Origin of the sequence: Nocardioides sp. Root140 (genome assembly GCF_001426745.1) — a bacterium.
GTDB lineage: Bacteria > Actinomycetota > Actinomycetes > Propionibacteriales > Nocardioidaceae > Nocardioides.
Map to the genome: position 1 here is coordinate 111,837 of NZ_LMFI01000016.1, position 41,792 is coordinate 153,628.

At 70.0% G+C, this 41,792-nt stretch carries 44 protein-coding genes and 1 pseudogene; 17 read left to right on the plus strand and 28 right to left on the minus strand.

Going from position 1 to position 41,792, the window contains the following annotated elements; all coding sequences use genetic code 11:
- Positions 1-126 precede the first annotated feature (126 nt).
- Positions 127-450: a putative quinol monooxygenase gene (locus ASD30_RS24535; protein ID WP_056688562.1), complete on the plus strand. Its 324-nt coding sequence runs from the start codon at positions 127-129 to the stop codon at positions 448-450.
- A gap of 90 nt (positions 451-540) precedes the next feature.
- Here ASD30_RS24535 and ASD30_RS24540 read toward each other — a convergent pair whose 3' ends face one another.
- The 5 genes from ASD30_RS24540 to ASD30_RS24560 all read right to left on the minus strand — a co-directional run bounded on the left by ASD30_RS24540 (position 541) and on the right by ASD30_RS24560 (position 3,891).
- The gene (locus ASD30_RS24540; protein ID WP_156388543.1) at positions 541-1,098 is read right to left on the minus strand and encodes a hypothetical protein; all 558 of its coding nucleotides are present in this window, start codon (positions 1,096-1,098) and stop codon (positions 541-543) included.
- Positions 1,099-1,245: 147 nt separating this feature from the next.
- A complete protein-coding gene (locus tag ASD30_RS24545) occupies positions 1,246-1,611 on the minus strand; it encodes a phosphomannose isomerase type II C-terminal cupin domain (protein ID WP_056688567.1) in 366 nt (121 codons plus the stop codon).
- 171 nt (positions 1,612-1,782) lie between these two features.
- Entirely contained in the window at positions 1,783-2,745 is a 963-nt protein-coding gene (gene ygfZ, locus ASD30_RS24550; protein WP_056688570.1) for a CAF17-like 4Fe-4S cluster assembly/insertion protein YgfZ, read from the minus strand.
- A 224-nt stretch (positions 2,746-2,969) separates the two neighbouring features.
- Complete coding sequence (locus ASD30_RS24555; protein ID WP_056688573.1) at positions 2,970-3,386, minus strand: Fur family transcriptional regulator; 417 nt, start codon at positions 3,384-3,386, stop codon at positions 2,970-2,972.
- A 10-nt stretch (positions 3,387-3,396) separates the two neighbouring features.
- A complete protein-coding gene (locus ASD30_RS24560; protein WP_056688576.1) occupies positions 3,397-3,891 on the minus strand; it encodes an FABP family protein in 495 nt (164 codons plus the stop codon).
- Between the two features lie 110 nt (positions 3,892-4,001).
- Between ASD30_RS24560 and ASD30_RS24565 the strand changes: the two genes are divergently transcribed.
- Positions 4,002-4,364 carry a DsrE family protein gene (locus ASD30_RS24565; protein ID WP_056688579.1) on the plus strand — a complete coding sequence of 121 codons (363 nt, stop codon included), beginning with the start codon at positions 4,002-4,004 and terminating at the stop codon, positions 4,362-4,364.
- 57 nt (positions 4,365-4,421) lie between these two features.
- Here the strand turns inward: ASD30_RS24565 and ASD30_RS24570 are convergent, their stop codons facing one another.
- Together ASD30_RS24570 and ASD30_RS24575 are read right to left on the minus strand one after the other, a co-directional pair.
- Positions 4,422-5,030, minus strand: coding sequence for an arsenate reductase/protein-tyrosine-phosphatase family protein (locus ASD30_RS24570; protein WP_056688584.1), 609 nt, complete (start codon positions 5,028-5,030; stop codon positions 4,422-4,424).
- Positions 5,031-5,060: 30 nt separating this feature from the next.
- Entirely contained in the window at positions 5,061-6,689 is a 1,629-nt protein-coding gene (locus ASD30_RS24575) for a sugar transferase (RefSeq protein ID WP_056688587.1), read from the minus strand.
- A gap of 139 nt (positions 6,690-6,828) precedes the next feature.
- Between ASD30_RS24575 and ASD30_RS24580 the strand changes: the two genes are divergently transcribed.
- Genes ASD30_RS24580 through ASD30_RS24600 form a run of 5 tightly spaced genes read left to right on the plus strand, consistent with a single transcriptional unit; the run spans position 6,829 to position 12,722 of the window.
- Positions 6,829-8,214 carry a polysaccharide biosynthesis tyrosine autokinase gene (locus ASD30_RS24580; RefSeq protein ID WP_056688590.1) on the plus strand — a complete coding sequence of 462 codons (1,386 nt, stop codon included), beginning with the start codon at positions 6,829-6,831 and terminating at the stop codon, positions 8,212-8,214.
- Between the two features lies 1 nt (position 8,215).
- A complete protein-coding gene (locus tag ASD30_RS24585; RefSeq protein WP_056688593.1) occupies positions 8,216-9,622 on the plus strand; it encodes an O-antigen ligase family protein in 1,407 nt (468 codons plus the stop codon).
- Positions 9,619-10,404, plus strand: coding sequence for an FkbM family methyltransferase (locus tag ASD30_RS24590; RefSeq protein ID WP_056688596.1), 786 nt, complete (start codon positions 9,619-9,621; stop codon positions 10,402-10,404). Before ASD30_RS24585 ends, ASD30_RS24590 begins: the two co-directional genes overlap by 4 nt.
- Before the next feature lies 1 nt (position 10,405).
- Entirely contained in the window at positions 10,406-11,755 is a 1,350-nt protein-coding gene (locus ASD30_RS24595) for a glycosyltransferase family 61 protein (RefSeq protein WP_056688599.1), read from the plus strand.
- A gap of 13 nt (positions 11,756-11,768) precedes the next feature.
- Positions 11,769-12,722, plus strand: a complete 954-nt coding sequence (locus tag ASD30_RS24600; protein ID WP_056688602.1) for a UDP-glucuronic acid decarboxylase family protein — start codon at positions 11,769-11,771, stop codon at positions 12,720-12,722.
- Between the two features lie 71 nt (positions 12,723-12,793).
- Here ASD30_RS24600 and ASD30_RS24605 read toward each other — a convergent pair whose 3' ends face one another.
- Positions 12,794-13,717 (minus strand): hypothetical protein, encoded by a 924-nt coding sequence (locus ASD30_RS24605; RefSeq protein ID WP_056688604.1) that lies wholly within the window; start codon positions 13,715-13,717, stop codon positions 12,794-12,796.
- Positions 13,718-14,120: 403 nt separating this feature from the next.
- Between ASD30_RS24605 and ASD30_RS24610 the strand changes: the two genes are divergently transcribed.
- Positions 14,121-14,978: a hypothetical protein gene (locus ASD30_RS24610; protein WP_056688607.1), complete on the plus strand. Its 858-nt coding sequence runs from the start codon at positions 14,121-14,123 to the stop codon at positions 14,976-14,978.
- 82 nt (positions 14,979-15,060) lie between these two features.
- Here the strand turns inward: ASD30_RS24610 and ASD30_RS24615 are convergent, their stop codons facing one another.
- From ASD30_RS24615 to ASD30_RS24650, 8 genes are all read right to left on the minus strand, one after another.
- Positions 15,061-16,404: a UDP-glucose dehydrogenase family protein gene (locus ASD30_RS24615; RefSeq protein WP_235529964.1), complete on the minus strand. Its 1,344-nt coding sequence runs from the start codon at positions 16,402-16,404 to the stop codon at positions 15,061-15,063.
- Positions 16,405-16,590: 186 nt separating this feature from the next.
- The gene (locus ASD30_RS24620; RefSeq protein ID WP_056688609.1) at positions 16,591-16,887 is read right to left on the minus strand and encodes a DUF1416 domain-containing protein; all 297 of its coding nucleotides are present in this window, start codon (positions 16,885-16,887) and stop codon (positions 16,591-16,593) included.
- A gap of 72 nt (positions 16,888-16,959) precedes the next feature.
- On the minus strand, positions 16,960-17,808 hold the full coding sequence (locus tag ASD30_RS24625) for a sulfurtransferase (RefSeq protein WP_056688612.1): 849 nt from the start codon (positions 17,806-17,808) through the stop codon (positions 16,960-16,962).
- Positions 17,809-17,843: 35 nt separating this feature from the next.
- Positions 17,844-18,305 carry a DUF4395 domain-containing protein gene (locus ASD30_RS24630; protein ID WP_056688615.1) on the minus strand — a complete coding sequence of 154 codons (462 nt, stop codon included), beginning with the start codon at positions 18,303-18,305 and terminating at the stop codon, positions 17,844-17,846.
- 499 nt (positions 18,306-18,804) lie between these two features.
- Complete coding sequence (locus tag ASD30_RS24635; protein ID WP_235532669.1) at positions 18,805-20,676, minus strand: Na+/H+ antiporter; 1,872 nt, start codon at positions 20,674-20,676, stop codon at positions 18,805-18,807.
- Between the two features lie 106 nt (positions 20,677-20,782).
- On the minus strand, positions 20,783-21,694 hold the full coding sequence (locus ASD30_RS24640) for a helix-turn-helix domain-containing protein (protein ID WP_056688618.1): 912 nt from the start codon (positions 21,692-21,694) through the stop codon (positions 20,783-20,785).
- 67 nt (positions 21,695-21,761) lie between these two features.
- Positions 21,762-22,106, minus strand: a complete 345-nt coding sequence (locus ASD30_RS24645) for a hypothetical protein (protein WP_056688623.1) — start codon at positions 22,104-22,106, stop codon at positions 21,762-21,764.
- A 41-nt stretch (positions 22,107-22,147) separates the two neighbouring features.
- Entirely contained in the window at positions 22,148-22,765 is a 618-nt protein-coding gene (locus ASD30_RS24650; protein WP_056688630.1) for a TetR/AcrR family transcriptional regulator, read from the minus strand.
- Between the two features lie 106 nt (positions 22,766-22,871).
- Between ASD30_RS24650 and ASD30_RS24655 the strand changes: the two genes are divergently transcribed.
- A complete protein-coding gene (locus tag ASD30_RS24655; protein WP_056688633.1) occupies positions 22,872-23,939 on the plus strand; it encodes an oxygenase MpaB family protein in 1,068 nt (355 codons plus the stop codon).
- A gap of 61 nt (positions 23,940-24,000) precedes the next feature.
- Here ASD30_RS24655 and ASD30_RS26805 read toward each other — a convergent pair whose 3' ends face one another.
- From ASD30_RS26805 to ASD30_RS24675, 4 genes are all read right to left on the minus strand, one after another.
- Positions 24,001-24,648: a hypothetical protein gene (locus tag ASD30_RS26805; protein ID WP_235532670.1), complete on the minus strand. Its 648-nt coding sequence runs from the start codon at positions 24,646-24,648 to the stop codon at positions 24,001-24,003.
- Between the two features lie 129 nt (positions 24,649-24,777).
- Complete coding sequence (gene menD / locus ASD30_RS24665) at positions 24,778-26,436, minus strand: 2-succinyl-5-enolpyruvyl-6-hydroxy-3-cyclohexene-1-carboxylic-acid synthase (protein ID WP_056688638.1); 1,659 nt, start codon at positions 26,434-26,436, stop codon at positions 24,778-24,780.
- Complete coding sequence (locus ASD30_RS24670; RefSeq protein WP_056688641.1) at positions 26,433-27,398, minus strand: o-succinylbenzoate synthase; 966 nt, start codon at positions 27,396-27,398, stop codon at positions 26,433-26,435. The genes menD and ASD30_RS24670 overlap by 4 nt, the downstream gene beginning before the upstream one ends.
- Positions 27,395-28,411, minus strand: a complete 1,017-nt coding sequence (locus tag ASD30_RS24675; protein WP_235532671.1) for an AMP-binding protein — start codon at positions 28,409-28,411, stop codon at positions 27,395-27,397. The genes ASD30_RS24670 and ASD30_RS24675 overlap by 4 nt, the downstream gene beginning before the upstream one ends.
- A 90-nt stretch (positions 28,412-28,501) precedes the next feature.
- Here ASD30_RS24675 and ASD30_RS24680 point away from each other — a divergent pair, with 90 nt between their 5' ends.
- The 6 genes from ASD30_RS24680 (at position 28,502) to ASD30_RS27805 (ending at position 33,533) form a co-directional block, all read left to right on the plus strand.
- Positions 28,502-28,960, plus strand: a complete 459-nt coding sequence (locus ASD30_RS24680; RefSeq protein WP_056688644.1) for a GNAT family N-acetyltransferase — start codon at positions 28,502-28,504, stop codon at positions 28,958-28,960.
- Positions 28,957-30,246 carry an MFS transporter gene (locus ASD30_RS24685; RefSeq protein ID WP_056688646.1) on the plus strand — a complete coding sequence of 430 codons (1,290 nt, stop codon included), beginning with the start codon at positions 28,957-28,959 and terminating at the stop codon, positions 30,244-30,246. The genes ASD30_RS24680 and ASD30_RS24685 overlap by 4 nt, the downstream gene beginning before the upstream one ends.
- Positions 30,243-31,487 (plus strand): MFS transporter, encoded by a 1,245-nt coding sequence (locus tag ASD30_RS24690; protein WP_056688648.1) that lies wholly within the window; start codon positions 30,243-30,245, stop codon positions 31,485-31,487. The genes ASD30_RS24685 and ASD30_RS24690 overlap by 4 nt, the downstream gene beginning before the upstream one ends.
- A 10-nt stretch (positions 31,488-31,497) precedes the next feature.
- Entirely contained in the window at positions 31,498-32,373 is an 876-nt protein-coding gene (locus tag ASD30_RS24695) for a 1,4-dihydroxy-2-naphthoate polyprenyltransferase (RefSeq protein ID WP_056688650.1), read from the plus strand.
- A 38-nt stretch (positions 32,374-32,411) separates the two neighbouring features.
- Positions 32,412-33,254: a thioesterase family protein gene (locus tag ASD30_RS24700; RefSeq protein ID WP_056688652.1), complete on the plus strand. Its 843-nt coding sequence runs from the start codon at positions 32,412-32,414 to the stop codon at positions 33,252-33,254.
- A 153-nt stretch (positions 33,255-33,407) separates the two neighbouring features.
- Entirely contained in the window at positions 33,408-33,533 is a 126-nt protein-coding gene (locus ASD30_RS27805) for a hypothetical protein (protein WP_268788305.1), read from the plus strand.
- 7 nt (positions 33,534-33,540) lie between these two features.
- Here the strand turns inward: ASD30_RS27805 and ASD30_RS24705 are convergent, their stop codons facing one another.
- A complete protein-coding gene (locus ASD30_RS24705) occupies positions 33,541-34,653 on the minus strand; it encodes a PLP-dependent cysteine synthase family protein (RefSeq protein ID WP_056688953.1) in 1,113 nt (370 codons plus the stop codon).
- Between the two features lie 2 nt (positions 34,654-34,655).
- A complete protein-coding gene (locus tag ASD30_RS24710) occupies positions 34,656-34,928 on the minus strand; it encodes a DUF4229 domain-containing protein (RefSeq protein ID WP_056688654.1) in 273 nt (90 codons plus the stop codon).
- Positions 34,929-34,972: 44 nt separating this feature from the next.
- Between ASD30_RS24710 and ASD30_RS24715 the strand changes: the two genes are divergently transcribed.
- Positions 34,973-35,194 (plus strand): hypothetical protein, encoded by a 222-nt coding sequence (locus tag ASD30_RS24715; RefSeq protein WP_056688656.1) that lies wholly within the window; start codon positions 34,973-34,975, stop codon positions 35,192-35,194.
- Positions 35,195-35,236: 42 nt separating this feature from the next.
- Here the strand turns inward: ASD30_RS24715 and ccsB are convergent, their stop codons facing one another.
- Genes ccsB through hemL form a run of 6 tightly spaced genes read right to left on the minus strand, consistent with a single transcriptional unit; the run spans position 35,237 to position 41,077 of the window.
- Entirely contained in the window at positions 35,237-36,172 is a 936-nt protein-coding gene (gene ccsB / locus ASD30_RS24720) for a c-type cytochrome biogenesis protein CcsB (RefSeq protein ID WP_056688658.1), read from the minus strand.
- The gene (gene resB, locus ASD30_RS24725) at positions 36,169-37,701 is read right to left on the minus strand and encodes a cytochrome c biogenesis protein ResB (RefSeq protein ID WP_082564158.1); all 1,533 of its coding nucleotides are present in this window, start codon (positions 37,699-37,701) and stop codon (positions 36,169-36,171) included. The genes ccsB and resB overlap by 4 nt, the downstream gene beginning before the upstream one ends.
- Positions 37,701-38,450: a cytochrome c biogenesis CcdA family protein gene (locus ASD30_RS24730; RefSeq protein WP_056688660.1), complete on the minus strand. Its 750-nt coding sequence runs from the start codon at positions 38,448-38,450 to the stop codon at positions 37,701-37,703. Before ASD30_RS24730 ends, resB begins: the two co-directional genes overlap by 1 nt.
- Positions 38,443-39,024, minus strand: a complete 582-nt coding sequence (locus ASD30_RS24735; protein ID WP_056688662.1) for a TlpA family protein disulfide reductase — start codon at positions 39,022-39,024, stop codon at positions 38,443-38,445. The genes ASD30_RS24730 and ASD30_RS24735 overlap by 8 nt, the downstream gene beginning before the upstream one ends.
- A 5-nt stretch (positions 39,025-39,029) precedes the next feature.
- Positions 39,030-39,704, minus strand: a complete 675-nt coding sequence (locus ASD30_RS24740) for a histidine phosphatase family protein (protein WP_056688664.1) — start codon at positions 39,702-39,704, stop codon at positions 39,030-39,032.
- Entirely contained in the window at positions 39,701-41,077 is a 1,377-nt protein-coding gene (gene hemL, locus ASD30_RS24745) for a glutamate-1-semialdehyde 2,1-aminomutase (RefSeq protein WP_235532672.1), read from the minus strand. The genes ASD30_RS24740 and hemL overlap by 4 nt, the downstream gene beginning before the upstream one ends.
- A 261-nt stretch (positions 41,078-41,338) precedes the next feature.
- Between hemL and ASD30_RS27000 the strand changes: the two are divergent.
- Positions 41,339-41,792: pseudogene (locus tag ASD30_RS27000) on the plus strand (lytic transglycosylase domain-containing protein); the annotation flags it as partial.

Here is a 41,792-nt window from a genome sequence, read left to right on the forward strand (position 1 = left end):
AACGCGCTGTCCATGACGCTTTGCACCCCTCTTGCCGGGTGCAAAGCGTCAAGATGGGCGCGGAAGTGCCGGCGTCCGGTCTCAAATCGAGACTGAGCTGCTCCGGAATCGTGGTTTGCTGGGCCGATGATCTTCATCACCGCGAAGTTCCTCGTCCGCCCCGAGAGCGCAGAGACCTGGCCCGAGATCACCCGGGAGTTCACCGAGGCCACCCGGGCCGAGGAGGGTTGCCTGTGGTTCGACTGGTCACGAAGCCTCGACGACCCGACGGAGTACGTCCTGGTCGAGGCCTTCCGCGACGGTGACGCCGGCGGCGCACACGTCGGGTCGCAGCACTTCAAGGATGCCCAGAAGAACCTGCCGCCGCACCTGGTCGAGACCCCGCGCATCGTCTCGCTCGAGGCCCCCGGTGACGACTGGTCGCGACTCGGAGAGCTCGCCGTCGACTGATCCACGGTCGCCGGCGTACGGCGGCACTACCCCGCCCCTCTTGACGCTGTGCACCCGGCCAGAGGGGTGCAGAGCGTCGTGGACAGCGCGTTACTCGCGGAGGGCGACGACGCGCCACGGCGGCACGAACCCGTCGCCGATCCGCTCGTCCCAGACATGGAACGTCGCCCGGATGCTCTCGGCGGTCTCGGCAGTGGTCTGGTTCTGCGGACCGGAGGCGATCGCCAGCAGGCCGTAGTGGAACAGCGAGGCCACCTGAGCCTCAGGCGTGTCCTTGAGCCGCTCCAACTCGCCGACCGCGGCGCCGAGGAATCGGGTCACCAGCTGATGTACGCCGTGTCCCCCGCGCCCCGCGAACCGATGCGCACCGTCCACGATCGCCGTACGGGCCGCGGCCGCAGCGGCGTCCCGGTCATCGGGCTCGACGACCAGGTCCACGGCTGCCGAGTCGGCGGCGGCCCTGAGCAGCAGGCTGGCGATCGCGGCACCGTGCTCCACCGTGTACGGCGCGGCCGGCGCGTCCGGGCCGAGCAGGTGAACAGCCAGGGCATCGAGATAGATCAGCTCCATGGCAGGCATGGCCTCCACACGGAGTCGGGCCAGGCCCTCGGCACTGTGACTCTGCCAGTCCACTGGCGCGGCGTTCATCGACGGCTCCTCTGCTCGGCTCGATCCGGCGTCCGCCTCGGTCACCCTCGTCGATCGGAGGGCTCGATGCGGCCACCTGTCATTGAACCGGTGCTGAACCGGCCCGACGTCTCAATGTGAGACGCGGGCCGAGCCGTGACGTCTGCCTCAGGCCTTGGCTTCTTCGTCCTCGCGGCCGTAGTCGTCCTCGAGGCGGCAGATGTCGTCCTCGCCGGTGTAGGCGCCGTGCTGCACCTCGACGATGACGAGCTCCTCGGAGTGCTCGTTGGTGATGCGGTGCGCAGCGCCGACGGCGACGTCGATCGACTCACCGGGGCCGGCCACGATGGTCTCGCCGTCGATCACGCAGGTGGCGATGCCGAAGATGATCACCCAGTGCTCGGAGCGGTGCTTGTGGGTCTGGTAGGACAGCCGCTGACCGGGCTTCACCTGGATCCGCTTGACCTTGTAGCCCTGGTTCTCATCCAGGACGTGCCACGATCCCCACGGACGCTCGGCAGATTCGAGAGCCATACCTATCCATTCCTTCGACGGGACTACGGCCGACAGCCTACGGGTCGCGGGTTGTCCCGACCAACCACCACCCGGCGACGCTCGACACGCCAGCATCGACAGCGCGGAACATTGCAGGCATCGCGTGACCCGGATCTTCCGCGTTGTCGCGTTCCGCGCTCGTCGTGCCGGTCAGCCGCGAAGGTTGGGCCGCACGTGGAGACCGGCGTCGGGGTCGACGATGACCTCCTGGCCGGCGGGCATGCCGTCAACGGTGAGGTCGGCATCCGTCGGGACGTTGCGCTTGACCATCGCCAGCGCGATCGGGCCGAGCTCGTGGTGGCGTGCCGACGTACCGACGAAGCCGACCGCCTTGTCACCGTGGTGGACCTCGGCGCCCTGGTCGGGCAGCCGGTTCTCCGAACCGTCGAGGTGCAGCAGGGTCAGGCGACGCGGCGGACGACCGAGCGTGTGCACGCGGGCCACCGTCTCCTGGCCGCGGTAGCAGCCCTTGTCGAGGTGGACCGCGGTGGTGATCCAGCCGGCCTCGTTCGGGATGGTGCGGTGGTCCGTGTCGAGGCCGAGTCGCGGCTCACCGCGGGCGATCCGCAGCGCCTCGAACGCCCACAGGCCAGCTGCCGGGCCGGCCGCCTCGGCGTACGCCGTCAAGCGGTCGCGCGGGATGAACTCGTAGCCGTCGAACGGGACGCCGATGCGCTTGGAGGGGCGCCAGGCCACCGCGGTGTCAGCGGTGACGTCGTCGACCTCGACCCGCATCATGAACCGCATCTTGAGCAGGAAGTCGATCAGGGCCTGGGCCTGGCCCGGCTCGACGTGGGCGGTGAAGGTCTCGCTGTCGGCATCGTCCACGCCGTACATCGCGTGCTCGACGTGGCCCTGCGGGCTCAGGATCAACGCCATCGTCGGGCGTCCGGAGCCGAGCTCGCTCTCGTGCTGCGTGGTCAGGTTGTGCAACCAGGTCAGTCGGTCCGGGCCGGTCAGGCGGATGACCTCGCGGTGCGACAGGTCGACGAAGCCGTCGCCGGCCTCGAGCGCGCGCTGCTCGGTGTTGAAGGAGCCGTAGTGCGCGGCGACATCGGCGTCGATGCCGTTGCCGGAGACCGCACCGGGCAGGTCGAGGAGAGGGCTGGTCACGCTCCCCAGCGTACGTCGTGCGTTCAGGGCCGCATGTCGGTGGTTTCCTGACGGACCCGTCCCTCGAGCCCCTCGATGACGGTGGGCGTGGCGGCACCCCCCATTTGGGGGTCGAACGGCTTGACAGATCTCGCTAGTGTGGACGATTGCGCGGGTCGCAGCCCTCCCCCCGATTGGGCTGCGGCCCGTCTCCCTTTTCCGGGGCCGGACGCCACGGCCGCGCGCTATCCGGGGAGGCAGTCGGCGCAGTGTCCGAACACCGTGAGGTGCCCGATGTCGGCGACGAAACCGAACTCGTCGTCGAGCCTCCGCGCCACCGGGGCCACCACGTCGGGATCGACCGAGACCACCTTGTGGCAGTCCCGGCAGACGATGTGGAAGTGCTCGTGCTCGCCCACCGAGTGGTACGTCGGAGCGCGGTCGCTGAGGTGCGCGTGGCGAACCAGCCCGAGCTCCTCGAGGACCTCGAGGTTGCGGTAGATCGTCGAGGCGTTGACCGCGGCGGAGTGCTTGCGGACCTCGGTCAGGATCTCGTCGGGGGTGGCGTGCTCGAGCGCCTCGACAGCCCGGAGGATCAGCTCGCGCTGCGCGGTGAGCCGCTTGCCGCTCGAGCGGATCCGGTCCGCGAAGTCGTCACTCATGTCTGGCCACTCACTGGCGCTGGAGGCGCGCCCAGATGTGCGGTTGCAGGCCCTGGCCCATCGCGGCCATGTCGAACGCGTAGAGCAGGTCGCCCTCGACGTACCCGTAGAGACGCTTGCCGGCGGTGTACTCCTTGGCGGTCTCGGTGCGGGCGATCGCGTCGGTGACGATCTCCATGCGGGCCTCGCCCGCGGTGCCGTACCAGATCTCGGTGAAGCCGGTGTTGTGCGCCATCACGACCTCGACCTTTCCCTCGGGCTTGCAGCGCACGAAGCCGGTCTCGATCGCGGCGTCGCGGACCTTGTTGCCCTCGTCGTCGACGACCCAGGCACGCGCCATGTAGTGAAAGAACGGGCGGCCGTCGTGGGTGAAGATCAGCTCCTGGCCGAACTCGAACTTCTCGATCGTCGGGTAGTCGCCGTGGCCGTTGCCACGCCAGGTGCCCAGCATCCAGGCGATGGGGGCGCAGTCGGGGTGCAGGTTGTCAGGGAGCTCGAACGGCATGGGCGGCAGTCTAGTCCGCGACCCGGACCATCAAGAGTTCCCGGTTCGCGCATCAAGGATCCACGGTTGGCGCATCAAGAACCCACGGTTCGCGCAGATAGGGTCGGGGCATGGCTCGCAGACTCTTGATCAAGGTGACCTGTGGCGTCGAGGACCCCGAACGCTGCAACCAGGCGTTCACGGTCGCCGCCGCGGCGGCCGTGTCCGGCATCGACGTCGGCCTCTGGCTGACCGGCGAGGCGGCATGGTTCGCCGTACCCGGCAAGGCGGAGGAGTTCTCGTTGCCACTGGCCACTCCCCTGGCCGACCTGCTGGCCACCGTGCGCGAGGCCGGGCAGGTCACGCTCTGCACGCAGTGCGCGGACCGTCGTTCGATCACCACCGCGGACGCGTACGACGACATCCGCATCGCCGGAGCGCCGGTCTTCGTCGAGGAAGCCCTGGGCGACGGAGTGCAGGCGCTGGTGTACTGACCCAGGCATCGCTGAAGGGAATCCGGCGGAATCCGCGCGATTTCCTGCAGCGTCGAGTCAGACCGGGTCCAGCAGGATCGCGGCCAGGCGGTCGATCTGGTCGGCCATCAGTGCGGCGACGCCGTCGTAGGTCTCCGGCGAGCGCCCGATCGGGTCCGCGATGTCGTACTCCTCGAGGCGAAGGGCGCCACGACCTTCGGCGCATTCCTCGACCAGCCGGCGGAGGCGCTGGTCGTCGGACACGACCGGTGCATGCGTGCGCTTGCCGGGCTGTACCTCGCCCGCGGCCCGGTGCGCTTCGGCGAGCGCGACGAACTCCAGCAACGTGAAGGTGCGTCTCAGCGCCCGCGGCGCCTCCTCGAGCAGCCGCGACCGGATGTCGCGGGTGGCGGCCAGGACCAGCCCACCGGTGTCGGCGACGGTCGCGTCGACCAGTCCTGACTGGAACTGGCGCGCGGTGAATCCGTCCGGGGACCCGCCGCGTTCGACCAGGGTGCGCGCCGACTCGGGGTGCATCGGGCGGCCGGCCATCGCCCGGACTCCGGCGCTGGAGACCTCGAACCGGTCACCGATGCCCAGCGCGTCCAGGCGCGTGCGCAGCAACCGTTCGGCGAACGGGGAGCGGCACACGTTGCCGATGCAGACGAACAGGACGGGGAAGCTCACCTCGAAAGGCTAGTTGGTCGGCGAAGCCCGTCAGTAGGCGCCGCGACCGAGCAACACGGCCCGGACCGTCTTCAGCATGATGATCACGTCACCGATCAGCGACCAGTTGTCGACGTAGTACAGGTCCATCCGCACGGCCTCGTCGAACGACAGGTCGCTGCGACCGGAGACCTGCCACAGCCCGGTCAGCCCGGGGCGCACCAGCAGCCGGCGGTGCATGTCGACCGGGTAGTCCTCGACCTCGGCGGGCAGCGGCGGGCGCGGGCCGACCACGCTCATCTCGCCGGAGAGCACGTTGACCAGCTGCGGCAGCTCGTCGAGGGAGAACTTGCGCAGGAAGTGGCCCAGGCGGGTGATCCGCGGGTCGTCCTTCACCTTGAACAGCACGCCGTCGGCCTCGTTCATCGCCGCCACCTCGGCCAGCCGGCGGTCGGCGTCGACGACCATCGAGCGGAACTTCAGCATCCGGAACGTGCCACCGTCGCGACCGCTGCGGGTCTGGCGGTAGAACACCGGCCCGCCGTCCTGCAGCTTGATGGCCAGCGCAATCAGTGCCATCAACGGGGAGAGTACGACGAGCATCGCCGAGGCCACCACGACGTCGAAGATGCGCTTGACCAACCCGCCGGCGCGACCGACCTGGGGCTTGTCGACGTGCACCAGCGGCAGCCCCCCGACCTGGCGCATGTGGATGCGGGGGCCGGCCACGTCGATCAGGCCCGGCACTACGACGAGGTCGACGTCGAGCGTCTCGAGCTGCCAGCCGATGCGCCGCAGCGCCTGGGAGGACGTGTGACCGCCACCGGCCACCAGCACCGTGTCGGCGCCGGTGAGCTCGCAGGCGGCGACGATGTCGTCACTGCCACCGAGGATCGGCACCGACGGCTCCGAGCTGAGCTCACCGAGGTGGTGGGACGGCACGCAGGCACCGACCAACGTGTAGCCCGCCCACGAGAGTCGTTCGAGGCTGGCCTTCACCTCGTCGAGCGCGGTCGGTGAGCACACCGCGACCACCCGTGCGTGCAGGCGGCCGGTCTGGCGCAGGTGGTGCAGGACCTTGCGGACGGCGTACCGCGTGGAGAGCAGGAGGACCGTGCCGACCGCGAAGCAGAGGATCACGTAGCCGCGGGAGATGTTGCTGCGACTGAGGAACGACACGGTGCCGACCGCGCCCACCGCCATCAGGGAGGCGATCGCGACCCGGCGGAACTCCTCCGTGCCTCCGCCGAGGTTGCGGCGTGCGTAGGCGCCACCGAGGGCAAGGCAGACCAGCCAGAGCAGGAAGACGAACGGGGTCATTCCGCTCAACAACGCGAACTCGAGATAGGTGTCCTTCTCGAGGACCCCGTCGAGCCGGGCCCGGAACGAGACCGCGATGAAGGCGGTCAGGGCCAGGACGAGCACGTCGCACAGCGCCACGACCGCCACCACCCGAGAGAGGCGGCGGGCGAGCGGCACGCGCCGCGGGGGGAGGTCGAGTGCGGCGTCCTGCTGGGCCGTCGGAGCCTGGGCCCCCTGAGCCCGGGGACCGGGCTTTCGGGCCAGCGGAACCGACGCCGTACGCACGGGGTGGACGCTCGGCGTGAGGTCGGTCAGGGCGACCCCGGCTGCAGGCAGCGTGGCACCGTGACGCACCGTGCGCGGAGCGAGCTCCGTCATGCTCGACCTCATTCCCGGATGGCGGGTTCTCGGGAGGTCAACGAGCCATCCGCGGAGAGGTCACGGACGCGCCGGACGAGTAACGGATCGCCCTAGACTTCGTTGACCTGACGACAGCACCTCTATGCAAAGGTTCGGCGTGGACTTCAAAGACCTGATGCGCACTGCCCGGCGACGCTGGAAGACCATCGTCGCCCTGTTCCTGGTCGCCCTGGTGGCCGCCGGTGCGTACTCCTTCCTCGTGACTCCTCAGTACCAGTCGACTGCCCGCGTGTTCATCTCCACCGACGTCGAGGACTCGTCCGAGGCGATCGCCGCCAGCCTCGTGTCGTCGGGCCGGGTGGCGTCGTACGCCGATCTCGCCACGAGCCGCGAGATCATGTTGAAGGTCATCAAGGAACTCGGCCTCAAGCAGTCGCCCGAGGAGCTCGCCAGCCAGATCAAGGCCGAGGTCGAGCCACTCACGGTCATCATCGACGTCACCGTGACCGACCCCGACCCCAAGGCCGCGCAGCTCATTGCGGAGGCGCACTCCGAGCAGCTCACCAAGTTCATCACCCGCGTCGACGCTCCTGACCGCGCGGCGACGCCGATCCGCGCGACGGTGGCTGACCCGGCCAGCTACAGCTCCGACCCGGTCTCCCCGCGCACACTCCTGAACCTCGTCGTCGCGGGCCTGATCGGCCTGGTCATCGGCTTCGGTGTCGCAGTGCTGCGCGAGATCACCGACAACACGGTCAAGACCGCCGAAGACGTGCGCAAGATCAGCGGTGTCGGCGTGGTGGCCTCCATCGGGTACGACGCCGACGTGCCCAAGCACCCCCTGCTGACCGACCTCAACGGCTTCGCACCGCGTGCCGAGGCGTTCCGCGTGCTGCGCACCAACCTCGACTACCTCGACCTCGACGCCCAGCCGAAGTCGTTCGTGATCACCAGCGCGCTGCCCGGTGAGGGCAAGACCACCACCTCGACCAACCTGGCCGTGGCGCTGGCCCAGGCCGGACGCCGGGTGCTGCTGGTCGACGGCGACCTGCGCCGTCCGCGGATCGCCGGGCTGCTCGGACTCGAGGGCCGGGTCGGGCTGACCACCGTGCTGGTCGGCAAGACCTCGCTGGTCGACAGCATCCAGCAGCACACCGAGACCGGCGTCGACTTCCTCAGCGGCGGCCCGATCCCGCCGAACCCCACCGAGGTGCTGCAGTCCAATGCCACCCGCGACCTGATCGGCAAGCTGCGCGACATGTACGACGTGGTCATCATCGACGCTCCCCCACTGCTGCCGGTGGCCGACGCGGCGATCCTGGCCCGCGCGGCAGACGGTGCCCTGCTGGTCACCCGTCACGGCAAGACGACCAAGGAGCAGCTGCACGACGCCTGCCAGCGCATCGAGCAGGTCGACGCCAAGCTGTACGGCGTGATCGTCAACATGGCCCCGCGTCGCAGCAACCAGGACTATTACTACTACTACGCCGACGAGGACGACGCGGCGAACAAGACCGGCCGCTGGGTCTCGCTGAAGCCCTGAGATGAAGCCTGTCGCCACCTACGGTTCGGGCCTGCTGGTCCTGGCCGGCCTGCTGGCGCTGGCCTCCGTCAACACGATCACGATGATCCTGGCGGTGGTCCTCGCCGTCGGGCTCACCATGCTGGTCGCCCTCGGCACCGAGCGCCTCGGCACCCTTGCCATGATCGCGGCGATGGTGTTCGCACCGCTCAACGACGTGCGTCCCGCGGAGGCCGTCAACTTCGTGACGTTCAGCGACCTCTTCTTCGCCGCCGGCTTCGGACTGCTGGTGCCGACGATGCTGATGCGCAAGTCCCGGGTGCCGACCGGTTTCGCCGTCGCGGGCAGCCTGATCCTGGTCCTCACCGTGATCGCGTCGCTGCTCAACGAGGCGCCACTGATGAGCCTCAACTACGGGTTCCGCCTGGTCGCCGCGGTCGTCGTACTGCCGTTCCTGTTCCTGTGGTGGCGACCCTCGATCAAGCTGATCGACGGGTTGGCGTGGTCGTTCGTGGCCGGGCAGGTGATCAGCCTGGTCGGCGGCATGGTGGTCGGGGCCAACCCCAACGGCCGCTACATGGGCCTGACCACGCACACGAACTTCTTCGCACTCGGCGCCCTGATGTCGTTCGCGATGTTGATCCACCTCTACTCCCGCTACGAGACCACCGGCATGCGGTTGCTGGTCTGGGCTGCGGGCGGCGCGGTGATCGCCAGCGCGATCCTCTCCGGTTCGCGGGCCTCGCTCCTCGGCATGGTGATGCTGGCGGTGCTCTACCCGCTCGTGGAGCGCTCGGTGCTGTCGGCGTACCTCGTGGTGTCGGCGGCGATCCTCGGCCTGGCATCGCTGAACTGGCTGATCTCGATCGCCGGCGAGAGCTCGGCGCTGGCCCGGCTGAAGGGCGACTCGACCGCGTCGTACTCCGACCAGGCCCGCGAGCGCGCGTTCACCACCGGCGTCCAGGAGTTTCTCGCAAAACCCTTGCAGGGCAACGGATTCGACATCACGGCACTCGACGCGCACAACGTCTACCTGCAGGTCGCGGTGGGCATCGGCATCTTCGGCGCGGTGGCCTTCGTGATGGTGCTCTGGAACCTCGTCGTGCCACTGTTCCGGCCCGGCCCGTTGCGGCGGCTGGGCTACGTGCCGCTGGCGTACGCCGCGGTCGCGGTGATCACGAACTCGCTGTGGGACAGGTTCGTCTGGGCCGGCCTGGCGCTCGCCGCGCTGGCTGCCGTCTACTCGGACGACGACGTTCCCGCCGACCCGTCGCCAGTTCCCGCCGACCCGTCGCCAGTTCCCGCCGACCCGTCGCCAGTTTCGGGCGACCCGTCGTCGCGGCGCTCCGCGACCAACCTGACTGCCTGGGAGCAGTCGTTCACCGCGGGCAAGCACCGCGCCCCCACCCACACCCCGGAGATCATGTGAGCCGCCGTCCCGCCCTCGCCGCACGCCGCGTGAGGCAGACCCTGCAGTACGCCAACGGCGCGTCGCTGCTGTTCAACCTCGCCTCCGCGCGGACGCCGTGGGCGCGGTCGTCGCTGACCTACCGGCTGCGCGGCGGCGGCACCGTCTCCTGCCCCAACGTGGCCGGTGCCCGGGTGCCGATCTACGAGGTGTTCTCCGAGGACACCTACCGCATGAAGGAGACGATCTCGGGCCTTCCACCGTCGCTGGTCGCCCTCGACATCGGCGGCCAGGTCGGGTGCTTCTCACTCGCCCTGGTGCGTGCCGCCAAGCGGGTGCAGGTGCACGCCTACGAGGCGTCGCCGTCGACTGCCGCGTGGCTGCGCCGCAACGTGACCGACAACGGCTTCTCCGCGTCGATCACGGTCCACGCCACCGCGGTCTCCGACCACGAGGGCACGATCTCGTTCAACGACAACGGCCAGGCCTCCGGCCTGAACGGGCTGACTGCTCCCGATGGCACCCTGGTCGAGGTGCCGTGCATCCGCTTCGCGGCAGCCGTCGCCGCTGCCGGGGGCCGGGTCGACCTGGTCAAGATCGACACCGAGGGCGCGGAGTACGACATCGTCCTGGGCTCCTCGCCCTCCGACTGGGCGTCGGTCTCGCGCGTGGTCATGGAGTACCACGACGTGCCGGGCCACTCGTGGGACGAGCTGCACGCGTTCTTCACCTCGTGCGGCTTCACGCTGCGCCGCCACGAGCCAGCTGGCCCGCGCCAGGGCACCGTCTGGTTGGCGCGCTGACGTGTCCCGACTGCCCAACTGGCTCGAGCCGGCCTTCCCGGTGGTCAAGCGCGCGCACCGCTTCGCCACCCGTCGCGTCGGCGCGCTGACCCGTCGCCAGTTCGTGCCGACCCGTCGCCAGTTCGTGGCCCGAGCCGAAACTGGCGACAGGTCACCTGAAACTGACGACAGGTCGATCGGAACTGGCGACAGGTCGATGCGGGCCGTGCCGTGGACCGGGACCGAGTCGGTCGACGAGACGTGCCGCCTCGACCCGGCGGCCGTCGTACAACCCCTGGCGCCGGCGCGCCCGGCCCCACGCCTCGAGCCGACCGGTCACTGGTTCTGGCGCGGCCTCGGGTCGTACGACGAACCGCGCCGGTTCCTCCTCACGATCGAGAACGGCCTCGTCGTCGGTGACTACGCGGCACACGTGACACCACGGGGTGTGCTCGACTACGAGACGTCGGAGTACTACGGCGTCAACGGCTGGCAGGAGCACCCGATCTACCTGCGCCGGCGGATGCCGCCGGTCACCCCGGTCGACGGGTCGCTGCTGTCACTCGCCACCCGCGGCACGGGCGGCAACTACTACCACTTCGTGATGGACCTGCTCCCGCGTTGGGGCGTCCACCAGGAGGCCCGGCCCGGGGACCTGCCCGACCACTTCCTGCTCAGCCGCGGCTCGCGCTACCAGGAGCAGCTGCTGGGCATGCTCGGCCTCGACGCGGTCTCGACCCTGCAGCCGGCCAAGCACCTGGCCCTGAGGCCCGACACGTTGCTGGTGCCCTCGATGTCGAACCCCGACACGATGGCGCCCCCGTGGACGACGCGGTGGCTCTCGACGAACCTGCCTCCGAGCGCCGCCGCCTCGACGCTGCCCGACCGCATCTACATCACGCGTGGGTCGGCGAGGAACACCCGGCGCCTGGTCAACGAGGACGAGATCTTCGCGGTCCTCGAGCGACAGGGCTTCGTGAAGATCGACTGCGGCGCACTGTCCGTGCAGGAGCAGATCGACCACTTCGCCGCCGCGTCCGTGATCGTCGCGCCCCACGGTGCCGCGCTGACCAACCTGAACTTCTGCTCGCCCGGCGTGCGCGTGCTCGAGCTGTTCGCACCGCGCTACCTGAACAAGTGCTTCTGGGCGATCGCGTCGAACATCCCGGAGTCGACGTACGCCTTCCTGGTCGGCACGTCTGCCCGCCCGGTGCGCGAGGGCAACCCGATGGGCGGCGTACAGGACGACATCACCATCCCCGTGGCCGACTTCACGGCCGCACTGGAGTCCCTGCTGGCAACGGCCCCCGCGTCACCGGCAACACCGTCGCCGGGCACAAGCTTTCCGGGCGCTCTGCTCGGTCGTAGTTGAGGAGTAGATCGAAGTGGGCAACCAACAGCGCGTCGTCGTCCTGGGCGGCGCCGGATTCCTCGGGTCGCACCTGAGTGAGCGGCTGGTCGGGGAAGGACACGAGGTCGTCGCGGTCGACAACTTCATCACCGGCTCGGAGTCGAACGTCGAGCACCTGTCGGGCACCCCGCTGTTCTCGCTGGTCGAGGCCGACGTCTCCGACGGCATCCCCGTCGAGGGACCGGTCGACGTCGTGCTGCACTTCGCCTCACCGGCCTCGCCGATCGACTACCTCGAGTTCCCGATCGAGACGTTGAAGGTCGGCTCGCTCGGCACCCTGAACGGCCTCGAGCTGGCCCGCGCGAACGACGCCCGCTTCATCATGGCCTCGACGTCCGAGGTGTATGGCGACCCGCAGATCCACCCCCAGCACGAGGACTACTGGGGCTACGTCAACCCGGTCGGCCCGCGCAGTGTGTACGACGAGGCGAAGCGGTTCTCCGAGGCGCTGGTGACCGGCTTCCGTACGACGTACGGCACCAACACCGGCATCGTGCGCATCTTCAACACCTTCGGCCCGCGGATGCGCCCGAACGACGGCCGCGCCATCCCCAACTTCGTGCGCCAGTCGTTGCGTGGCGAGCCGATCACGCTCGCCGGCGACGGCAGCCAGACGAGGTCGATCTGCTACGTCGACGACCTGGTCGACGGCATCCTCGCGCTGACCCGCGCGTCGATCCCGGGGCCGGTCAACATCGGCAACCCGCACGAGATCTCGATGCTCGACCTGGCCCAGTGGATCGTGAAGCTGGTCGGGTCGTCCTCCGAGACGGTGCACATCGAGCGGCCCGTCGACGACCCGACCGTCCGCCGCCCCGACATCACCCTGGCCACCCGCGAGCTGGGCTGGGAACCGCAGATCTCCGCCGAGGAGGGCCTGCGTCGCACGATCGAGTGGTTCCGCACCCACCCCGACGTCACCCGCTGACAAGGTTCGCGTCCCTCGACCGCCGAGAGTGAAGTTCATGTCGGGTCCGCGACTCAGACCCGACAGACAGTTCACTCTCGGTGCGGGAACGGCCACCGCGGCATCTCCCTGGTCACCCGCTCCCCATCCCTGCCCAGCTCACGGGCCCGGATGCGTTCGTCCAGCGTGAGCGGCGGTACGCCGTCCGGAGGCTCGAGGGTCCACGTCTGCGGCAGACGCGCCTTCCCCGCCCTGGTCACGGCTGCCACCATGCGTCGTACGGCAGTTCGTCGGTCATGCAGTTCACCGGCGACGAAGCTGAAGAACTCGAGCCCGTGGGTACGCAGCCGCGTCTCACGAGAAATGTCACGACTGCGCCGTGCGGTCTGCGCGTGATGCAGCCCGTCGTACTCCCCGACCACGCCGAGCCCCGGCGCCAGCAGGTCAGGTCGGGCCAGGTGCTGCCCTGCCGGGCCGTAGACGTCGCGATTGCTCAGCGGAGGGGGCAGTCCTGCGTCCTCCTGCCACACCAGACGCATTGCGGTCTCCTGGCGAGACTCCGCCCCTTCCACCGCCAAGGCGAGGGCACGTCGAGCCTGCTGGATGCCACGGCGCGGAGGTACGGCGGCCAGGTACGTGGCGAATCTCGCGCGTGAGGTGAGCTCGGCGTGGAGGACCATGTCGATGTCGGCCACGGCACGGCGTACGTCGATGGCCGCACAGATCTCGTCGGTCAGGGCCCGGTGCACGTCGGTGCACGGCACCCCGTGTCGCAGGACGATCTCGGACGGGTGCACGGCCGCCCTCGTGAACGCGACGTTGCCGTGCACCCGTTGCGTCGGGGTGATCACCTGCACCGGAAGCTCGACGCCGGGCCGCACTGTGCCGTCGAAGTAGCGCGCGCCCGCCAGGTGCAGACTGGCCCAGCCGGTGACCGCGAACCCCGGCGGCAGGTGAGCGACCGCCTCGATGATGCGCTGTTCGGGTTGCTCGAAGACCGCATCGGCAGGCAGCACGCGACCGGGCCCCGTTCGTCTCCATCGGCGTCCTCGCGCCTGTCCCGGAGTGGGCCCATCCCTACCTGATGCGTCGATCTTCATCGGCACAACCAGGCGCGGCCGCACCAGCCTGGGGGGCGGGAGGACGCGTCGAACCCCGGCAAGGGGATCGGGTGGCAGGTCCATGTCTCGAGCGTGCCGGAACCGGAGCGAACGCGCGCGCCGTCATCCACAGGCGCCGCCTGACCGCACGCGACCGCCCAGCTCCGCGGTGACGCCGAGAGTGAATTCTGCGTCGAGTCTCGGGCCGCAACCCGACACAGAAGTCACTCTCGATGTCCACGACCGGCCGGCGTGGGTGGCTCGAAGATGACCCGTTCTGGGGAGGCCGAGGACCGACGCCACGACCTACGCTCCGGACATGAGGGTGAGACTCCTGGGCAAGGCTGTCGCCGCCTGGATTCCGGTCGCCCTGCTCCTCTCCCCGGCGGGCGCGTCCGGAGACGTGACCTGGACGCGGGTCGGCACCGGCATCACGCAGGGGGTCAGCGGCATCGCTCCCGCGGCCTCGGGCTGGGTGATCGTGCGCGACAACAAGACCAGTGGCCAGAACCGGGTGGCGCTGCTGAGCGACGCCCATGTCGTCACCAACCTGACCTGGCCGGGCACCGCGCCGTCCGACCTGGAGGCCATCGATGCGGTGCCCGCGCAGGCCAACCGGTACGCGGTGGTCACGAGCACGGGCGCCGGGCGGATCATCACGATCTCGGGAACCACGCTGAAGGTCGTCCGCAGCTTCACCCTTCCGGCCGGCAGGGTCGAGAACGAGTCGTTCGCGCTCACCCGCTTCGGCACGACGACGGTCGCCGTATGGGCCAACCGTGGCTCGACGACGACGCCGGGGAGGTTGTTCGCCGCCACGTTCAACCCGTCCACCAGCGCCTTCGGTGCCGTGGCGCAGGCGAGTGTCTCGGTGCCGTTCCCGACCACCAACGTGCGTCCGATCAGTGACACCAGGGTGCTCTCCGACGGGCGCATCGTGATCTCGAGCGCCTCCGACAACGGCAACAACGGCCCCTTCGACACGGCTCTATACGCGGTCGGAACAGTCAGGCTCGGCTCCGGTCGCGCGCAGCTCGCGATCGTGGCACCCGTCTCGCTCGGGACCTATCCGGGCCACAAGGTCGAGGCAATCGCCTGCAAGGGCTCCGCGGGGATCCTCGGCACCGACGACGAGAACCTGGGCGGCTGGACCGCGGCCGGCACGTTCTGCGACTGAGCGGTCCGGAGCATCGGACCGGGGCAGACCCGTGCGCTGGCGGGCCCCCCGACGGCCCGCCAGCGCCCAGGCTGGTCTGGGTTCAGGCGAACTGGTGGCGCCCCAGGGATCGGTAGTCGAAGCCCGCGGCGATCCAGGCGGCCGGGTCGAGGCAGTGCCGGGCGTCGATGATCACCGGGCGCCGCACGATGTCGACCAGCTCGGCCGGGTCGAGCTCGACGTAGTCGGCCCAGTCGGTCAGCAGCATCACGAGGTCGGCCTCGTGACAGGCCTTCACCAGGTCCTCGGCGTACTCGAGCTTGGGACGCTCGCGCCGGGCCGGCTCGATCGCGCGCGGGTCGTGGACGACGACGTCGGCCCCGGCCAGGTGCAGCTGGCCGGCCACGTCGAGCGCAGGCGAGTCGCGGATGTCATCGGAGCCGGGCTTGAACGCGGCGCCGAGGATGGTGATCCGCTTCTCGCGCACGTCGCCGTCGAGCAGGGTCTCGGCCAGCGCCACCACGTGCTCGCGGCAGCGGCGGTTGATCATGTCGACCTCGTGCAGGAAGCCGAGCGCGTGGGGCACGCCGATCTCGGACGCGCGCGCCATGAACGCGCGGATGTCCTTGGGCAGGCACCCGCCGCCGAACCCGAGGCCCGGGTGGAGGAACCGGCCACCGATGCGTACGTCGTGGCTCAGCGCCTCACTGAGCGTGACCACGTCGCCGCCGGCCGCCGTACAGACCTCGGACATCGCGTTGATGAACGAGATCTTCGTGGCCAGGAAGGCGTTCGCGCTGGCCTTCACGAGCTCGGCGGTCTGGAGGTCGGTGGTGATGACGGGTACGCCGTCCTCGGCGATCGGCGTCGCGAAGATGCGGCGCACGACGGCCTCGGAGCGGCTGTCGTCGGGGTGCAGCCCGATCACGATGCGGTCGGGGTGGAGGGTGTTGCGGATCGCGTTGCCCTCCTGGAGGAACTCGGGGTTCCAGCACAGCTCGAGCGCGTCGCCGGCCGGCGCCAGGGCCCGGGCCTCCTCACGGAACCGCGCTGCGGACCCGACGGGCGTGGTCGACTTGCCGATCACCACGACCGGCCTGGTGAGCAGCGGGAAGAGCGAGGCGCAGGCGGACTCGAACTGGCTCAGGTCGGCCTGCAGCTCGCCGTGCACCTGGGGAGTGCCGAGGCAGAGGAAGATCGCATCGGCGTGGTCGGCGACCTTCTCGAGGTCGTGGGTGAACTCGAGCCGACCCGAGGCGACGCCCTCGGCGACCAGGTCGTCGAGGCCGGGCTCGAAGAACGGGGTCTGTCCGGCAGAGAGTGCGGCGATGCGTTCGGTGCTGATGTCCTGGGCGATCACGTGGAAACCCAGGGCGGCCAGGCACGACGCCGTGGTGGCACCGAGGTAGCCACAACCGATGACGCCGATGCGCAGGTCTGATGTCACGCCGATCCCCTTCGTGGAAGCATTGCGGAGGATCAACGACGGGGTGCCCGAAATGTGACGGCCTGCGACGGGGACGGGTTTCGAGATGGTTCCTCGCTCCTCGACCACCGGGGCCCGTACGACGCAGATCGGCCCGCCGCGCACGAAGCGCGACGGGCCGGCTGACACCCACAGGGGCGGGGTGGATCAGATGGCGATGGCCACCTCGGCCACCGAGCCCACGGCCGCGGTCACCTTCGTGTCCACGACGTCGGCCTTGGCGGCCAGCGTGCGCAGGGTCCACTCGCCGTCGTTGGCGAAGAACCGGAAGTGACCGGTCGCCGAGGTCGGCACCTCGGCGGTGAACTCGCCACTCTTGTCCAGCAGACGCACGTAGGCGTTGCCGACCGGCTCACCGTCACGGGTGACCTGGCCCTGGACCACTGCTTCCTTCGCGACGTCTACCCCGTCGAGGGAGAGGCCGCCTTCAACTGCACCGCACATGTTGTTTCCTTCGTGGTTCGGCCTGGTTTCGAGACGGTCGCGGGGCGACCGCCTCAACCAGCGGGGATGGGATCAGGCTTCGCCGCGCTCGTCACCGAGGACGATCGGGACGCCGACGAGGGAGCCGTACTCGACCCAGGAACCGTCGTAGTTGCGGGTGTTCTCGTAGCCGAGCAGCTCGTGCAGCACGACCCAGGTGTGCGACGAGCGCTCACCGATGCGGCAGTAGGCGATGGTGTCCTTGGAGAAGTCGACGCCGGCCTCTTCGTAGATCTTGGTGAGCTCGTCGTTGGACTTGAAGGTGCCGTCGTCGTTGGCCGCCTTGCTCCACGGGATGTTGGCGGCGGTCGGCGGGTGGCCGGCGCGCTGGGCCTGCTCCTGCGGGAGGTGGGCCGGGGCGAGCAGGCGACCGGCGTACTCGTCGGGGCTGCGGACGTCGACCAGGTTCTTGGCGCCGATGGCGGCGACGACGTCGTCACGGTTGGCGCGCTTGGTGGTGTCGAGCTCCTGCGCGGTGTACGTCGCGGCGGTGCGCTCGGGCACGTCCTGGGTGAGCTCGCGGGACTCGAGCTCCCACTTCTTGCGGCCACCGTCGATCAGCTTGACGTCGTTGTGGCCGTAGAGCTTGAAGTACCAGTACGCGTAGGCGGCGAACCAGTTGTTGTTGCCGCCGTACAGCACCACGGTGTGGTCGTTGCTGACGCCGTTCTTGGAGAGCAGGGCCTCGAAGCCCTCCTTGTTGATGATGTCGCGGCGGACCTGGTCCTGCAGGTCGACGGACCAGTCGAACTTGATGGCGCCACGGATGTGGCCCTTGTCGTAGGACGTGGTGTCCTCGTCGACCTCGATGAGGACGACCTGGTCGTTGTCGATGTTGTCCTCGGCCCACTGGGTGGAGACAAGGGTGTCTTCGCGGCTCATAGTGCTATCTCTCTTTTTCCGTTGGGTGCAGCGTGTCAGTTGGTTGCCGGCGTGGCGCTGCGGCGGGCGAGTCGCCCGTGCAGTCGCCGTCCGAGGAGGTACATCTCGCAACCGAGGCAGAACGCGAAGACCGCGTTCAGCAGTGCCGCGGCCAGCGCGAAGCCGACCGCGATGTCCCCCACGAGCGTGGCGCCGGTGAGGTATCCGAGGAGACCGACCGCCGCGAACGCCAGGCCGACGGCCTGGGCGAAGCGCGGAGGTGCGGCGTCCTCGAGTTCTTGGGGGGCAGCCAGTCGAGGGCGGATCAGGTTGCGGAACACCCATGCGTGAGGGGTCTTCCGGACTCCGAGGCCGGCACCGATCGCGAACAACACGGCCTGTACGCCGAGCAGCGCGACGCCGAGGGCGTTCGGTGCGGTCAGGAGCACGACGGCGAGCACGACCGCAGTCACCACAGCGTTGAACTGCGGTGCGCGCGGATCGATCTGCTGGCTCATTGCACTCCTGAGGAATTGTCCTGAATCTTAGTCGACTTTGTGCCATTAGGCACGGGACGCAGGAGCGAGCGACATGGCGGCACACGGCCGTGATCGGCCAGGCCTGCTCAGCTCGGGAGATTGCGTCCCGTCAGGACATTCGACACAGCGCCGAGCGCGTGCGGCAGTGATCCACTGCGCGGCGCTTGGTCAGCATGGTCGTGAACATGCGGGCAACAGTACGCGGGGCACGATCGGGGGCGAAGTCCGAATCTCGCGGAATGGACACTCCATCCACATCATGAGACTCGCTGCGGCGTCCTGCGCACGAGGCGGACCGCAACTTCCCGGAAATACAGAACGCGCCAACCGGGTCTCGGGTCCCGGTTGGCGCGTCGTTGAAAACTATAGCGCCCCGTGCCCAGCGGACAACCCGAAACGGAGAAATTCCTCGAAGAAAACTTCCGACGAAGTCCGGGTGGCCGGACGGGGCGCCCGGGCAGCTCGAAGGGTGGGCAGCTCAGCCGGTCACGTGGTGCACGAAGCACCAGCGCCACGACTCCCCGGGCTCCACGGAACGCATCACCCGGTGGCCGGTGTCCTGGAAGTGCAGCGAGGCATGACGACGGGGTGAGGAGTCGCAGCAGCCGACGTACCCGCAGTCCAGGCACATCCGCAGGTGCACCCACGACGTCCCCTCCTCCAGGCAGCCGGCGCACTCGCCCGGCGTACCCGGGGACACGTCACCGAAGTCGCGCGTGAGGTCCTCGCAGAGGTCGCCGGTCGCCCGCGCCTCGGTGCGGGTGGCCCGCACCCGGTCTCCGTCGGCGACCGCGACGTCGATCATGGACTCCTCGATGTCGAGCATGGACAGCACCTCCTGGACGACGTTGTGCGGCACCTGCCCGCCGCTGCGCACCTCGAGCACCTTGGTGCGCTCGGCCTCGATCATCTGGAGCCTCAGTCGAGCATACGTCTGGCTCGGGGTCTCCTGGTCGCCGTCGGGGTTGCCGAGCTGCTCCCACACCGCGAAGTTGCGCTGGTCGAGGCGGGCCTTGATCAGCTCGAGCGCGCCGAGCGGGTCGTCCTCGACGTCCTCGACGACCTCGAGCCCCGCGGCGGTGGCCTGGTGGAGCAGGGTCGCCCGGGCCAGCGCCTCCTCGGCCGGGTCGGGCGAGGGCACCTTGAGGCGGCGGGCCACCCACGGCAGCGAGAGCCCCTGGAGGAAGAGCGTGCCGGCCACGACGGTGAAGGCGATCAGCAGGAGGATCTCGCGGTGCTCGGTGTGCTCGGGGATCAGGAAGGCCGCGGCCAGCGTCACGACACCGCGCATGCCGGCCCAGCCGAGCACGAACGTGCTGGTCCAGTGCGTGCCCACCTTGTCCCTGCTGGGCAACGTGAGCAGGTAGCGCAGTGGGAAGACCCAGACCATCCGGAGCGCCATCACCGCGATCAGCGACAGGCCGCAGATCAGGGCGATCCGGCCGGCGGACAGCTCGCTGTCGGCGACGTCCTCGACGATCCAGCGTCCTTGCAGGCCGATCAGCAGGAAGACGGTGTTCTCCAGGACGAACGCGAGGGTGCGCCAGTTCATCCGCTCGGCGATGCGGGACTGCGCGGTCTGCAGCACCGGCGCCTTATGGCCCAGCAGCAGGCCGGCCACGACCACGGCGATCACACCGCTGGCGTGGATCTGCTCCGCCGCGAGGTACGCCGCGAACGGGGTCACCAGCGACACACCGGTGTCGAGCAGCGAGTCGGTGATCAGCTTGCGGACCTTGGCCACCACGACGAACGCGATCAGTCCGACGATGACGCCACCAACCGCCGCGCGCAGGAAGTCCCAGCCCACGTCGTACAACGCGACCGAGCCCGACATCGCCGCGATCGCCGTACGCAACGCGACCAGCGCGGTCGCGTCGTTGAGCAGCGACTCGCCCTCGAGGATCGTGACCACGCGTCTGGGCAGTCCGATGCGCCGGGCCACGGCAGTCGCGGCGACCGCGTCGGGCGGCGCCACCACGGCACCGATCGCGATCGCGGCCGGCCAGCCGACGCCCGGCAGCAGGAGGTGTACGACGAGCGCGACGCCGGCCGTGGTGAAGATGACCAGCCCGATCGAGAGCAACAGGATCGAGCGGCGGTTGGCGTTGAAGTCGACCAGGGAGGTCGACAGCGCGGCGCTGTAGAGCAGTGGTGGCAGCAGGCCCAGCAGCACGACGTCGTGGTCGAGGTGCACTTCGGGGACCACGGGCACGAAGCTGGCCGCGATGCCCGCCGCGATGAGCAGCATCGGGGCTGGGAAGTCCAGGCGTTGGGCCAGGCCGGTCAGGGCCAGGACGGCCACGGCCAGCACGATGAGTTGAAAGGCGATCTCCACGAGCGCCATCATCCCCCGTCCCCGCCCCCACCTCGAGCAACGCGGGGGTCACGGTCGCTCCACACGCGTCATGCCGCGGGCGAACCGTCCACACCACCGCACAAGTGGGGCCTCGACGTCAGGCGGTCGGCTGGGCCACCCACAGCATCGGGTCGCCCCAGCCGAGCTCGCTGATGCCGTGGCTGTCCAGGGCCAGCACCACGAGGGTGCGGCGGTGGGCGGCGAAGGTCAGCACGTGCGCGATCATCCCGCCGTAGGTGAACACCTCGGGCTGCTCGCAGATCGCGTCCACGAACGTGTCGTCGAGACGCCCGGCGGCCACCACGTCGCGCACGTGGGCGAGGTACGTCGGCCCCTCGTCGGCGAGCCTGGACCGCATCGAGGCCAGCGACTCGTGGTCCTCGAGGGACCAGTCGTAGTCGCGGTTGGCCATCGCCGCGTTCCACATGCCCATCTGGCCGATCAGCCGGGAGAGCAGCGCGCGGATGGTCTGCTCGTCCTCGTCGACGTCCAGCCCGATCCGTCGGTCGAGCTGCTCGTCGGTGAGCCGCTCGGCCAGTCGCACCATCTCGCCGGTCAGCCAGACGTGGTGCTCCACCATCTTCGTCAACAGATCCATCGAACTCACCTTGTCTCTCGCCGGCAGGCGCAGGCTGGCCGGCGGGTGGAAGTGCACGCCGCTGGGCGCGGCGATCTGGATGTGACCGGGCTTGCGGCGCCAGGCCGACGGGGTCGTCCCGTACGCCTTCGCGAAGGCGCGGGTGAACGCCTCGTGCGAGCCGTAGCCGGCCTCGACCGCGATGTCGATCAGCGGTGCCTTCGTCGAGATCATGCGGTACGCCGCCCGCTCGAGGAGCACTCGACGGCGCAGGGCCGAGGGTGGTTCGCCGGCCACGGACCGGATCATCCGGTCGAAGTGGAACCGGGAGAAGTGCAGCCTGGCGGCCAGCTCCTCACCCGTCGCCTCGTGGTCGTCGAGCGCCTCGGTGAGGTGGTCGACGAAGTCCACGAAGGTGTCGGTTGCGGTCATGTCACCCATCCTCTGCGGCAGGTGCGACCGGCCGCTTGATCGGCCTTGCCGCAGTTTCGGTCCGGCGTCAGGCCGGGGTCAGCGAGCCGATCCCGCTGCCGTAGTGCGTCTCATAGGTGTAGCGCACCTGCGCGTCACCGGGTGGCAGGATCAGCGACGCGGCCTGTCCGATGATGTCGCCCTCGAGGTGGACGCTGACGTGCACGTTGCGGTCGGCCGGGATCTCGAACGACACGAGTCCCCACACGACGACGTACTGCCGGCCGTCGATGCTGGCCAGCGGGCGGTACTTCGAATGCACCATGCCGTTGCCGGTGGTGAGGTTCAGCGACAGCAGCCGCGTGGCGCCCGTGTGGAAGTCGACGTACGGGATCACGGAGGCCTGGCGGCTCAGCTCTGAGGGTTCACTCATGACCGCCTCCTTCCCCGATGGCGACGGTTCAACCCGCCGGCTCAACCAGCAGGTCGGATCAACGGGTCGAGGACCGAGCGCACGGCAGCGACGAGTCGGTCGGTGTCGAAGCGGTCGGGGTCCTCGAGGACGAGCCGGCCGAAGTGCTCGAGGATCGCGAGGACCGCGTGCGCCAGGACCTCACTGTCCGAACCGGGCAGGACCGAGTCGACGAGCACGGCGACGTGGTGGCGCACCAGCTCACGGTCGGCATCAATGCGGGAGCGCACGGCGTCGGGGGTGCCGTGGCCGGCAAGCAGGATCGGCTGCCAGGTCAGCGGGTCCTCGCGCAGCTGTCGCACCATGGTGGCGACCGTCACGTCGATCAGCGCGTCGAGGTCGTCGGGGTCGGCCTCGTCGGGCAGGGCAGCCAGCAGCTGGGCCATCGCACGGACCTGCTGGCGGTCGAGCAGGGCGAGCAGCAGCGGCCCGAGCCCGTCGTAGGCGCCGTACACCACGGGCCGGGTGACGCCGGCCTCCTTGGCGATCGCGTCGATCGACACCCGGTCGTAGCCGTCGCGCACGATGATGCGGATCGCGGCGTCGAGGATCTGCTCCCGGCGCTCCTCGATCGGCACGCGTGCGGCGTACGGGCGACGGCGCTGCGTCTGTGACGACATGGGAAACACCTTAGGTGGACGACCCTTCACAAATTACTACATGTGTGTAGTAATTAGGTCATGGCGCCGGCACCGAGAGCGGCGCGACACGAGAAGGAGGGCCGCAATGGCCATCGCGATGCGCAGGACCAAGCAGGTCGAACCCCACGAGGACTACGGGTTCTTCGGCCCCGACTCCGTGACCTGGAAGGTGTGGAGCTACCCCTCGTCCCTGACCGTGGGCTTCCAGCGCGCGGTCGTCGTCGAGGAGCTCGACCCCGCCCTGATCGCGGCCGTCGACAAGACCCACGACATCTACAAGCGACCGCGCACCCGCTACGACCGCACCCTGCGCTACTTCGCGATGGTCGCGTTCGGCGACTCGCGCTCGACCTCCCAGGTCGCCGACGTGCTGGTCAAGATCCACTCCAAGGCGATCGGCACCGACGAGGTCACCGGCATCCGGTACGACGCCAACGACCCCGAGTCGCAGCTGTGGATCCACCTGACCGCGTGGCACTCGATCCTCAAGGCCTACGAGATGTACGGACCCGGCAAGCTCTCCGCCGAGGACGAGGAGCAGTACTGGGCCGAGTGCAGGGTCGCCGCCGAGCTGCAGACCTGCGACCAGTCCGACATCCCGCGCAACCGCGAGGAGCTGCACGCCTACTACGAGCGGATGCGGCCCCAGCTGCTCGGCTCCGACATCGCGAAGCAGGCGATGCACCACCTGCTCAACGCCAAGGTGATGCTGCCTCCGGCGCCCCTGCTGCTCCGGCCGGGGATGCTGGCGGTCAACGCGGTGCTCCGCGCGGCCACGATCGCGACCATGCCGCGCTGGATGCGCGAGATGGGCGGCCTGCGCCAGTCGCGGGCGGTCGACGTGGCCGTGCTGCCGATCATGAAGGCCTCGCTGTGGCTGGTGCAGGTGCATCCGAGGATCGAGCTCGCCGTGCTCGGCCTGCTCTCCCCGGCCACCGTGCCCGTGGTGACGCCGATCCTGCTCGGCGTACCACCCACGAACCCGGAGGTCGTCACACCGGCGATGGCGCGCGAGCGCTACGGCTACGACCGACCCCGCGAGGCGCACCTCGAGTGGCGGACCAAGCAGCACCAGCGCGTGTTCGGCGAGGGTGCCGCGCCCTCCGACGCCGGTCTCGTCGAGTCCCAGGAGATGCTCGGCCGGCTGGGCTGACAGGGCCGTCCCGGAACAGGACGGGCCCGGCCAACCGGCCGGGCCCGCCTTGTGCCATCACTCAGGCGCAGGTGTGATCGCCCTGCGTGTTGTCGGCGACCTTGTCACCCTCGAGGGTGAGGGTGCGGGCCCTGGTGCCGTCGGGGCCGACGCAGACGTCCACGGAGCCAGACTCGACGCCCACCACGGTGACCATGAACGGCCCGTCGTGGCCGGCGTGACGCTCCACGTAGGCGCTGGCCCGCTTGAAACGGTCGGCGGTCGTGGCCGCCTGCAGGTCGCCGAGGTCGGCGCCACTCGAGGCCACCGCGGCCTGACGGGCCTCGAAAAACCCGGCCGCCGCCTGCGCGCTCGGGTCGTCGGCGAACTCACCGAGGTCGACCGTGACATTTCCGGACCCGGCCGCGCCTGCGTCCGACCCGGCGTCGGTGCCGTCGCCGGCTGCCTCGTCAGCCGACTCGTCGTCCGACATCCCGGCCTTGTCCTTGGCCTTGGTCTTGGCCTCCTCGGCCTTCGCCTTCGCCTTGCCCTTGGCCTCCTCGGCCTTCTGGGAGGCCTTCTCGGACGCCTCGGCCTTGGCCGACGCTGCGGCCTCGGCCGCCTTGTCCTTGGCGTCGTTGCCTGCCTTCTCCGCCTCCGAACAGCCCGTCAGGCTGATCGCGACGAAGACCGTGGCGGCAACTGCTGTCATCACTCGTGTGTGGCGCATGTACGTCCTTTGACTACTTGGCAAGTCCCCGAGAGGGACATCTGTGCACCGGGCGCAACGGAGCTGACACGGGGGCGTTATGCGGCAATGCCACGAAGTGAGACGGCCACGCTCAGACCGGCCCCGAATTCATCGCAGCGCCCGGATCCGTTCATCCAGCGCACGACGGTTGTCGCGACGGCAGGCGACCTCGACGACCTCGATGCCGCCGTTCGGGCCGGCCAGCGCCTGCTCCAGCTCGGGCAGCGACCCGACCTTCCAGTGCGGGGTGCGAGTGGCCGCGCACAGGCTGGCCACGTCGACGCCGTGGGGGGTGCCGAAGAGCTTGTCGTAGCGGTCGGCGAACCGGTCGTCCCCCTGCTCGAGCATCGCGAAGATCGATCCGCCGTCGTCGTTGACCACCACGATCGTCAGGTCGGGCCGGGCCTCGTCGGGGCCGATCACCAGCGCGTTGGCGTCGTGCAGGAACGTCACGTCGCCCATCAGCACGAGGTTCCGCTCGCCGTGCGGCCTGGCCAGGGCGGCACCGATGGCGGTCGAGATGGTGCCGTCGATGCCGGCCAGTCCGCGGTTGGCGACGATCCTGCGCCGCTCCCCCACCGTGTAGGGCCGCGCCATCAGGTCGAGGTCGCGGATCGGGCTCGACGCACCGATCAGGAGCAGGCCACTGGGCGGTACGGCGGCACTGACCGCGCGCGCCACGTCGTACGGCGTGGGCCCGGGCTGCTCGGCGAGGAGCCGGTCCAGGTCGCGTGAGACGCGGGCATCGGCGGCGCGCCACTCCTCCAGCCAGGCCGGGTCGTCCTTGCCCTGCGTGGTCAGCGCGGCGACCTCGCGGTCGACGGGGAAAGGGCGCCGGGCCCACCAGCCGCGCGCCCGCACCGAGACCACCTCGACGTCCTCGCGCTCGAGGAGCCGGGTGACCGGGCGGGAGAGGGTCGGGTGACCGGCGACGACCACGCGCTCGATGCGGCCGCCGAGCTCACCGTCGAGCAACAGCCGGTAGCAACGCAACGCATGGGTGCCGTTGCGGGATCCGCTGCTCGGCTCGGCGAGCAGCGGCCAGTCGGCGTTCTCCGCCAGCACCCGGGCCGGCGGGCCGGCGTCGTCCCCGGCGACGACGACGGTGCGGGGACCCAGCGGAAGGGTCTCGGGGTCGGGGCGATCCGGCTTCGGTCGGGTCGATGCGTCGGCCGACGACGGGTCGGCAGGTGCGGTGCGGTGCCACGGGGCGTCGGGCACCAGCGGCGGGGTGAACTGCACGTTGAGGTGCACCGGCCGGCCACCGTGACGGCTGGCGCGGGGACCGGCCGCGGAGCGGAGCTCGCCGAGGGCCTCGCGGGCCGCGTCGAGGTCGTCGGGTCCGGCGAGGTCGACGAAGGACGCCGCCTCCCCGAAGATGCGCACCTGGTCGGTGGTCTGGCTGGCACCCGTGCCGCGCACGGAGGCCGGCCGGTCGGCGGTCACCACGACCAGCGAGACCCCGGCATGGGCGGCCTCGAGCACGGCGGGGTGCAGGTTCGCCACGGCCGTGCCCGACGTGCACATCACCGCGGCGGGCGCCCCGACCTTCGCCATGCCCAGCGCCAGGAAGCCGGCAGTGCGCTCGTCGAGTCGGGTGTGCAACCTGATCCGGCCGTCGCGGGCGGCGTCCCAGGCCGCGAAGGCCAACGGTGCGTTGCGCGAGCCGGGCGCGAGCACGACCTCGGTGACGCCGGCGGCGACCAGGTCGTCGAGCACCGAACGCGCCAGCAGGGTCGAGGGATTGGCACGCGGCGGCGGGGTCATGGTGTGTGATCCTTCCGCAAGGCCTCGCGCAGCGCATCCACGTCGGCACGCCGGTTGGCCCAGTGCGCCACGCGAGCGGGCGGCGCGGCCAGCCGGACGAGCGCCTCGTCGAGCACCGTCGGCCGGCCCACCGGGAGCTTGCCGCCCACGGGGCGCAGCGGCTCGGCCACCACGTCGTCGGTGAAGAGCTGCACGGTGGCCAGGCCGCACGCGTGCGGGAGCTCCGGGAGCGCGGCGGCCAGGGCCAGTCCGGCGGCGATGCCGACCGACGACTCCAGGGCGCTGGAGACGACCACCGGCAGCCCGATGTCCTCCGCAATGCGCAGGCAGGCGCGCACGCCGCCGAGGGGCTGCACCTTGAGCACGGCGATGTCGGCGGCCTCGAGGTCGCGCACCCGGTAGGGGTCGGCGGCCCGGCGGATCGACTCGTCGGCGGCGATCGGCACCTCGACCACCCGGCGTACGGCGGCGAGGTCCTCCACGTCGGCACAGGGCTGCTCGACGTACTCCAGCCCACCGGCTGCCCGGTCCAGCGCGCGGATCGCGGCCACTGCCTCCTCGACGTCCCAGCCGCCGTTGGCGTCGACCCGGATCTGCCCGGTGGGTCCGATCGCGTCGCGCACCGCCTCGACGCGGGCCAGGTCGTCGCCCAGGCTCTGGCCGCGCTCGGCGACCTTGACCTTGGCGGTCGCACAGCCCCCGGCGACCACGATCTCGTGTGCACGCTGGGGATTCGTCGCCGGCACGGTCACGTTGACCGGCACCTCGGCGCGGACGGCGGCTGGCCAGTCACCGGCCGCGGCCTCCTCGGCGCAGCGCAGCCACGGCTCGGCCTCGGCCGCGTCGTACTCCAGGAACGGGCTCCACTCACCCCAGCCACCCTCGCCGCGGATCAGCACGCCCTCGCGCACCGTGATGCCGCGGAAGCGGGTGTGCAGCGGGATCGAGTAGACGTGGTTCATGCGGGTCCTTCCGCGAGGCGGCGCAGGGTGAGTCGGTCGACCTTGCCGTTGGGCAGGTGCGGGAGGGCGTCCAGGCGCACGAGCCCGCGCGGCGCCCAGGCCCGGGGGTGTTCGGCCGAGACCCAGTCGCGTGCCTCGTCCAACGTCAGGTCGCCCACCACGAAGGCGACCAGTCGCTGGCCCCACTCGTCGTCGGGTACGCCGAGCACCTCGACCGTCTGGACGGAGGGGTGGGCGCGGAGCCGCTTCGCGACGGCCGGTGCGGGCACGTTGATGCCACCGGTGATCACCACGTCGTCGACGCGACCGAGCACCCGGAGGCGGCCGTCGACGATGCGGCCCAGGTCGGAGGTGACGAACCAGCCGTCCACCAGGGCGCGGGCGGTGAGCTCCGGGTCGCCGTCGTAGCCGTCGAAGAGCACGGGCCCACGGATCCGGATCGGTTGCCCCTCCGGCACGTCGAGCTCCACGCCGTCGAGCGGCAGGCCGTCGTACACGCAGCCACCGGACGTCTCGCTCGAGCCGTAGGTCACGACCACCCGGACGCCCTGCTCCTCGGCGCGGGCGCGCAGCGCCGGGTCGACCGGACCGCCGCCGAGGAGCACCGCGTCGAACCCGGCCAGCACCGCGGCGTCCGTCTCGAGCAGGCGGTGCAGCTGCGTCGGCACCAACGAGACGTAGCGGCACCCGGTCGCGGCGGCCGCGAACGACCCGTGGTCCTCGAGCACGACCGGCTCGGCTCCGTGCAGCAGGGCGCGTACGACGACCTGCACTCCCGCGACGTACGACGCCGGCACGGTCAGCAGCCACGTGCCACTGCCCCCGAGGCGCTCATGGGCGGCGTGCGCGGACGCGAGCACGGCCCGGCGGGAGAGCACCACCCGCTTCGGTCGACCGGTGGACCCGGAGGTCTCCACCATCAGCGGCTCGGGCTCGGCCTCCGCGTCGAGCCACGCACGCACCGCGCCGAAGACCTCGGGGGCGGTGCCGTGCACGGGTCGGAGAACGCTCACCCGACGAACGCTAGCGGCATGCCCGCGAGGCCCGGCGAGGCCACCAAGAAATGAGAGGCGTGCCCGCGGCCTCGCTGGAACAATCGGTCCGTGGAACTCACCTGGCTCGGATCACACCACGACGACCTCACCGCCCGACAGATGCACGACCTGCTCAGGCTGCGGCACCGCGTGTTCGTGATCGAGCAGGACTGCCCCGACTACGAGGACATCGACGGACTCGACGTCGTCGAGGGCACGCACCACGTGCTGGGCTCCGACGGTGACCGGCTGCTCGCCTACGCGCGCGTGGTGGCACCCGGCGCGCAGAGCCCGCAGGCCCGCATCGGTCGGGTCGTGGTGTCCGGCGAGGCCCGCGGCACCGGCGTCGGGCACGCCCTGATGCGCGAGACGCTGGCGCTCTGCGAGCGGGTCTGGCCGGGTCAGGAGCTGATGCTCGCCGCGCAGGCGCACCTGGCCGACTACTACGGCCGTTACGGCTTCGCCCCCGTCGGCGAGGTGTACGTCGAGGACGGCATCGACCACCTCAACATGGTCAGGCCCTCATGAACGCGCTGCTGGTGCGCCTGCTGCCCGACTCCGCGCTGGCCCGACGACTGTCCTACCAGTCGGTGCTGTTCGCGATCGGCGAGGGCGTCTTCATCACCGGCAACGCCGTGTTCTTCACCCAGATCGTCGGGCTGACCGCCGCCCAGGTCGGTCTCGGACTGTCCATCGCGGGGCTGGTCACCTTCGTCCTCTCGGTGCCGGCCGGCAAGCTGGCCGACCGGGTGGGGCCGAAGCGCATCTGGTCGATCGGTGCGGTCGCGGGCGCCCTGCTCTACCTCACCTACCCGTGGATCCACGGGTTCATCGGCTTCGTGGCCATCGTGTGCGGACTCGCGCTCGTCGAGGCCGCGGGCGGTGCCGGCCGCGGCGCCTACACGATCGACGTCTTCCCGCGCGAGGAACGCGTGCGGTCGCTGGCGTTCATGCGCAGCGCCCTCAACATCGGCTTCACCCTCGGCGCCCTGATCGGCGGGCTCGCGCTCGCCATGCACGACGACGACGTGATCCGGGCGGTCCCGCTGTTCACCGCCGCGATCCTGTTCGTCAACGCCTGGCTGATCACCCGCCTGCCCGACGCGGCCCACGACCACCCGGCACCACCGGCGCCACCGGCCGAGGTGGTGTCCGCCGGCGCCGACGAGATCACCCCGGCCGTCGAGAGGCCGGCGTCGACCAGCGCGCTGCGCAACCGGGGCTTCGTGCTGCTCGGCCTGATGAACGGGGTGCTGGGCACCAACCAGGTGCTCCTCAACGTGGTGATCCCATTGTGGCTGGTCACCGAGACCGACGCGCCGCGCACCTTGCTGGCCTGGCTGTTCGGCACCAACACCGTCCTGGCTGTCCTGCTCCAGGTGCGCGCCGCCCGCGGCTCGGAGACCGTCGACGGCGCCCTGCGGGCCACTCGCCTGTGCGCCATCTCGTTCGTGTTCTCGTGCGTGCTGATCATGGTCACCGCCGACACCCTCAGCTGGGTGACGATCCTGCTGATCTGGCTGGGCCACGTGACGATCACCGGCGCCGAGCTGTTCCAGTCGGCCGCGGCGTGGGGCTTCATGGCCGAGCTCTCCGACCCCGATCGCCGTGGCGAGTACCAAGGCGCCTGGCGGCTGGGCAACCAGTTCACCTGGATCATCGGACCCGCGGCGTACACCTGGCTGGCGATGCACTGGGGCATGTCGGGGTGGATGCTGATCGCCGGCCTGGCCGTCGCCGCCTCGGCGATCGCGCACCCGGCCGCCCGGTCCGCCGAGCGCCACCTCCAGCGCGAGGTCGTGGCCGTGCGATGAGCCTGGTGCAGCAGTTCGCGCCGCCGACCCCGCTGGCCGGTCGGCTGTCGGTGCAGTCGTTGCTCTTCGCCATCGGCGAGGGCACGTTCATGACCGGCTCGGCGGTCTTCTTCACCCAGGTCGTCGGCCTCACCGCCGCCCAGGTCGGCCTCGGCCTGACCATCGCGGGGGTCGCCGCCTTCCTGGTCGCCGTCCCCATGGGCAAGGTGGTCGACCGGTTCGGACCGCGTCGCATGTGGGCGGTCAGCGCCGCGGGCCAGGCCGCGATGTTCGCGGTGTGGCCGTTCATCGGCAGCTTCGAGGGCTACGTGTCGATGGCCGTCGGCATGGAGGTGATCGGCGCGCTCGGCGGGGCGGCGTACGGCGCCTACACGCTCGACGTGCTGCCCCACGACGAGCTGGTGAAGTCTCGGGCCTACATGTACTCCGCGCTGAACCTGGGCTTCACCGTCGGGTCGATGCTCGGCGGCATCGCGCTGGCCTTCCACTCCAACGACGTGATCCGCCTGGTGCCGTGGTTCACCACGATCGTGTTCGCGATCAACGCCGTCTGCATCATCAAGCTGCCGCGCGCCCCGCACGACCTGCGCACGAAGGAGGAGCGCGCGGTCAAGATTCCCGGCCCGAGCGCACTGCGCAACGTGGGCTGGCTGCTGGTCACGTTCTTCGTGGGCGTGCTGTGGACCAACCAGGTGCTGCTCAACCTGGTCATCCCCCTGTGGCTGGTCGAGGAGACCGACGCCCCGCGCGTGCTGCTGGCCTTCCTCTTCGGCACCAACACGGTGATGTGCATCTTCCTGCCGATGCTCGCCGCGCGTGGGGTCAAGGACATCCCCACCGCCCTGCGGGCGACCCGGTTCTCGACCTCGTTCTTCGTGCTCTCCTGCCTGATCACGCTCTTCACCCACGACACGATCGGCTGGCTGACCATCGCGCTGGTCTGGCTCGGCCACGTCACCGTGACCGGCGCCGAGCTCTATCTCTCGGCGGCCAGCTGGTCGTTCGAGGCCGAGCTCATGGACCCGAGGCGCCGCGGCGAGTACCAAGGCGCGGCCGAGCTCACCGGCACCCTCGGGCGGGTCTGGGCTCCCGCCGTCTACACGTTCCTGGCCATGGAGTGGGGTGCCACCGGCTGGTTGCTCATCGCCGGCATCGTGGTGGTCGCGACGATCGGGCTGGTGCCGGCCAGCGCCGCGGCCCAGCGACACCTGGAACGCCACGGCGAAGCCGTCCCTGCTTGAATCACTCCTCGTGACGACTCCTGCGCAGTGGATTGCCGGCTCCCGCCCCCGCACGCTCCCGGCTGCCGTCGCCCCCGTGCTCGCCGGCACGGGCGTCGCGGCGTACGCCGACGAGCCGGTCTGGTGGAAGGCCGCGCTCGCCCTGCTCGTGTCGCTGGCCCTGCAGGTGGGCGTCAACTACGCCAACGACTACTCCGACGGCATCCGCGGCACCGACGAGGACCGGGTCGGTCCGATGCGCATGGTCGGCTCGGGTGCCGCGACCCCGCGGGCGGTGAAGCTCGCCGCGTTCTCGGCGTTCGGCGTGGCCGCCGTGGCCGGACTGGTCCTGGCGATCACGACGGCCTGGTGGCTGGTGCTCCTCGGCGCGGTCTGCATCGTCGCGGCCTGGTTCTACACCGGGGGCAGGCACCCCTACGGCTACCTCGGCCTGGGCGAGGTGATGGTCTTCGTCTTCTTCGGGCTGGTCGCGGTGATCGGGACGACGTACGTCCAGACCGGGACGTTCGAGCTGGCCGCCCTCTACGCAGGTACGGCGATCGGAGCGCTGTCGTGCTCGATCCTGGTCGCCAACAACCTGCGCGACATCCCGACCGACCGCGAGGTCGGCAAGCGCACCCTGGCCGTGGTGCTCGGCGACGCCCGCACCCGCGGCTTCTTCGCGCTGCTGGTGATCGCCGCCGCGGTGGCCTTGGTGGGCGTCGCACTGTCGACGACGTGGTGGGCCTTCCTGGGCCTGGCGTACGTCGCTCCCTCGGCGCGGGCGCTCGGCATCGTGCTGGGGCAGAAGGCGCAAGGCCCGTCACTGGTCCCCGTGCTCCAGCTGGCCGGCGTCTCCGAGCTGCTGCTGGGGGCCGGTCTGTTCGTCGGACTGCTTCTGGGATGATGCCCGCCTGAGGCACGCACACCGGAGGAGCAGGGTTCATGGGGCTGGCGTTCTACCGAAATGACGGCGCGTCACTCATGCCGCTGGGGCTCTCCCGCAGCCTGTGGAGCAAGGAGCAGATGCACGGCGTCGCGATCAGCGCCGGTCTGTCCCGGGCTGCCGAGGGTGCGTTGCGCGACCTCGACCGCGACGACCTGCAACCGGCGCGCTACACCGTCGACCTGTTCCGCCCGGCGATGATGACCGCCAGCACCTTCACCACCGAGGTGGTGCGCGAGGGACCGCGCATCTGCCTGGTCGACGTGGCCATGGTGCAGGACGGCGAGCGGGTCGCGCGGGCCAGTGCCCTGTTCCTCAAGAAGGGCGAGACCCCGGCCGGTGAGGTCTGGTCTCCCGACGAGCGCCCGGTGCCGCCGCCGCTCGACCTCGCCCCCGAGGGCACCGAGCCGCACATCCCGTTCTTCCACAGCAGCGCCGGCTGGTCGCAGGACTTCCGCGCCCACCAGAACTCCTCACGCAAGGCGACCTGGCAGACCGGCGTACCTCCCGTCGACGGCGAGGAGGCGACCCCGTTCACGGCGGTGGCCGCGATCGCCGACGCGACCACGATGGTGACCAACTGGGGCAGCAAGGGCGTGGAGTTCATCAACACCGACATCACGGTCACGCTCTCGCGGCTGCCCGACGGCATCCAGCTCGGGCTCTCCGGGCTCGACCGCGTCGTCCACGACGGGATCAGCGTCGGCACCGCCACGATCTTCGACCGTCGCGGCCCGATCGGCACCACGGTGATGACCGCGATCGCCAACGCCAAGCGCACCGTCGACTTCGACGCGATCGACTATCGCGAGGACGGCTCCCGCAGCTCCCCCGGCGTCTGACCCACGACCCCGCAACCCTCGTGTCGCGAACCGTGCATTCTTGATGCGCGAACCGTGGATTCTTGAGCTTCGAGCCGTGGGTTCCTGGTGCTCACACCGCAACGACTGCCGGTTCGAGACGCAACATTTGCAGGGTCGTGGGAAAGTGGGCGCATGACGTTCTTCCTGATCCTGCTCGCCGTGATCGCCGCCGGCTTCGTGGTCTACAAGATGCGCGCACCGATCCTGGCCAAGATCCTCGGCCAGCCCCGGTCGCGCATCGAGCGACGCCTCAAGTAGGTCGCGCTCAGGCCGGCGGTTGCCAGGCGCCGGTGCGCCCGAACTCCTCCAGCGTGCGCTCGTACGGCGCGATGTCGATGCCCTGCGCCTCGAGCCAGGCGTCGGAGTAGTAGGTGTCGGTGTAGCGCTCGCCGCCGTCGCACAGCAGCGTCACCACCGAGCCCTGTTCACCACGTGAGCGCATGCCCGCGATCTGGTGCAGGGCGCCCCACAGCGACGTACCAGTCGAGCCGCCGACGAACCGGCCGGTGACCTCGGAGCACCAGCGCGCCGCGGCGATCGAGGCGGCGTCGGGGACGGTCATCATCGCGTCGACCACGCCGGGCAGGAACGACGGCTCCACCCGCGGCCGGCCGATGCCCTCGATGCGCGACGCGGTGCCCGTGGCGTCGGGGTCGGTCCAGCCCTCGAAGAACGCGGAGTTCTCCGGGTCGACCACGCAGACCTGTGTCTGGAGCCGGCGGTAGCGGACGTAGCGGCCGATCGTCGCCGACGTGCCTCCGGTGCCCGCACCCACGACCACCCAGGTCGGCACCGCGTGCCGTTCGCGGGCCATCTGCTCGAAGATCGACTCGGCGATGTTGTTGTTGCCCCGCCAGTCGGTGGCGCGTTCGGCGTAGGTGAACTGGTCCATGTAGTGCCCGCCGGTCTCCTCCGCAAGGCGACGCGACTCGGCGTAGATCGTGGACGGGTCGTCGACGAGGTGGCAGGTGCCGCCGTGGAACTCGATCAGCGAGATCTTCTCCGGCGACGTCGAGCGCGGCATCACCGCCACGAACGGGAGGCCCAGCAGCCGGGCGAAGTAGGCCTCCGAGACCGCCGTCGACCCCGAGGAGGCCTCGATGATCGTCGTACCCTCACCGATCCAGCCGTTGCAGAGCCCGTAGAGGAACAGCGACCGCGCCAGCCGGTGCTTCAGCGAGCCCGTCGGGTGGACGGACTCGTCCTTGAGATAGAGGTCGATGCCCCAGTCGTCGGGCAGCGGGAAGACGTGCAGGTGGGTGTCTGCCGACCGGTTCGCGTCGGCCTCGACCTTGCGGATCGCCTCGTTGAGCCAGGCCCGCTCCCCACCGTCGGAGCGGGTGCCGACCGAGCAGCAGCCTTCCCGCCGCCGGTCGATGCTCACGGGGAGTCCTTGTCGTCCTCGCGTGCGCTGATCTCCTCGAACTTCTGCGTCGCCTTCTCGGCCCGGGTCTGCACGACGCGGGCAAACCGCTCACGCTGCCGGTCGAGCAGGAACAGTGAGGCGAGGCCGGAGACCACGAACGCGATCACCACGGCCCAGATCATGGGCACCCCGTTGTCGGAGACGAGCCCCCAGACACCGACGGTGATTCCGAGGGCTCCGAGGAACAGCGCGATGCGCAACAGGGTGTAGACGATGAACTCCTTCACCCCTTCAGCCTAGATTGCTCGGGTGCAGGCCGTACTCTTGAGGGGTGGGCAAGTTCATCCTCGTCATCGTGCTCGTCACACTGGCGGTCTATCTGGTCGTCCGGCTCGTCGAGACCCGGGGCGCACTCTTCCGGCGCGGCAACGGCGGGTCCACGGCCAAGCCCGAACGCCGCCCCTCCGGCCCGCTCGGACCCGACGACGATCCCGAGTTCCTGCGCGACCTCAACCGCCGCCGTCCGCACAAGGACAAGCCGACCGACGGCTGAGCAGGGCTGCGCCCAGTTGAGCAGGCCGAGCCCGCCCGCCGCTCAGATCAGGTCGTACGACGACCGCACCGGCTCCTGCACCACGGACGGGGCGGCGTACGAGTGCTGCGAGCTGCCGCCGAAGAAGTAGTTGATGCCGATGAAGTTGAACCACAGGGTGCCCACGCCGACCAGCGCCACGATCGCGGCGTTGCGGCCCTTCCACCCGGCGGTCGCGCGGGCGTGGAGGTATGCGGCGTACACGACCCAGGTGATGAACGCCCAGACCTCCTTGGCGTCCCAACCCCAGTAGCGCGACCACGCGTAGTGCGCCCAGATCGGGCCCGCGATCAGCACGGCGAAGGTCCACACCGGGAACGCGAAGGCGTGGATGCGGTAGGAGATGCGGTCGAGCGCGTCGAGCTCGGGCACGCGGGCCAGGAAGCCGGTGGTGGTGTCGGGCTTGCGTTCCTTGACCAGGTAGAGCACCGAGAGGATCCCGCCGAGGGTGAAGGCACCGGTCGCGATCACCGCGGCCACCACGTGGATCACCAGCCACGGGGAGGAGAGCGCCTCGGTCAGCGGGACGACCTCCTCGTAGAGGGTCAGCTCGGCGACCATCAGGACGGTCAGCGCGAAGCCGACCACGATCGGGGCCAGCCACTCCAGGCTGAAGCGACCGCGCAGCACCAGGTAGGCGAGAACGAGGACGAAGGTCCCGGTGATCACGAACTCGTACATGTTGCCCCACGGCACCCGGTTGGGGTCGGCGGCCATGCCACGGCCCACGAGGGCCACGAGCTGGACGGCCGCGCCGATCACCGTGAGCAGGAACCCGAAGCGGCCGAACGTGCGGGTCCGCTGGTCGAGAGGTGCGTCGGTCGGCAGCTTGCGCAGCGCCGCCCATTCCACGAGGTGGGCCAGCAGCGCCAGGAAGTAGACGACCGCGACGACCGCCAGCGCCTGGACGCTGAGGTTCTCCCACTGGGTGTTGCTCACGATTTCTCCTCACGCACGTCGCCCGCACGGAGCGACGCGACAATTTCGGCGAGCTCGGTCCCGACCTCGCCACCCCCTGAACGGTCGAGGGCCGCGATCTCGACCACGGTCTCCTCGTCCTCACGACGCGCCCGCACCCACACCCGGCGGGGGCGGATGAACAGCGAGCCGAGCAACCCGACCAGGGCCAGGATGACCCCACCGAGTGCGACGCCCTTGCCGGGGGTCTTGCTGATCTGGATGCGCACCCACGGCCGCATGCCCTCGAAGGTCACCGATCCGGCGCCGTCGGGGAGCTTCTTGGTCTGGCCGGGGAACAGGTCGACCCGGAACATCGAGCCGTCGTTCTTCTTCAGCTCGGTCATCCGGCTCTTGTCGAGCACGTAGACCGACTGCGAGTCGCCCGAGTCCATGCCGAGGTTGCCGACGTAGGCCAGCATCGAGATGCGCGGGTTGCGGTCGTCGCCGAACAGCGAGACCGGGTTGCCGTCGACGTTGGCGTACGTCGGGTAGAGCAGGCCCTCGAGCCCGATCTGGCGGGGCCGGGCGTCGGGCGCCTTGACCACACCGAACGACGTGAACGTCGCCTGGTCCTCGGGCAGGAAGATCACCGGCCCCGACCACGCGACGTCGCCGTTGCCGTCGCGCACGGTGATCGAGGGGGCGTAGCCGTGGCCGATCAGGAACAGGTCGGTGCCGCCGATGGAGAGCGGGTGGTTGACCTTGAGGTCGTACTCCTTCTCCTCGCCGTCGGGGGTCTCCCGGTAGTCGAGGTGGGCGACGAACTTCTGGGCCATGCCCTTGCGCGGCCCGCTCATCAGCCAGTTGACGTCGAAGTCGGTCACCTCGAAGGAGAACGGCTCCATGTCCTCGGCCTGCATCAGGCTGCCCGGCACGAAGTCGTCGTACTGGGTGAGGTTGTTGGAGAACCCGCCGTCCTTCCACACGATCACGCCGCCCTGGTAGCCGAAGAGCGACCCGATCCCGAAGCCGGCCAGCACGATCAGCACCGAGATGTGGAAGAGCAGGTTGCCGGCCTCGCGCAGGTAGCCGCGCTCGGAGGAGACGGCACCTTCGGCGGCGAGGACCCGGAAGCGCCGCTTCCTGAGCAGCACCTGGGCGCGAGCCAGGACGTCGTCGACCGGCTCGGAGGTGCGGTACGTCGCACTGTCCGGCAGGCGGGTGAGATTGCGCGGGGCCTTCGGTGGTGCAGCCCGCAGGCCACGCCAGTAGACCCGGGTGCGGGGCAGGATGCAGCCGACCAGCGACAGGGCCAGCAGCAGGTAGATCGCGGCGAACCACACCGAGTCGAAGACCGAGAACAACCCGAGCTTCTCGTAGATCGGCGCCAGGTCGGGGTGGTCCTCGCGCCACTGCGACGCCTTGAACGCGTCGATGTTGTCCTGCGGGATCACCGAGCCCGGGATCGACGCGAGGGCGAGGAGCAGCAGCAGGATCAACGCCGTGCGCATCGAGGTGAGCTGGCGCCACGACCAGCGCAGCAGTTCACGGAGGTTCAGGTCGCCCATCAGACGCTCGTCTCGAATCCGAGGATGAGGTGCACCTGCATCCAGTTGACGATCCAGTCCCACCAGCCGGTGACCAGCAGCACGCCGATCACCACGAGCATCACGCCGCCGATGCGGGTCACCCATGCCTGGTGGCGGCGGATGAACGCGAAGGCGCCCAGTGCCCGGCGGTAGGCCAGCCCGGCGATGATGAACGGGATGCCCAGGCCGAGGGTGTACGCCGCGGAGAGCACCGCACTACGCGGCACGGTCGCCTCGTTGATGCCCAGGGTCAGGATCGCGCCGAGCGTCGGGCCGATGCACGGCGTCCAGCCGAGGCCGAAGAGGAACCCGAGGAACGGGGCAGCGGCCAGGCCGACGGCCGGCACCTTGTGCACGCGTACGTCGCGTTGCAGCAGCGGGATCAGGCCGACGAAGGCGAGGCCGAGCACGATGACCAGGCAGCCGAGCACCACGGTGATCGTGCGGTCGTACTGCAACAGGGTGGAGCCGAAGTAGCCCGACAGGGCCCCGAGGGCGACGAAGACGCTGCCGAAGCCGAGCACGAACAGCACGGAGCCGGCCAGCATGCGGCCGCGGTGCGCGTCTTCCAGCTCGGCACCGGAGAGGCCGGTCGCGTAGGAGAGATAGCCGGGCAGCAGCGGGATCACGCACGGCGAGAAGAACGACACGAGGCCGGCGAGCAGGGCGACGGGCAGCGCGATCAGGAGCGACCCCGACATCACGGAGTCCTGGAAGTACTCAGCCATCTTCAGCGACGACCTCGTCGATCAGCGTCTCGAGGGTGCCCTTGCTCGGCATCACGCCGAGCACGCTCGCGGCCACCCGGCCCGACCGGTCGATGATCACCGTGCTCGGCGTGGAGTACGGCGTCAGCGTGCCGTGGAAGGCCAGCAGCGTCTTCGCCGACGGGTCGAAGATCGAGCGGTAGGGCAGCTTGAACGTGCGCACGAAGCCGTTCGCGTTCTCACGGGAGGGATCGCGGTTGTTCAGCCCGAGGAAGACCACGTCGTCGGGGTCGACGCCGTTGGCCACCTCGACGATGTCCGGCGCCTCCTTGCGGCACTCGACACACCAGGCTCCCCACACGTTGACCACGACGACCTTGCCGCGGAAGTCCTCCAGGGCGAGGTCCTTGCCGTCGAGGTCCTCACCGCTGAGCGTGATCGGCTTGGTGCGGTCGCCCGGCTTCAGCTCGGTGATCTGGCCGTTCCCGGACACGTAGCCCTTGTCGCCGGTGCCCTCGAGGGAGCCGCATCCGGTGAGCAGGAGGCAGCCGGCCGCGAGCGCGGCGATCAGGCGTCGGGTGAGGAGTGCGGGCATGCGGATCAGGGCTTCTTCTCCTCGGGGGCGTTGCCCGCCGAGAACGGGGCCGCCTTGTCCTTGGTGGGGATCAGGTGCCCGGCCGGCTCGGAGTAGGTCAGCGAGACCAGCCGGTCGCCCTCGAAGTTGAGCGAGGTCAGCGAGCACAGGGTGCACTGGCGCTTGCGCGGGTCGTGGAGGAACGAGCGCTTCTCCACGAAGAGCCGGGTGGTCCAGATCGGCAGCTGGTGGGAGACGATCACCGCCTCGTGGCCACGCGCGGAGTCGCGGGCGTCGTACACGGCGGCCATCATGCGGGCGGCAACCTCCTTGAAGGGCTCACCCCACGACGGCTTCATCGGGTTCCAGAGGTGGCGCCAGGTCAGCGGGTTGCGCAGGGTGTTGTTGCCCTTGCCGAACGTCTGGCCCTCGAAGACGTTGCCGGACTCGATGACCCGCTCGTCGGTGACGATCTCGAGGCCACGGGCGTCGGCCAGCGGACGCGCGGTCTCCTGGGCGCGCTCGAGCGGGGAGACTCGCAGGTGGGTGATGTCGCGGCCCTTGATCGCCTCGGCGACGACCTCCGCCATCTCGCGACCGCGGTCGGAGAGGTGGTAGCCGTCCATGCGGCCGTAGAGCACGCCCTTCGGGTTGTGCACCTCACCGTGGCGGAGCAGGTGCACAGACGTCTTCTCGGTCATCGGGTTCCTTCGGTGGTCGGCTGGCCATCGTTGGCGGCAGCCGCGGCACGGGCCGCGGCTGGCAGGGCGTCGAGGACGGTCTGCACGGCGCGGTCGTCGTGCGCGCCGGAGAGGAACCATGCTTCGTACGCCGAGGGCGGCAGGTAGACGCCGGCGTCGAGCATGGCGTGGAAGAACGCGGTGTACGCCGGCAGCGACTGGTCGTTCGCGTCGTCGAAGTTGCGGACCTCGCCGTCACGGAAGAAGACCGAGAACATCGTGCCGGAGGCCTGCACCCGGTGGGGCACACCGGCGACGGTGAGCGCCTCGGCGGCGGCGGCCTTGATCACCTCGCCCGCGGAGGTGATGTGGGCGTAGACGTCGTCGGTGGCCAGTCGCAACGTGGCGAGGCCGGCGGTGGTGGCGATCGGGTTCCCGCTCAGGGTGCCGGCCTGGTAGACGGGGCCCTCCGGGGAGAGCCGGCTCATCACGTCGGCCCGGCCACCGAACGCGGCCGCCGGGAAGCCGCCGCCCATGACCTTGCCGAAGGTGACCAGGTCCGGACGCCAGCCCTCGACCGCACCGTCGAGGCCCCACTGGCCCTGCTTGCTGGCCCGGAACCCGGTCATCACCTCGTCGGAGACGAACAGGGCGCCGTGCTGGGTGCACAGGTCGGACAGGAGCTTGTTGAAGCCCGGCGCCGGCGGCACGACGCCCATGTTGCCGGGGGCGGCCTCGGTGATCAGGCAGGCGATGCGGTCGCCGTGCTCGGCGAAGACGGCGCGGACCGCCTCGGGGTCGTTGTACGGCAGCACCAGGGTCTGCTCGACGAAGATGTCCGGCACGCCGGGGGTGCTGGAGATGGAGTGGGCGTGCTGGTGCGTGGCCAGGCCCGAGCCGGCCTGGGCCAGCAGGGAGTCGACGTGCCCGTGGTAGCAGCCGGCGAACTTCACGATCAGGTCGCGGCCGGTGAACCCACGGGCCAGCCGGATCGCGGACATGGTCGCCTCGGTGCCCGACGACACGAAGCGGACCTTGTCGATCGGCGTACGGCCGACGATCTCCTCGGCCAGCTCGACCTCGGGCACCGTCGGCGTGCCGTACGACGTGCCACGCGAGACCGCCTCGGTGACCGCGGCCAGCACCTCGGGGTGCGCGTGGCCGAGCAGCATCGGGCCCCACGAGCAGATCAGGTCGACGTACTCGTTGCCGTCGACGTCGGTGAGCCACGCTCCCGCCGCGGAGCGGATGAAGCGGGGAGTGCCACCGACGGCGTTGAACGCCCGCACCGGGGAGTTGACGCCACCCGGGGTCACCGCCTGCGCCCGGTCGAAGAGCTCCGCCGATCGCTCAGTCGATCGGCCGGTGGAGGAGGCAGGCACAGCAGAAGTCACCGGGTCATTGTCGCCGACCGACCAAATCTGGCCACATCGGGGGTGACCTGCCCTTTTCGCGAAAATCCGGCCTTCTCCGCGTCATGAACCGCCCGCCCGCCCGTTTCCTCCCCGAGGTAGGGAACAGGCTTCTCAATGAACGAGATGCAGATCACGTCGGGTACCGGTGCGTAACCCCGCGTGTCAGACTTCGTTGATTGAAGTGCCTGTGCTTGAGGGAGTGGCAGGTTACGGATGCAGACAATTGGGGAGATTCGCGCAATGAAGACCACACGCTTCGGCGGTGCACAGCGAGCCATGGCGCTCGTTCCGTTGGCCTTGCTGTCGACCGCCTGGACGGCCAGCCTGATCGGCGTCGGTGGCAGCACCATCGCCTCGGCCTCCGACAACGACGGCCGCCTGCCCGACGGCACCTCGATCCCGACGCAGGCGATCGAGGACCCGGCCAGCTACTCCCAGCCCGGCGAGATCGGTCTCGGTGTGCCCCGCGGGTCCGGCGACAAGATCGTCCAGACCGCCTCCACCAACGGCATCCCGTCCGCCGCCCTGGCCGCCTACCAGCGCGCCGCCACGGTCATCAACGCCGCCGACAAGACCTGCCACATCCCGTGGCAGCTGGTCGGCGCCATCGGCCGCGTCGAGTCCGACCACGGCCGCTACGGCAACAACACCCTCGGCACCGACGGCATCTCCCGCCCCGGCATCTACGGCATCG

Excerpts from the sequence above, each read along its gene's own strand:
- menD (WP_056688638.1), bottom strand. The coding sequence starts at position 26,436 with ATGACCCCGCCGCCGCGTGCCAATCCCTCGACCCTGCTGGCGCGTTCG.
- ASD30_RS24535 (WP_056688562.1), top strand. The coding sequence starts at position 127 with ATGATCTTCATCACCGCGAAGTTCCTCGTCCGCCCCGAGAGCGCAGAG.
- ASD30_RS24610 (WP_056688607.1), top strand. The coding sequence starts at position 14,121 with ATGAGGGTGAGACTCCTGGGCAAGGCTGTCGCCGCCTGGATTCCGGTC.
- ASD30_RS24655 (WP_056688633.1), top strand. The coding sequence starts at position 22,872 with ATGGCCATCGCGATGCGCAGGACCAAGCAGGTCGAACCCCACGAGGAC.
- ASD30_RS24630 (WP_056688615.1), bottom strand. The coding sequence starts at position 18,305 with ATGAGCCAGCAGATCGATCCGCGCGCACCGCAGTTCAACGCTGTGGTG.
- ASD30_RS24740 (WP_056688664.1), bottom strand. The coding sequence starts at position 39,704 with ATGACCGAGAAGACGTCTGTGCACCTGCTCCGCCACGGTGAGGTGCAC.
- ASD30_RS24650 (WP_056688630.1), bottom strand. The coding sequence starts at position 22,765 with ATGTCGTCACAGACGCAGCGCCGTCGCCCGTACGCCGCACGCGTGCCG.
- ASD30_RS24545 (WP_056688567.1), bottom strand. The coding sequence starts at position 1,611 with ATGGCTCTCGAATCTGCCGAGCGTCCGTGGGGATCGTGGCACGTCCTG.
- ASD30_RS24700 (WP_056688652.1), top strand. The coding sequence starts at position 32,412 with ATGGGGCTGGCGTTCTACCGAAATGACGGCGCGTCACTCATGCCGCTG.
- ASD30_RS24540 (WP_156388543.1), bottom strand. The coding sequence starts at position 1,098 with ATGAACGCCGCGCCAGTGGACTGGCAGAGTCACAGTGCCGAGGGCCTG.
- ASD30_RS24625 (WP_056688612.1), bottom strand. The coding sequence starts at position 17,808 with ATGAGCCGCGAAGACACCCTTGTCTCCACCCAGTGGGCCGAGGACAAC.
- ASD30_RS24555 (WP_056688573.1), bottom strand. The coding sequence starts at position 3,386 with ATGAGTGACGACTTCGCGGACCGGATCCGCTCGAGCGGCAAGCGGCTC.
- ASD30_RS24735 (WP_056688662.1), bottom strand. The coding sequence starts at position 39,024 with ATGCCCGCACTCCTCACCCGACGCCTGATCGCCGCGCTCGCGGCCGGC.
- ASD30_RS24685 (WP_056688646.1), top strand. The coding sequence starts at position 28,957 with ATGAACGCGCTGCTGGTGCGCCTGCTGCCCGACTCCGCGCTGGCCCGA.
- ASD30_RS24670 (WP_056688641.1), bottom strand. The coding sequence starts at position 27,398 with ATGAACCACGTCTACTCGATCCCGCTGCACACCCGCTTCCGCGGCATC.
- ASD30_RS24690 (WP_056688648.1), top strand. The coding sequence starts at position 30,243 with ATGAGCCTGGTGCAGCAGTTCGCGCCGCCGACCCCGCTGGCCGGTCGG.
- ASD30_RS24640 (WP_056688618.1), bottom strand. The coding sequence starts at position 21,694 with ATGACCGCAACCGACACCTTCGTGGACTTCGTCGACCACCTCACCGAG.
- ASD30_RS24560 (WP_056688576.1), bottom strand. The coding sequence starts at position 3,891 with ATGCCGTTCGAGCTCCCTGACAACCTGCACCCCGACTGCGCCCCCATC.
- ASD30_RS24565 (WP_056688579.1), top strand. The coding sequence starts at position 4,002 with ATGGCTCGCAGACTCTTGATCAAGGTGACCTGTGGCGTCGAGGACCCC.
- ASD30_RS24585 (WP_056688593.1), top strand. The coding sequence starts at position 8,216 with ATGAAGCCTGTCGCCACCTACGGTTCGGGCCTGCTGGTCCTGGCCGGC.
- resB (WP_082564158.1), bottom strand. The coding sequence starts at position 37,701 with ATGGGCGACCTGAACCTCCGTGAACTGCTGCGCTGGTCGTGGCGCCAG.
- ASD30_RS27805 (WP_268788305.1), top strand. The coding sequence starts at position 33,408 with ATGACGTTCTTCCTGATCCTGCTCGCCGTGATCGCCGCCGGCTTCGTG.
- ASD30_RS24635 (WP_235532669.1), bottom strand. The coding sequence starts at position 20,676 with ATGATGGCGCTCGTGGAGATCGCCTTTCAACTCATCGTGCTGGCCGTG.
- ASD30_RS24730 (WP_056688660.1), bottom strand. The coding sequence starts at position 38,450 with ATGGCTGAGTACTTCCAGGACTCCGTGATGTCGGGGTCGCTCCTGATC.
- ASD30_RS24575 (WP_056688587.1), bottom strand. The coding sequence starts at position 6,689 with ATGACGGAGCTCGCTCCGCGCACGGTGCGTCACGGTGCCACGCTGCCT.
- ASD30_RS26805 (WP_235532670.1), bottom strand. The coding sequence starts at position 24,648 with ATGCGCCACACACGAGTGATGACAGCAGTTGCCGCCACGGTCTTCGTC.
- ASD30_RS24645 (WP_056688623.1), bottom strand. The coding sequence starts at position 22,106 with ATGAGTGAACCCTCAGAGCTGAGCCGCCAGGCCTCCGTGATCCCGTAC.
- ASD30_RS24620 (WP_056688609.1), bottom strand. The coding sequence starts at position 16,887 with ATGTGCGGTGCAGTTGAAGGCGGCCTCTCCCTCGACGGGGTAGACGTC.